Raw genomic sequence first — 57,671 nt, forward strand, 5'->3', positions numbered from 1 at the left:
CAGTTAATGATGTATTCCCTGACACACCGCCTTCGCGAGCAAGCCCGCTCCCACAGGTTGAGCTGCGTTCACCCCAATATCGGCTTGGGCGCCAAGGGGTCGGCTTCTTCCTCGGGGATCTTGACGAACACGCTGTACCGGGCTCCTTCCATCGCTTCGAAGGCGATGAGCTTTTCCACCAGCGGACCGCTCAGGACCTTGCCGGCGTTGAGCAGGAGCATGCCGTTGTCGGCGTTGAGGTTGCGCGCCAGGACCATGCCGGCCCCCAGCTCGCGGGTCGTCATGACCTTGACCGTCGGGTCCGACAGGGTCACGTCTTCCAGGTATTCACCGCAGGCCTTGATGAAGTCCTCGATCATGTCCGGGTCGTACAGCTTGCCGGCGTATTTGCGGATGTAGACCAGTGCCTCGTCACTGTTCATCTGCCGTTCGAGGATCAGCCCGCGCTGCAACTCGATGAAGTCCACCGCCAGTTTCAACAGCCGCGAACCGAACGGGATCGCATCGCCCTTCAGGTGCTCGGGGAAACCGCTGCCATCCCAACGCTCCTGGTGATGCCGGATGATCCGCGCCGCATCTTTCATCGGATCCAGGGTCATCAGCAGCGACTCGCTCTGCTTGGGGTAGGCGCGATACAGCTCCAGCTCAGTGTGGTGCAGCAGGTCGGCCGGGGTGACCATCATGTTGTCGGTCCAGCTCAGCTTGCCGATGTTGTACAACGCCGCGGCCATGGTCAGGTCGCGGTCGGTGGACTCGTCAAGAAAGTGCAACCGGCTGTAGACCCGGATCAGCTCGATGATCTGCCGGTTGGTCTGCTTGGCCTTGGGCAGGCGCAGGTTGGCGATCAGGGAGAACACTTCGGTACTGGTCACGTAGCTGCGCTTGAGCTCATCGTAGGCCAGGTCAAGCATATCGGCGGTCTGCTGCAACTCGGAGGTGCGCGAGGCCACGCGTTTTTCCAGGGTAGCGTTGAGGGTCTTGAGTTGCTGGTTCTGCTCGCGGTTCAGTGCTTCGAGGCGCTGGCGCTCGCTTTCGGAATGCTGGTGAGCCAGGGCCTGGCGCAAGGCCTGTACCAGCTCTTCGTCGTTCCAGGGTTTGCTGAGGTAGCGGTAGAGTTGCCCCTCGTTGATGGCCTTGGTCATCATGTCCACATCGGCGTAGCCGGTGAGCAGGATGCGCAGGGTCGACGGATACAGTTGGCGAATCTGCGCCAGCAGCGTGGCGCCGTCCATGTTGGGCATGCGCGCATCGGTCATCACCAGGTCGACGGGCCGCTCCTTGAGGATTTCCAGGGCCTTGGCACCGCTGTCGGCCAGCAGGATCTCGTACGGCTGGCTGCGCAATAACCGGCGCAGGCTATTGAGAATCGACTCTTCGTCGTCGACCAACAGCACCGTGGGCTTCTTTACCGGAACGTCCGGCGATTGATCTTCCATTGCTACCCCCTCCTATAGACCACAACTGTTCTACCGTACCCCCAAAGTACAGGCTAGTAGATTGCGAAAATTTAGACACATTTGCCATCACTGACCGAGCGCATCCGTATGGGACGACTATGCTGTACCCCATGAAGGGCCATGTACAGGCCAGAGTACTCATGCCAGCGAAAGGGATATCAGATGTACCCACGGTTCCGTAGTCCGCATCGCGACGGTGCACGGCCATGAGCCTGCCGATGGATAAGACCAATCGGCGGATCCTGATCGTCGACGACACCGCGACCATCCATGAGGATTTCCGCAAGATCCTCAGTCCCGGGGCTGTCACCGAAGACAGCCTGAGCAGCGCCGAAGAAGCGTTGTTCGGTGCGCCGGTGGCCGTCGCCAGCCAGAGTTTCGTGCTCGACTCGGCGTTCCAGGGAATGGAAGCCTTGAACAAGGTAGAGACCGCGCTGGCCCAGGGCCAACCCTTTGCCATGGCCTTCATCGACATGCGCATGCCGCCGGGCTGGGACGGCCTGGAAACCATCGAACGGCTGTGGCGCGTCGACCCCAAGCTGCAAGTGGCGCTGTGCACGGCCTATTCGGATTATTCCTGGGAAGACATCAGCGAGCGCCTCGAACTGGGCGACCGGCTGCTGATCCTGAAAAAACCCTTCGATGCCATCGAGATCCGCCAGATGGCCAGTGCCCTGACGGTCAAATGGCAGATGACCGAAGACGCGGCGCTGAAAATGGACATGCTCGAACGCGCCGTCGAGGAGCGTACCCGGGAGTTGGCCGACGCCAATATCATTGTGCAGAACAGCCCGACCATCCTCTATCGCCTGCGGGGCGAGCCGCCGTTCCCGTTGATGTACATCTCCCACAACATCACCAAGTTCGGCCATGTCGCGGCGCAATTGATCAACGCGCCGGACTGGGCGCAGATCCTGATCCACCCCGATGACCAGGGCAAGGTCGACGAAGCCATGGTCCGGGTGCTGGACCGCGACACCGCGGGCGCGTCCATCGAGTTCCGCATGCGCACCGGCGACGGCGCGTTCCGCTGGGTGGAGAACCGCTACATTCCGGTGCGCAACGAGCACGGCCTGCTGCTGGAGGTGGAAGGGATCATCCTCGACATCACCGAGCGCAAGCTGGCCGAGGAAAAAATCGCCCTGCTGGCCCGCACCGACGGCCTGACCGGCCTGGCCAACCGCGCAACGATGATCGAGCGCTTGCACCAGGCCTTTGCCGGTGCCCGCCGGGGCGCGGCGCCGTTCGCCATGTTTTACCTGGACCTGGACCACTTCAAGCGGATCAACGACACCCTCGGCCACCCCATCGGCGACCTGCTGTTGCAGGAAGTCGCCGCGCGCATCAAGGGCTGCACCCGGGAAAACGACGTGGTGGCGCGCCTGGGCGGTGATGAGTTTGCCATCCTGCAACTGGACGTGCATGAAGCGACCCAGTGCGCGGCGCTGGCGGCCAAGATCCGCGACACCCTCGTGGCGCCCTACTCCCTGGACGGCAACGACGTGCGGATCTCGGTGAGCATCGGCATTGCCCTGTACACCCCGCAAAGCGTGAGCGCCGACAGCCTGATGGCGCAGTCCGACATGGCCCTGTACCGCTCCAAGGAAAAGGGTCGCAACCAGTACCACTTCCATAACGAGGAAATTAACCAGGAGGTCACGGACCGGGTCGCCCTGGCCAACGATCTGCGCCGGGCCATCGAGAACCAGGAGCTGCACTTGCATTACCTGCCGGAAGTCGACCTGGGCACCGGCAGGATTCTCGGCATGGGCGTGCAGGTACGCTGGAAACACCCCGAGCAAGGTTGGCTGGAGCCAGCGTCGTTCATGCCGGCGGCCGAGAAAAGCGGGATCATCATCCCTCTCGGCCACTGGGTGCTGGACCAGGCCTGCCAACAGATGCGCCAATGGCGCGACCAGGGCATGGCGCCACCGGTGATTGCGCTCGACCTGTCGCTGACCCAGCTCAAGACCGGCCCGGAACTGATCTACGACGTGCTGCGCACCACCGCCCGCTGGGAACTGGCGCCCTGGGACCTGCGCTTCGACGTCACCGAAGCGACCCTGGCCCAGACCAAGTGGACCCACAACGACGTGCTGCCGCGCCTGTGTGAACTGGGGGTACAGATCGCCATCGACGACTTCGGCACCGAGTATTCCTCGTTCGATTACCTCAAGACCTACCGGGTCAACCACCTCAAGCTCGCCCAGCGGTTCCTCGACAGCGCCAACGCCGACCCGGAGAACGCCACGACCCTGCGGGCAATCATCAACTTCGCTCGGGACGTGGGCATCGGGATCATCGCCGAAGGCGTCGAAACCCAGGAGCAACGCTCCACGCTGATGTCCAGCGGTGGGTCAATGCAGGCCCAGGGGCATTACTTCAGCACCGTGGTGGACAGCGGCCAGGCAGCTGAACTGCTCAAGGCCGGCACCATCGTTCCGGTCACCGACCACTGGACCCGACCGGCGAGCGAGCTATCGGAGAGCAGCCCATGAACCCTTTGTCGGTCCCTGCGAACAGACGAATCCTGGTGGTGGACGACACCCCGGCGATCCACCAGGATTTTCGCAAGATTCTCAGCCCCAGCGCCGGTAACGATGCGTCGCTGGACGACACCGAGAGCCTGCTGTTCGGCACCCCGCAGGTCAGCCGGCTGCAATTCCAGATCGACTCGGCCTATCAGGGTGAGGAGGCGCTGGAACTGGTCAAGCGCGCCCAGGCCGAAGGTCAACCCTACGCCCTGGTGTTCGCCGACATGCGCATGCCGCCGGGCTGGGACGGCCTGCAAACCATCGAGAAACTGTGGGAGGCCGACCCCCGGCTGCAAATTGCCCTGTGCACGGCGTTCTCGGACTACACCTGGGAAACCATGTCGGAACGGATCGAGTTCGACGATCAATTGCTGATCCTCAAGAAACCGTTCGACACCCTGGAAATCCGCCAGATGGCCAGCGCCATGACCTGGAAATGGCAGCTGGCCCAGGACGCCGCACGCAAGATGCGCAGCCTGGAGCGTACGATCGAAGAACGCGTCCAGGAGTTGCTCAAGGTTTCTCACCTGCTGCAATACGACGTGCTCACCGAACTGCCCAACAGCATGTTGCTGGGCGACCGCCTGACCCAGGCCATGGCCCAGTGCCGGCGCCACGACCGGCAACTGGCGGTGATGTTCATCGGCCTGGACCGCTTCAAGCGCATCAACAATGCGCTGGGGCATCCGGTGGGCGATGAAATGCTCAAGCGCGTGGCCCGCACGCTGGCAACCGTCGTGCGTGAATCCGACTCGGTGTTTCGCTACGGCTCCGATGAATTCGTCGTGGTGCTGGGGGACATCACCGACCCGCAGCAGACCAAGGGCGTGGCGGAAAAACTACTGGCGGCCATCAGCTCCCCGCAACCGATCGACGGCCATGACTTGACCGTCACCGCGAGCCTGGGGGTCAGCGTGTACCCGGTCGACGGCTTCGACGCCGTGGCGCTGATCAAGAAAGCCGAGACGGCGATGCGCAACGTCAAGGAAACCGGCCCCAACGACTACCGGTTTTTCACCGAAGACATGAACCGCCGGGCACGCCAGCAGCAGACCCTCGAGTCCGGCTTGCGCCTGGCCCTGCAACGCAAGGAATTCGTGCTGCATTATCAACCCAAGCTCGACCTCACCAGTGGCAGGGTGGTCGGCGCCGAGGCGCTGGTGCGCTGGAACCGGCCGGACCAAGGGCTGGTCTTCCCGTCGGACTTCATCCCGGTGGCCGAGGACAGCGGATTGATCGTGCCGCTGAGCCAATGGGTGCTCCAGGAGGCTTGTCAACAGGCCGTCAAATGGCAAGCCCAGGGCATGCGCCCGCTGTACCTGTCGGTGAATGTCTCGACCATCGATTTTCGCCAGCGCGGTTTCGTCGAAGGCATCGCCCGTACCCTCAAGGAAACCGGACTGGATCCGACACAGTTAGAACTGGAGATCACCGAAAGCGTGCTGATGCAGAACATCGACACCACCGTCGCGATCCTCAAGGCGATCAAGCAACTGGGGATACGGCTGGCCATCGATGATTTCGGCACCGGCTATTCGAGCCTGAGCTATCTGCAGAAATTTCCAGTGGATGTGTTGAAGATCGACCAATCGTTCGTCGGCGACCTGAGCATCGACAGCAACGACGCCAAGCTGGTGAGCACCATCATCAGCCTGGGCAGGAGCCTGAACCTGCACATCATTGCCGAAGGCGTGGAAACCCTTGAGCAGTTGGAGTTCCTCAAGCGCCACCAGTGCGAGGAAGCCCAGGGCTACTACTTCAGCAAGGCGGTGGAGCCGCAAGCCTTCGCCCAATGGGTGACCGAGTGGGAGCAACGCCAGTAGCTGTTTTCGTGAACCGCCAAGTACCCTCAACCAAAAGATTCAAGGAAGCATCCGATGGCCTCATCTGGACTGTTACTGGCTCTGGGCCTGTTCGTGGGGGTGAGCGTGGCTGCTCGCGCAGCGCCACTGGACGAACCGCTCAAACCGCTCCCCCCTATTCCGGCCCTGGACTCCAAGCGTGTTCAACTGGGCCTGCGCCTGTTCAATGACCCACGGCTGTCGGTCAATAACACCTTGTCCTGCGCCAGTTGCCATCGCCTGGACAAGGGCGGGGCCGACGACAAACAGTTTTCCACGGGCATCGACGGCAAGCTGCTGGAGGTCAATACGCCTACCGTGCTCAATGCCAGCCTGAACTTCCATCAGTTCTGGGACGGCCGCGTCGAGACCCTGGAAGAACAGGCGCACCTGGTGGTCATCAGCCCGACGGAAATGGGCAGCACCTGGGAGTCGGTGGTCAAGCGCATCGCCGATGACCCGGGCTACGCCAAGGATTTCAAGGCGGCCTACCCCGACGGGGTGACCGCGCCCAATATCCAGGGTGCCCTGGCCGACTATGAACGCACCCTGCAAACCCCCAATTCGCGCTTTGACCAGTACCTGTTGGGCAATACCGACATCCTCACGCCCCGGGAAAAATTCGGCTACCAGCGCTTCAAGGAGTACGGCTGCATCGCCTGCCACCAGGGCGTGAACATTGGCGGCAACATGTTCCAGAAATTCGGCGTGATGGGCGACTACATTGCCGACCGGGGCAATCCGACCCGGGCCGACGAGGGTCGTTTCAATGTCACCGGCGATGAAGCGGACCGCCAGGTTTTCAAGGTGCCGAGCCTGCGTAACGTCGCGATGACCGCCCCCTATTTCCACAAAGGCTCCGCACCCACCCTGGAGAATGCGGTGGAAGTGATGTTCAAGTACCAGTTGGGGCGTGAGCCGCAGAAAAACGATACGCAACTGATCGTCGAATTCCTCAAGACTCTGACCGGCGAATGGGAGGGCAAGCCCCAATGACAGCTCTACGCCGCCTCGGTCTTGCCTTCATCGGCCTGCTGCTGGCTTCGGTCCTGCTGTTCATGTACGTCAACTCCGGCGCGCAACAGGCCGCCTCGTACATTGAATCCCGGGACCTGATCCGCCTGCTCAAGCAACAGGACGCCATCTGGGACAACGAAGTGCTCAAGTCGCGTATCGCCCTGAGCCACAACTACGATCCACTGGTATCGCCCCTGCACGAGACGACGCGGCTGTGGCAGCGCCTCGACGCCATCGAGTCGGAACCGGGTCGCCATGCAGCCTCGCGCTGGGAAAGCCTGCGCGAGGAGTACCTCAAGGCGGTCAAGGACAAGACCCGCCTGGTGGAACAGTTCAAGTCGCGCAACGCGATTTTGCGCAACTCGCTGGCCTTCCTGCCCACCGCCGAGGACGACATCCAGGCCCAGTTCGCCCAACTGTCCGACGAGGAAAAACTGAAACTGCAAAGTGTCGCCATCGACACTTACGACCTGCTGCTCAGCAGCATGGAATTTGCCCAGCTCACCACCCGCGAAATCGCCGCCGAAGTGCTGCTGGGCCTGAACCGTCTGGATGTGAACAAGGAGCGACTGCCCAAGGGGCTGCATGACTCGGTCGATATCCTGAGCCGGCACATCGCCCTGATCCTGCGCGAACAGCCACGGGTCAATGAATTGCTGGAGGGCATCGAAGCGGTCCCGGTGTCCGATCACCTGGATGCGATCAGCGACCTCCTGGAGAAGGACCAGGAAATCGCCGCCAGCCAATACCAGCGCAATCATGTCTACCTGCTGGTATTCGCCACATTACTGGTGCTGATATTGATCTGGCTGGCGGTGCGCCTGATTCGCAGTTTCGGCGAGATCAAACGGGTCAACAATGCCCTGCTGACCGCCAACGATGAACTGGAGCAACGGGTCGAAGAGCGTACCCGCCAGCTCAAGGACACCCAGAGTGAACTGATGGACACCGCCCGTCAGGCCGGCATGGCGGAGATCGCGACCAACGTGCTGCACAACGTCGGCAACGTGCTCAACAGTGTGAACATCTCCGCCGACCTTGTCAGCCGTAAGCTGCGCAGCAGCAAATCGGTAGGCCTGAGCAAGGCGATGCAACTGATCAATGAACACCCCCACGACCTGGGGCATTTCCTCACCGAGGACGACAAAGGCAAACTGCTGCCCGGCTACCTCAATCAGCTGGTTGACGCCATTGCGGTGGAGCAGCAGGGGCTGATCGAAGAGCTGGCCCAACTGAGCAAAAGCGTGGACCACATCAAGGACATCGTCTCCACGCAGCAGTCCTACGCCGGCGCCAACAGCCTGCTGGAACCGCTGGTGGTCAGCGAATTGCTCGAAGACGCGTTGCGCATGAACTCCGGCGCGCTGACCCGCCATCATGTTACGGTGATCAAGGAATACGGCGAAGTGCCGCGAATCATGGGCGACAAGCACCGCTTGCTGCTGATCCTGATCAACCTGATCAGCAACGCCAAGTACGCCATGGGCGGGGTGTCCAACCATGCGCGCAACATGACCCTCAGGGCCGAAGTGGTGAACGGCGAAACCTTGCAGATCAGCGTCAAGGACGAAGGCGAAGGTATCCCCGAGGAGAACATGACGCGCATTTTCGCCCATGGTTTTACCACCCGTAAGGAAGGCCACGGATTTGGCCTGCACAGCTGCGCATTGGCGGCCATTGAAATGAACGGCCACCTCACCGTACACAGTGAGGGGCCAGGCAAAGGGGCAACGTTCCAACTGCAATTGCCCCTGAAACTCGCAGAAGGTGAGCAATGAATAGCCTGAGTAACCGACGCATCCTGTTGATCGACGATACGCCCGCCATTCATGACGATTTCCGCAAGATCCTGACCCCGGAGGACGACAGCAACCCGGACCTGCTGGACATGGAAAGCGCGCTGTTCGGCGACGCCCCGAAGCCGGTCGGCACCGTGTTCGAACTCGACTCGGCCTATGGCGGGCAGGAAGGCCTGAACAAATTGCTGGACGCCGCGGCAAAGGGGCGCCCCTACGCCCTGGCGTTCGTCGACATGCGCATGCCCGAAGGCTGGGATGGGGCCAAGACCATCGAAGAACTGTGGAAGCGCGACCCGCTGCTGCAAGTGGTGGTCTGCACCGCGTATTCGGATTACTCCTGGGATGAACTGCTCGACCGCCTGAACGGCCATGACCGGTTGCTGATCCTGAAGAAGCCCTTCGACAACATCGAAGTCCAGCAGATGGCCAACACATTGACCACCAAATGGGAGATGACCTCCCGCGCCCAACTGAAAATGAGCAAGCTCGAGGACCTGGTGGAGCAGCGCACCCAGGCGTTCAAACAGGCCAGCGAGCTGCTGCAGATGGAAATCGACGAACGCAAGATGCTGGAAACCCAGCTGGTGCAATCGGAAAAACTCGCCTCGCTGGGCCAGTTGGCGGCCGGGGTGGCTCATGAAATCAACAACCCTATCGGCTTCATCTCCTCCAACCTCGGGGCGTTGGACGGCTACTTCGCCAAGCTCCAGGAAATGCTCAGCGCCTATGGCGGCGCCGAAGAAGCCATCGCCTCGCCGGAGCTGCTGATGCGCCTGACGAAACTGCGCGAACAGGTGGAACTGGACTTCCTGGTGGAGGACATTCCCCTGCTGATCAAGGAGTCCAAGGACGGCATCGCCCGGGTCGGACAGATCGTCAAGGACCTCAAGGACTTCTCCCGTGTCGACTCCAGCCAGGAATGGCAAATGGCAAACCTGCAGCAGGGCATGGATTCGACGTTGAACATCGTCGCCAATGAAATCAAATACAAGGCCGACGTGGTCAAGGAATACACGCCGCTGCCGGAAGTGGAATGCCTGCCATCGCAGATCAACCAAGTGATCATGAACCTGATCGTCAACGCGGCCCAGGCCATCGGCCCCGAGCGCGGCACCATCACCTTGCGCAATGGCGTCGGCGAAGACATGGTATGGATCGAAGTCGCCGACAACGGCTCGGGCATCCCGCCGGAAACCCTGCAAAAAATCTTCGACCCTTTCTTCACCACCAAACCCATCGGCCAGGGCACAGGGCTGGGGCTGTCGCTGTCCTACGGGATCGTGAAAAAACACAACGGCGAAATCACCGTCCGCAGCGAAGTCGGCGTCGGCACCACCTTCCGCGTGGAACTGCCGTTGCGGCAGATGAAACAGGCGGGCTGAAACGCAACCCGGCGGCCCCAGAACTGCCCCCCGTGGCGAGGGAGCTTGCTCCCGCTGGGCTGCGCAGCAGACCCAAAAAAGCTGAAGGCAATTTCCCTGACACACCGCGGCGGCTGGCTTGAGGGCTGCTTCGCACCCCAGCGGGGATAAATCCCCTCGCCACAGGGGACGGTGACATGTGATACGCGATCAGAAGTCGGGTACCTCTCTGGAATAAATCCCCTCGCCACAGGCTTGCCCGCCGTTTCGCTGCCAGCGCAGAATGTCCGGATGCCCTGCCTGCGTGTCCCTCTGATGTCCAACCCCAAGGAAACCGTATGAGCCTGTCGCTGTTGAGCCGTTACGCCTTTTTTGCCGGCTGTGTGATCTTCACCCTCGCCAGCCTGCCGTTCCTGCAACACGACTGGCTCTGGCCGATCACGCTGGTGACCGGATTGTTGAGTCTGCTGGGGCTGTTCGATCTGTTGCAGAGCCGCCACGCGGTGCGGCGCAACTATCCGATCCTGGGCAATATCCGCTATCTGGTCGAAGGTATCCGCCCGGAAATCCGCCAGTACCTGCTCGAATCCGACAGCGACGCCCTGCCTTTTTCCCGGGCACAACGCTCCCTCGTCTATTCCCGGGCCAAGAATGAAAGCGCCGACAAGCCCTTCGGCACCTTGATCGACGTATACCAGACCGGCTTCGAATTCATCGGCCACTCCATGCGCCCTGCCCCCTTGAGCGACCCCAGCGGTTTTCGCGTGACGGTCGGCGGCCCGCAATGCACCCAACCATACTCGGCTTCGGTGTTCAACATCTCCGCGATGAGCTTCGGCTCTCTGAGCGCCAATGCGATCCGGGCATTGAACCAAGGGGCCAAGCTCGGCAACTTCGCCCATGACACCGGCGAGGGCAGCATCAGCCCTTACCACCGCGAACACGGCGGCGACCTGACCTGGGAACTGGGGAGCGGCTATTTCGGCTGTCGCACCAGTGACGGGCGCTTCGACCCGGAGCGCTTCGCCGTCCAGGCGCAGAACCCGCAGGTGCGGATGATTGAAATCAAGATGAGCCAGGGCGCCAAGCCGGGCCACGGCGGGATCCTGCCCAAGCACAAAGTCACCCGGGAAATCGCCGAAACCCGTGGCATCCTCATGGGCGAGGATTGCGTTTCACCGTCACGCCATAGCGCGTTTTCCACCCCCCTGGAGTTGATGCAATTCGTCCAGCAGCTGCGTGAACTGTCCGGCGGCAAACCGGTGGGTTTCAAGTTCTGCCTCGGCCACCCCTGGGAATTCATGGGCATCGCCAAGGCCATGCTGGAGACCGGCATCCTGCCTGACTTCATCGTCATCGACGGCAAGGAAGGCGGCACGGGCGCGGCGCCGGTGGAGTTCACCGACCACATCGGCGTGCCCTTGCGCGAGGGCCTGTTGTTCGTGCACAACACCCTGGTGGGCCTGAACCTGCGGGACAAGATCAAGCTCGGCGCCAGCGGCAAAATCGTCAGCGCCTTCGACATCGCCAGCGTCCTGGCCATCGGCGCCGACTGGGCCAACGCCGCCCGTGGCTTCATGTTCGCCATCGGCTGCATCCAGTCCCAAAGCTGCCACACCAACAAATGCCCCACCGGCGTCGCCACCCAGGACACCCTGCGCCAACGCGCCCTGGTCGTCCCGGACAAGGCCCAGCGGGTCTACAACTTCCACCGCAACACCCTCAAGGCCCTGGCGGAAATGCTCGCCGCCGCCGGCCTCGACCATCCATCGCAGTTGCAACCCAAGCACCTGGTACGGCGGATGTCTGCGACCGAGATCAAGCTGTTTTCGCAGTTGCATGTGTTTTTGAAGCCTGGGGAATTGCTCACGGGTGAGGTGAATGGGGCGTTTTATTCGCGGATGTGGCAGATGGCGCGGGCGGATAGCTTTGAGCCGAGTGAGGTGGCCGTGGCTTAGCGGATTGTCGCTTTAGGGATAAACAGATAAGCAACCACATTTCCATCAGCCAGGGTAAGGGTGTGTTCCCAATCCTCTTTCGATAGTGGTACGGCGTCCTCGTTGAAGGTGATCCACCAAACCCTGTGCCCCGGATTCTTCATTCTTTCCAGGTCGGTGAAAGCGTTTTCTTTAAGACGCGCAGGAATCAAGGCGTAGCCGTTGCGATCAAGAATATCCACGGTGCTGGAACGAGCCTCCTGAGTGAATATTTTCGGTTGGATACCTGTACGGTTGTAGTAACTGAATGGCAGGTACAGCAGTAAAAAGCCAACCAGGATTTCGTCGTCTGGCTGGGCAGCTTGTCTGATCCCGGCCGCCAGTCCATCAAGCCTTGACTCGTTACGATAACTGGTACTGCCCACCCCATCCGCTTGTTGATACACCGCTCGCAGGCCCTGCGCTTGGATGGTCACTATTATCGCCAAGGCCAAGCTCAGGGCGCTGCGTCGTGCCATTGCATCCAGCGCCATGGAAACGAACAAAGGCAGGCCGACCGCTGCGAATGCCACATAGCGAGGAACGAATATCGGGACTACCAGCGCCACCAAGGAAAGGACGATAACAGGAATAAAGAAATAGCCGATCAACAGCCAACTGTAACGATGCGGTCGATCACTTTTCTGAACCAGCATGACTGCACAGACAATGGCTAATACGGTGGGCAGCAAGCGCAGAAGTAACGAGTGCGCTCCCCAGTTATTCATTACAACGAACTGCCAAACCAGGCTGAACACTCCGTCGGCAGTGACAGGTGGTATCCATTGAACGCCCCACCGACCGGTCATATGGTCAATTAGATGAGGCAGCCAAGGTACGAATGACAGCACAATCGCACCATTAACCAGAAACCAGGAACGCACAGGTAACAAGACGTTGAAAACTCCCTGACGTCCCCACCACCAATAGAACCAATGGACGAGTACACACAGTGCCGCGAAGTAATGCGTATAGAAAGCCGCGCTCATCAGCAGCCCATAGATAAACGGGAAACGCCTCGCTCTATTGTTTTTTACCCAACATACCAATGCGACGGTCGCGCCCATCAACCAGAACCCGAGCAAGCTGTACATGCGCGCTTCCTGGCTGTAGCGAACCGAGATGGGCAGCAACGCCAATAGCAATGCCGCAATCCAGGTCGCTCTTCGCGAGGCGATCAGGCTCATCAGCTTTACGCTCGACAAGACTGTACCCACGTCCGCTATGGCACTGAGGGTCCTCACGGCACCGGCCCCGTCCCCCCACAGAATCATCCAATAATGCAGCAGCAGATAATAAAGAGGTGGATGAACGTCTCGGGCTGTAATCGACCAGATCTCCCCGGGTTCATGCCTTGCGAGCAGCACACTGAACGCTTCGTCATACCAGATAGCGGGTACAGCGATGCCATGAAGCCTCACGACCAGAGCCAAAACCAGCACTGCCGCCAAGGCCCAGCGGTCAACATATCGATTGGCAGGGTTATCCAGATAAGCAAGCAGAGCATTCATGAATCATGACTCTTTGAAATCAGGATCTGCACGGGTCGCCGCTGCCCATATAGGTTTATCCCGCGCCTTCGCCCCTCCCCGAATCATCGCCTTGATGACATACCGAGGCCGGTGCTTGGTTTCCAGATAAATCCTCCCGATGTATTCACCCAACACGCCAATACCGATCAGTTGCACGCCACCCAAAAACAGAATCGCCGTCATCAGCGAAGGGTAACCCGGTACGTCGTTGCCAAAGAGCAGCTTGCCCAGCACCAGATACGCGGCGTAGGCCAGCGAAACCAACGAGAGGCAACCGCCCACATAAGTCCACAACCGCAACGGCACCGTGCTGAACGAAGTGATGCCTTCAAGCGCCAGGTTCCATAATTTCCAGCCATTGAACTTGCTCTGGCCGGCAGCGCGACGGGGGCGGTCGTATTCGATGACAACAGCGGTGAAACCGGCCCACGACAACACGCCTTTCATGAATAACTGGTATTCGGGAAGGGTTTTGATCACTTCCACGACCTTGCGGTCCATGAGGCGGAAATCCCCCACGTTCTGTTCAATGTGAGGGGATGCAATGTGATTGAGCAGGCGGTAGAACAGTGTCGCACCGCCGCGCTTGAGGTAGCTGTCGCAGGAGCGGTCGCGGCGCTTGGCCAACACCACTTCGGCGCCTTTTTCCCATTCGGCAATCAATCGGGGAATGACCTCGATGGGGTCCTGGAGATCCACGTCCATCGGCACGACCACATCACCGCTGGCGTATTCAAGCCCGGCAAACAGCGCCGGTTCCTTACCGAAGTTGCGGGAGAACTCAATCAACAATACCCGTTCGTCCGCCCGCGCGATGCTACGGGTCAAGGGACCGGTCAAGTCGTCGCTGCCATCGTTGATGAACACAATTTCCACGACATGCTCTTTCAACGCCGGATGCTGGCGAACGCTTTCGTAAAATAAAACGATGGCCTGCTGTTCGTTGAACACCGGAACGATCAACGAGACTTTCATGTACGACGCTCGCGAAACACCACGAACCGGCAAAATAGAAAACCAATCACCAGGCTCACTACGGAAAATGTCACGACCGTCAGTAAGCCGTGAACCTGCCAACGGTCCCCCAGATAACCGACGATAAAACTGAGCGCACCCATTACGCTGAGGAAAAGCACATAACCGGTTACTGAGCGCCTGGTCTCGAAGGTATAAAGCGCATTGGCATAAAAGGAAAATGAGGCGGCCACACAGAACGCAACGAAATTGCTCGTCGCCTGATTGAGGCCCACAGCCACCCGCAGCACGAAAAATACCTGCCAGTGAATCAGCGTATTGGCCAGCCCAACCAATGCGTAAGTGAGGAAAGCTTTCCATATCGCATTCATGCATGCTCCCGACGTGTCGGTGCTTCAGGCGATACTTAATCTAGGGGGTGGTGGTTGGACGGTCTACTGTAAGAACTTACAGGTGCCGCGTTATTTGATGACCTGTGGTAAGCGTTTATCTGTGGCGAGGGGATTTATCCCCGTTGGCTGCGAAGCAGCCCTCTTGAAACATTCGCTATCTTTCGGGAAGTGCTCATTGCTTTTTGCGACTGCTACGCAGTCGAAACGGGGATAAATCCCCTCGCCACAGAAGCAGTACAAGGCGCTAAGCCGACCTCACAAAAAAGCCCCGATTATTAGACCGGGGCTTTGCTCTACACCGCTTGTAACCTACACAGCTGAACGCACCGCGCCCTGCCCCCCGCCGGTCGGCTGCAACTTGAAGGCATAAAACAGCACTGTCAGCAGCACCAGGAACGCCGGCCCCACATACAGCGCCACGCGGGTATCCGGGAAGTACGCCATCAACCCCACCACCAGTACCAGGAAGGCCAGGGCCAGGTACGAGCTGACCGGGTATAGCCACATGCGGTATTTCAATGCCGCTCGCTCGGAAACGCTCAGGCTTTTGCGGAATTTGAGCTGGGCCAGCAGGATCATCACCCAGGTCCAGATCGCACCGAAGGTCGCGATGGAAGTCACCCAGACGAAGACTTTTTCCGGCACCAGGTAGTTGAGCAGCACGCCCAGCAGCAGTGCGGCGATGGACAGCAGCAATGCCCGGCGCGGCACGCCGTTGGCCGAGGTCTTGGCGAAGCCGGCCGGGGCCTGGCCGTTCTGCGCCAGGCTGTAGAGCATCCGCCCGGTGCTGAAGATCCCGCCGTTGCAGGACGACAGCGCGGCAGTGATCACCACGAAGTTAATGATACCGGCGGCCGTCTTGATGCCCAGGCGCTCGAAGGTCATCACGAAGGGGCTGCCCTGGGTGCCGATCTCATTCCATGGATAGATCGACAGGATCACGAACAACGCGCCGACGTAGAACAGCAGGATCCGCCAGAACACCGAGCCGATGGCGTTGGGGATGGTTTTCTGCGGGTTTTTCGCCTCACCGGCGGTCAGGCCGATCATCTCCACGCCCAGGTAGGCGAACATCACCATCTGCAGGGACATCAACACGCCCTGAACACCGTTGGGCAGGAAGCCGCCGTGGGTCCAGAGGTTGGAAATGCCCAGGGCCACGCCGTCGTTGCCGAACCCGAAGGCAATGATGCCGATGCCGCCGATGACCATCGCGATGATGGTCACGATCTTGATCAGGGCGAACCAGAACTCGAATTCACCGAAAGCCTTGACCGCGATCAGGTTGATTGACCCCATGCTGACCAGCGCCGCCAGGGCCCAGATCCAGCGGGGCACATCGGGGAACCAGATGCCCATGTACACCGCCACGGCGGTGATTTCCGCCACGCAGGTCACCAGCCACAGGAACCAGTAGTTCCAGCCGGTCAGGAAGCCGGCCAGCGGGCCCAGATAGTCCTGGGCATAACGGCTGAACGAACCGGCCACCGGGTTATGCACCGCCATCTCGCCGAGGGCGCGCATGATCACCAGAATCGCCAGGCCACCGATGATGTACGACAGCATGATCGCCGGGCCGGCCATCTCGATGGCCTTGGCCGAACCGAGGAACAGCCCGACACCGATACAGGCGCCAAGCGCCATCAGGCGGATATGCCGCTCGCCAAGTTCACGTTTGAGCGGACCACCCTGAGCGGTCTCGCCATGGGGCAGATGATTGCCGACAGGCATAGGTACAACCTCGTCTTGTTATTGGATTAACCACCGAGTTCCCAAGGCGCAAGCGGGTAGCCTGCCACCTTGCCGAAACCGGGCCTGTCTCGTGGACAGACCGTCCTGTAGGACAACAGCGCAGGATCAGCGGGCCGTGCAGTATAGAAAGCCAGGGATAGAGAGATTAACTGTAAAACCTGATTAATTCAGGGGAAAGCCTCAACAAAAATGCTGTTTTTGGAGAGGCATTGACTGAGATTACAGGAAATCCAGTGAACTAACGGAGAGCCCGCCATCTTGTGGCGAGGGGATTTATCCCCGTGGGCTGCGCAGCAGCCATCAAAAGCAGACAACCGGTGTGTCAGGCAGATTGAGTTCGCAGTGAGGGGGGCTGATGCGCAGCCCAGCGGGGATAAATCCCCTCGCCACAGATCACTGCTTCGTCATAAGTACTACACAAGCTTCGGAACATTCGCTCGGGCTTTCCAGCGTCGACCGAGCGTAGCCGCAGCTACGCTGCATTCAACGCCTCTCAAGGAAGCAAGGAATGCATCCACGTCCCAACTCACATCGCCTGCGCCGAGGCCGTTATTCGGAACACGGGCGCGCGTATCTGGTGACAGCTGTTATCCATCAGCGACGTCCTGTTTTTGCTAACTGGCGAGTGGGGAGATTGTTGGTCGCAGAGTTCAAACGTGTCCATGATTCAGGACAAGTTAACTCTTTAGCCTGGGTTGTAATGCCGGATCACTTCCATTGGTTGCTGCAAATGGTCGATGGTCAGTTGAGCAGTGTCATAGGCGCCACCAAGGCTCGATGCACCCGTAGCGTCAACAGTACAACTGGGGCCTGTGGGTCGCTTTGGCAAAGCGGTTTTCATGATCGTGCGATTCGTGATAACGAAGAGCTGCTGCCCTCGGCTCGCTACATCGTTGCCAATCCGCTTCGCGCAGGGTTAGTGGAGCGAATCGGCGATTACCCGCTCTGGGATGCTGAATGGCTGTGAAGCAGATTCTGCCTATGGTGAATGGTTATGTGGCGAGGGGATTTATCCCCGCTGGGCTGCGCAGCAGTCCTTCTTTTTTGCGACTGCTGCGCAGTCGAGCGGGGATAAATCCCCTCGCCACAGAGCGCGCACCAAGCAAGTGAGATTTGTTGCCCGGCAATTTCCCCTCCCCCCACGCCAACCACCGTCTAAGCTTCAAGCAAGTCCGATCAATCTGCTTGAATGGATCAGTCGACTATGGGCGCTTTGTGGCAAACCGATTCGAATAAACCTGTGGTCCCGACTGAACGTATGGAAGAAGCGCCTACACCCCAGAAAAATCGTCGCGCACGGCATGGCTGGCGGGCGTTCTGGTTGTTGCTGCTGATTATCGTGGTGGTGGTCGGCCTGGCGGTGGCCAAGGAAATGCGCACCTCGCGGTTCCAGGCCCAGGAGATCAGCAAGTACGCCTCATCCTTGGGCTATTCGGTACAACCGGGCCCCAGCGATGCCATCGTCTACCCTGGTGCAGGGCCGTTCGACCGGCGCCTGGGCTACAGCTCCCTGGGCGAGTTCCTGCCACGCCTGCTCAAGCGCGACTACGTGATCCAGAGCCAGGCCCGATTTTCGCCGGCCTTGATGGGCTACGTCGAGAAAGGCCTGTTCGTGCCCTACGCGGAAAAAATCCAGGCCGGGCTGACCATCACCGATTGCCGTGCCGCCCCGGTGTACCAGTTCAAGTACCCGCAGCAACTGTATTCGAGTTTCGAGGCTATCCCGCCGGTGGTGGTGCAAAGCCTGCTGTTCATCGAGAACCGCTTCCTGCTCGACCCCAGGCAACCGCTGGCAAACCCGGCGGTGGACTGGCCGCGCTTCGGTATGGCGGCGTGGTCGCAGGTGGCCAAGCTGCTTAGCCTGCCGGGCCAGTCCGCTGGCGGCAGTACGCTGGCGACGCAGCTGGAAAAATACCGCCATTCTCCCGAAGGCCTGACGGTGTCTGGCTCGGAGAAGATCCGCCAGATGATTTCCGCCAGCGTGCGCGCCTACCAGGCCGGTCCGCAGACCCTCGAGGCGCGGCAGCGGGTAGTCCGTGACTACCTCAACAGCGTGCCGCTCTCCGCCGTACCGGGGCATGGCGAAGTGCATGGCATGGCCGAAGGCTTGCGGGTCTGGTACGGGGCCGATTTCAACCGGGCCAACGAACGGCTGTTCAGCAACGCCACCGATCCACAGGCCATGGCGGAAAAAGGCCTGGCACTACGGGAAATGCTCTCGTTGATGATCGCCCAGCGCCGCCCTTCCCATTACCTGACCAAGGGCCACGATGAACTGGCGAGCCTGACCGACAGCCACATCCGCCTGCTGGCGCAAAACGGCGTAATCGACGGTGCAATGGCCCAGGCCGCGTTGGCGAGCAAGGTCAGTTACCGCGACTGGGTGCAACAGCCGACGATCCAGCCCATCGAAACCAACAAAGGCATCAGTGCCGCCCGCAGTCGCCTCGCCACGCTGCTCAACCGGCCGCTGTACGACCTCGATCGCCTGGACCTGTCCGCCACCAGCACCCTGCAAAGCGACTTGCAGGCCCAAGCCACCGAGTACCTCAAGCGCCTGGCCGACCCGGCGTTCGCCGCCGAGATCGGCCTGATGGGTGAACGCCTGCTGACCCCCACCAGCACCACTCAGGTGCGCTACAGCTTCACGCTGCTGGAGCTGACCCCCGACGGCTCGCGGGTGCGGGTACAGACCGACAGCACCGACCAGCCCTTCGACATCAACGAAGGCAGCAAGCTGGAGCTGGGCTCGACCGCCAAATTGCGGGTCCTCACGACCTATCTGCAAATCATCGCCGAGCTGCATGATCGCTATGCCCGGCAGACCCCGGCCGAGCTGAAGAAAGCCGATATCGCCGAGCAGGACCGCCTGTCCCGCTGGGCTGTGGATTACCTGATCCAGAACAGCGACCGCGACCGCGACCTGTCGAGAATGCTCGAGGCGGCGCTGGATCGCACCTATTCAGCCAGCCCTGGCGAGGCGTTTTTCACCGGTGGCGGGCTGCACACTTTCCACAACTTCCGCAACGAAGACAACGGCCGCAACCCCACCTTGCGCGACGCCCTGCGCGAGTCGATCAACCTGCCGTTCATCCGCCTGATGCGCGACCTGGTGCGCTATGCCACCTATGGCGGCCCCGATAACAGCGCCGAACTGCTCAAGGATGACAAGGACCCGCGGCGCCAGGAATACCTGGCGCAGTTCGCCGATCGCGAAGGCACGTCGTTCCTGCTCAGGTTCTGGAAGAAATACCAGAAGAAGGACACCGCCCAACGCCTGGAAACCTTTCTCGACAGCATGCACCCCACGGCCATCCGCCTGGCCGCCGTGCACCGTTACTTCTTTCCCAATGACAGCCAGGAAAGTTTCAATCTGTTCGTGCGCTCGCACCTGAAGTCGGTCAAGAGCAGCGAAAAGCTCACCGACGAACGCCTGGAACGCCTCTATCAAAGCTACGGCCCCGGCGCCTACGATTTGCCGGACCAGGGCTTCATCGCCAAGGTCCACCCGCTGGACTTGTGGTTGATGGGTTACCTGTTGAACAACCCCGACGCCAAGTTCAGCCAGATCGTCAAGGCCAGCCAGTTCGAGCGCCAGGAGGTCTACAGCTGGTTGTTCAAGAGCCGGCACAAGAGCGCCCGCGACAGTCGCATCCGCACCATGCTGGAGATCGAAGCGTTCCTGGACATTCATCAGCGCTGGCAGAAGGTCGGCTACCCGTTCGACCATCTGGTGCCGTCGCTGGCAACCGCCATCGGCAGCTCGGGCGACCGCCCTGCTGCGCTCGCGGAGCTGGTAGGCACCATTCTCAACGACGGTATCCGCAAGCCGGCGCTGCGCGTGGACAGCCTCGACTTTGCCGTCGGCACGCCCTACGAAACGCGGCTGGTCAGCAACCCCGACAACGGCAAGCGGGTGATGCCGGTGGAAGTGGCCCGGGCCCTGCGCGGCGCGCTGTCCCAGGTGGTGGACGCCGGCACCGCGAAACGCGTAGCCGGCAGTTTCAAGCTGGACGACGGTACGCCGCTGGCCATGGGCGGCAAGACTGGCACCGGCGACAACCGCATCGAAGCCATCGGCGCCGGTGGGCGGATCCTCAGTTCCAAATCAATCAACCGCACCGCCACCTTCGTCTTCTACATCGGCGACAGCCATTTCGGCACCCTCACCGCCTACGTCCCGGGGGCCTCGGCGCAGAACTTCAAATTCACCTCGGCCTTGCCGGTGCAGGTGCTCAAAGGCATGGCGCCGTTTCTCTCGCCCTACTTGCAGCCGGGCAGCCATACCCAGTGCAAGCCGTTGGTGGCGCGCCGGTGAGGGGCGTGCGGATTACGGCGTCACCCGAGGCACGGCGTCGAAGATCACTGTGAAGTCGGCGACGAATAAGCCGGTCTGGCCGGGGAGCGGGAGTGCCGAGGCCTGAATGACCATCTCCGCCTGGGTACCTGGCGTGGAGGTCGGGTCATCCACCACCTCCCTGGGCGTGGAAGTCAGGGTGACGTTGTTGAACCTGACGAGCAGTGGAATATCGCTGCTGCCGTTAGTCAGCGCAGGCTGGCCAGCCGGGAGATAAGCATGCACAGACCCTTCGGTATTTTTCACGTCGAAAGTCTGTCGCACCAAGCTCAGTTGACTCGTCACAGGATCGTAACGCATGACTTCATGCTTGCCGAACTCCGGGTCCCTGGGCTGCACATGAAACTGCTGGGTCGGAATGTTCGCGCTGATATGAATGGCTGAACGCGCATCATCGGCCGCGTATGCCAGGGAAGAAGTCAGGGCAATGGCACCCAGAACGCGTGCAAATACCTTTTGATTGAACATGCCAAATACCTTTTTAGCAGGAAGGAAAGACTCCAGCGCACCCCACCGCCAGAAAAAGGTCGTAGGGTGCGCAGTGAGTCAAAGCACCACGCGCTTAAGCCGATATTCTCGGCACAGCGTCGTAGATCACGGTGAAGTCACCGGTGTAAAAACCTGGACTGCGATCCACAGGCATGGAATCAGCACGAATCCTCATCTCTACCTGCGTGCCTGGCGTGGACGAGAGATCATCCACGACTTCCCGAGGGATACCGTCCAACCGGACGTTGTTGAACTTTACATTCAGAAATATGACGTTGTTTGCGCTTGTGAGCATAGCCCGCCCTCCCTCGATGTAGGCATGGATCGAACCTTCGGTATTCTTCACGTCGAAGGTCTGGCGCAAATATCCCAAGTTGTCCTTGATAGGGTCGTAATGCATGACCTCGTTCTTGCCAAACTCGGGATCGCGGGGCTGCACATGGAACTGCTGGGTCGGAATATTCGCGCTGATATGGATGGGTGAGCGTGCATCATCGGCGCCCAATGCCAGCGAAGAACCCAAGGCAGTAACGCCCAGGGCGATGGCGGAGGCAAGTTGCTTGAACATGTTTGATACCTTTCCTGGTTATTAGAGAAGCGAAGAAACAACAGCATCGTCCCGCCCATCCGATACTCCCGTGGCGAGGGAGCTTGCTCCCGCTCGACTGCGCAGCAGTCGCAACGGTGGCCAGGCAAAAACAGCAGGGGCGGCTTCGCCCGAGGCGTCGGACCGTCCCAGCGGGAGCAAGCTCCCTCGCCACGAAGATTTCGCACTGGCTCGATGTGTGGGGTTGCCCTACGGCGCCGTGGCGTCGAACACCATGTGCACCGTGCCGTAGTAGTCGCCAGGCTTGTAGTCGTCCGCCGGTTTGATGGCGGCGATTTCCAGCGGCACCTGGCGCCCCGGCCGCGCGTCGATGGCCGTGACCACCTGGGCGGAATCCAGGGTCAGTTCGACGCCGTTGAAGCGCACGCGCAAATCGATGCGCTCCCGCCCATTGGACAGGTACGCCTCCTCCCCGAGGCGTGCGCCGATGGAGCCGTTGCTGTTCTTCACCTCGTAGGTCGCCCGCAACGGGATGAGGTCCGAGGTGATGGTGCTGAACGGCAGGCGCTGCTCGCGCTGGACCAGTTGCGGGTCGAGGGGCAGCACGTAGAAGTCGGCCGTCGGGATGGTCACGTAGAGCTCGAAGGTTTCCCGCTCGACCGCCCCCCAGGCCGAAGCCCAGGGGAGTATCAGTGCGGTGAGTGCGACGGGGCGTAGCGGTAGCTTGGTCATTCTGATTTACCTGTGGCGTCAACGACGACTCGGCGACGGCAGCCGTCAGCCTTTGATCTCGACATTTTTTGTCTTGCTGCCTTCGATCAGGGTGAAGCGGTATTCACGCCCCGCCTCCTTGTCGAATGAAAACGTGCGACCGGCCATGACGTGATGCTTGGTGGTGGGCCGGCATTCGTTCTCTTTCTTCGCTTCGCAGTCCTTGAACTCATCGATCACCAGCACGCTGTTGCCGTTATTGCGCATCAGGTAGCGATTGGGGTTGTCTTCGATCACGGTCTCAAAGCGGGTGTCCTTGGGGCGCACAAAGAACACTGTGCCGTAACCCGCCAACACCTTGACTCCGGCGGCCACGCGCTCCTTCTTGTACTCCTCTCGCTCTTCGGCGCTGACGGCAAACTCGTCTTCCGCTTCCGGCACCACCGGCACGAACCGCACGCGGAAATAACGCTCCTTGTCGCGGTTGCCCATGAACAGCAACCGCGTGCCCTGCACTCCGTTGGCCGGCACGATCAGCCGCGCCGGGCTGGCCATCAGGCCATCCCGGGCCTGGGCGCTGGCCTGGTTCTGCAAGGGCACCTCGCTGTAGGTGCCGTCTTCGTTGTAGATGATTTCGAGGATGTTCACTTTGACGAACGCCGTCGACGTGCCGCCGTTGAACACCCGTTTCATGTACGTGGTCTTGTTGCCGTCCAGGTAGTCGTAGACCACCCCGACACCAATCTGCGGGCCCGCCTGGGCGACGCCGCAAAACAGAGAAAACCCGACCCAAGCCAAAAGATGCTTCATTGCTTTTCCAACCTCATGCGTTAAACGTAATTCACTATTAGGGCGGCCCGCAGGCCGCTTAAACGTCCGAATCCCAGATCACCGTGACGCTGCCGGTGTAGCGTGTGGCGCCCGTGTCCAACATCTCCTCGACGCTGCCCCGGGCCACCTCGAAGTGCAGCATTGCGGGCCGACGATCGACATAGATACTCGGCTGAAACAGCTCGGTGCCACTGCCGTCACGCAACAGCGGACGCTGGTTGACCGGTTGGCCACTGGCATCAGTCAGGCCTTCGGGCAGGGTCACGCTCACGTTCACCGGCACGGCATGGTTAGTGCCGGTTTCGGTGATCGCGCAGGTGTTGCCACTGATGTGCTGGCATTCAAGGTTCATCTTGAAACGGGACGAGGCCGAAATATGGAAGCGCTGGTCGCGGAACAGCCTTGTCGGTTTGCGACCGCTGTTCAACCAGCTTTGCCAGCCTTCCTGGGGCACCAGTTCCACCCGGTTGCCGCCGGGGGGCACCTCCACCTTGAGGTTGTGCTCGACGTCCAGTTTGAAATTGAAGGTGATTATCGAGTCGGTGGGGATCATGACGTCGCCCATGTCGAAGTCCTGCCCAGGCCCGACGCTGTAGACCAAGGACCCGATGTATTGGCCGGACGACATCTTCAACGGATTGGGCGTGCGCAGTTCGTAGCCAATAGTCAGGCTGTTGTAAAAAATGCTCGGAATCAGGTAACTGGCCCTTTTGGCGCAAGTACCTTCCACTGGGGTCTTCCAGAAGAAGAAGTAGACGACATCATTCAAGGTGCCGTAACCGGTGGATCGACAGGGCGAGGGGGCATACATCCAGGGGGAACCGCCCCATAACTTGGCATGAGCGGCTCTGAAATCCACGCCGCCACCTACCAACTCAACCGCACTGACCGGTAGTTGGTAGTACGAACCGATGCCGCCTATGCGTACCTGCACGATTGCAGTTTCGCCCGTACCGGTATGGGTCACTTGAGCCAGACGCCAACCGGCAGGTACGTCGAACATCGCCCCTTGACGGGGATTACCATGACCGGCCTGGATAGGCGCATTGGAGTAGACGTTGATCAGCGCCTGAATGCTGGAAATTTTCTCCGCTTCACAGACCGCCGGATAGTATTCACAGTACCCCGAGACCGGCGTGGTGTTGCGAAAGGTAGTCTCGTCGGGCTTCGAGGGATCGGGCCTGAAGACCGCAGTGATGTCCTTGCTCAGGGCCCCGGCCGTCGATGCACCGACCAACATCATCACTGACACCACGCTACGCACTGCTACTGGTAAACCTTTCATTTAATCCCTCACCTTCCCTTCCACCTCAGGCAGGCCAATCCGTGCCCTTTAAACTTCCGAATCCCAGATCACCGTGACATCGCCGGTGTAGCGCGTGGCGCCCGTGTCCAGCATCGCTTCGACGCTGCCCCGTGCCACTTCGAAATGCAGCATTCCCAGCCTGCGGTCGACGTATAAGCCAGGCTGGAACAGCTCGGTGCCGCTGCCGTCGCGCAGTAACCGACGACGGTTGACCGGCTGCCCGGCGCCGTCCGTCAAGCCATCGGGCAGGGTTACGCTGACGTCCACCGGCACGGCGTGGCCGGTGTCGGTTTCCGAGATGGCGCAGGTGTTGCCGCTGATGTGCTGGCACTCGAGCGCCATCTTGAAACGCGAAGAAGCGGAGATATGGAAGCGCTGGTCGCGGAATAGCCGCGTGGGTTTGCGTCCGCTGTTGAGCCAGGATTGCCAGCCTTCCTGGGGGACCAGTTCGACGCGGTTGCCGCCGGGGGGCACTTCGACTTTGAGGGTGTGTTCGACAGTCAATTTGAAGTCAAACGTAATTATCGGATCGGAGGGGATCATGACATCGCCCATATCGAGGTCCTGACCCGGCCCAACGCTGTAGGTCAACGACCCCGTGTATAGACCGCTCGACATTTTCAGAGGGTTTGGAGTGCGCAATTCGTAGGCGAAATCCAAATATTCATAGGCCAGGCTTGGGATCAAAAAACTACTCTTTTTGGAGCATGCCGCTTCGACCGGGGTTTTCCAGAAAAAACGGTAACTCGTTGCGTTCAAGCCTCCATGACCGGTGTATCTGCAAGGTGACGGGGGATTCACCCAGCTATTCCCATACCCACCCCATAACCGGTTATGTGCCAGCGTAAGATCAATATCCGGGTTACCTATCAGATCAAGCACATTCATTGGAAGTCGGTATCTCGAGCCGATTCCTGAAAAGCGCACTTCAACAGTTTCGGTTTCACCCGTAGCAGCATGAGTTACTTGTGCGGTGCGCCAATTGGCGGGCACCTTGAACGTCGCGCCTTGTCGATAATCGGTGTGATTCGCCTGGATAGGACCGATCGAGTCGAAGCGGGTAGGCAGCTGAATACTAAACATCTTGGTGGCTGCGCAATCCGCCGGATAGATCGTGCAATAACCAGTCACCGGTGTGGTATTGGTAAATTGATTCTCGTTTGGTTTCGAGGCATCGGGCCTGAACACCGCGCTAATATCACGGTTCAAGGCATTGGCCGCCGGCACACAAGCAAACAACAACACCGAGACCACGCAGCGCAGGGCTACCGGTAAACATTTCATTTATACAACCTCATGAACCAACGCCAATCCCTGCAAATAATGGTGAGAAATTGCGTGGGAGCAGCCTTGCCCCCACCATACAAACGGTTCACGAGCGCTGTTTCGCCGGGTCGACCGCAGCCAGCGAACTGTCCGCCAGACTGTCCGGCGTACAACGCAAGTCACCGATCATCAGCACATCGCCGTCATCGCTGGCGTTGTCCGGATCGAGGCGGAACCGGCAGAACAACTCGTTGCCGTAACGCACTTCCAGGGTTGGCGAAGCGGCGTTCATTTCCATGGAGAAGAACCCGTCCGCCTCGCTGACGCCGCGGCTGGCGTGGTTGATCACGTGATGGCCCTTGAGCGGCTCGCCCTGCTCGTCCAGCAGGCGCCCGAGCACGGTCACGGTTTTCATTACGCTGATCTTGCGATAGTCCACGCCGCCCTTGTTCAGGTGATAGCGGGTGCGGGCCGGCTCGATGTTCGCCGCCGGTGGGTGCACGCCCTCGAAATCGAAGGTCACCATGCTGTTGCGGTAGGCGGTGATCGGCACGAAGTTGCGGCCCGGATGCAAAGTGGTGGAGCCGCCAGTCAGGTCGTCGGCGCGCAGGACGATGTCGTCCAGGTCGGTGTCCACGTCGACGATCATTCCCGCGCCACGGTTGTGAGGCAGGCCGGTGAAGGTGGCTTTCTGGCCGCCGACGGCCACGGTGCTGCTCAGGTTCAGGCCGCCGGTGAGGTTATCGTTATAGGACGAGCGCTGGAGGAAACCGTCGCCGTAAAGCGATTCGGTACTGAAGCTGGCCATGCTGGACAGGCCCACGCCATAAGTGTCGGCCAGCGCCGTGGCGGAGACGTTCTGCAGCACATGGTCCTGGAGGTCCCGGCGGTAGGTCAGCGAGGCATTATTGTCCCGGTCGCCCTCGCGGGAGGTGCGGGTGCCGATGCTGCCGGACCAGTATTCGCCCGGCCCGCCCAGCGCCACGCTGACGCTCAGGTCCACCCCGCGATTGCGCTGGTCGTTGGTGCTCGACGTGCCGGGGCGGTCGAACACCGACAGGCGCCAGTTGGCATCGCTGCCGCGCAGCTTGCCGCGCTGGGTCCAGCCCAGGTCGAGGCCGGTGCCCTGGACGTTGCCTTCGCTGTAGGCCAGCCGGCCGTTGACTGAGGATTTGTTGCTCAAACGATGGTTGACCGACAGCGACGAGTTGCTGGTCTGGCCGACGAACACGTTGCGCTGGCGAATCCGCGTGCCGTCCGGCAGGGTCTCGTAGGTGTTGCGGGTGTCGAGCCAACTGCGGTTGTGGCTGGCGACGACGCTGCCCTGGCCGTAGCTGTACAGGGCCTGCACGTCCATGCCGTTGCCGTACTGTTCGGTGTGGTAGACGTTGGCGTACAGGCTGGTGTGGGAGGCCAGGGTCCAGTCAATCGACGTGCCGACTTGCAGCTTGTCCTGCACCTGCCGGGTGGAGCCGCCGAGAATCACCCGCGGGTGCAGCAGGTAGTTGACGCCGATCCCCGCCGTTGTGAACCCCGAAGGCTGGTCTTCCCAGTTGCTCCAGAGCCGGGTTTCGCGACCGGCGAACAGATTGTAGCGCCAGCGCTCCTCCGTGCTGCTCCAGTTGTTGGGTTTGTAGACCAGTTCCTGGCTGGTGGCGGTGGTTTGTCCATCCTCGATCAGTCGCACTTCCACTTCATAGATGCCGCCGGGCAACGGACGGGTGTCGAGGCTCTGCAAGCCGGCGCTGACGGCCTGGGTGTTGATCAGCAGGCCGCTGCGATAGATCTCCACCGAGGCCTGGCGGCTGGCGGTGACATAAATGGGGTAGACGCTGGGCTTCGGATTGTCGATCACCAGGCTGTCGGAACTGCCGTACATCACGCCCAAGGCGGTGTCCGGGTTGGCGCCGAACGAACGGATCTGCCGGTTCAAGCCATCGGAGCTGGGGGTGAAGTAGCCCAGGCGGAAAAAATTGCCTTCCAGTTCGCGCTGGGTAAAGAGTTCATGGACGGCGTGGTAGACCTTGTCGTCCGGCCCACCCAGGCGCGAGAGCTGAAGGTCCAGGGACTGGCTCCAGTTGCCGACGCTGGAAACGGCGTTGAGGCCATAGCGTCCGCCGGTGTCCTGTTCCTGGCCACCGTTGAGATTGAGCTGGTTGTTGAAGATCAGGCCGAGGCTGCCGCCTTGGGGTTGATCGTGATAACGCAGGGGTTCGGTGCCGCGCTCGACATCTTGGGTAAGAATCGACAGCAGCGAGTTTTCCAGGCTGTAGTGCACTGCGAGCAACCCGGCCGTGCAATTGGTTTCACAGGCGCCTAACAGTTGTCCTTGTTTGAGCCGTTGTTCCCACTGCTCGCGCTCGATGGCCTTGATGGTGCTGTCGTGGGTGTCGGTGAATTCAAGCAAGGTAATACGATCATCTCGCGTCAAGACCACCATGGCTTCGCCGAGATACTGTTGATTGAGCTCAATACGAACGGCCAGGGGCACGTCGAAGAAGTGTGCTTCAAATTCCGCCGGCAGGCCCTTGGCCTGGGCCAGCAGGCTACTCGGCGTGGTACCGGGGGCAGTCGGCGCGGCCAATGCATTCGCGCACAACAACAGCGCGAGCGCACCCGCGATGGGTGTCATCGGTAACATCAACGGACTCTCATGATCAGCGAGCTTTTCGGGGTATTTCAGGTACAGGCCGACCGACTGGGGAGAACCGGCCGGCCTGCTTGCGATGCCCGGGGAACGAGGTGGCCGTCACCGGGCAGCGAATGGCCTTACGGGCGCGGCACGGCGTCGAAGATGACGGTCATGTCGGCGGTGTACAGGCCATTCTGGGTGGCGAGCGGCTTGGCCGGGGTGATGGTCATGTCAGCCTGGGTGCCCGGGGTGGAGGTGGCGTCATCGACCACTTCCTGGGACGTGGCGCTCAGGGTGACGCCGTTGAAGGTGGTGGTCAGGGCGATGGCATCGCGGCCGTTGTACAGCGCAGCCGGGCCGCCTTGGATGTAGGCATTGACCGAACCTTCGGTGTTTTTCACGTTGTAGGTCTGGCGCAGCGAAGTCAGGGTGCCGCTGACCGTGTTGTAGGTCATGGTTTCATCCTTACCCCAGTTGGCGTCAGTTGGCTGCACATGGAACTGCTGGGTCGGGATGTTCGCGGTGATGTGGATGGACGACTGCGCATCATCCAGAGCGAAAGCCAGCGAAGAACTCAGGGCCGCAGCGGTCAGGGAAGCGGCGGTTACGATTTTCATGAGCATTGTTAACACCTGTTCATAAGCAATAAAGAGAGAAGGGTTGAAGTAGCAGGCCAATACATATCGGTGTGCCCCTTCAACGCGGTGCATGATCGTCGCTCTTTAATTAAAAATAAGCAGGAAAGTTCACCTGAGCTTGTAGTAAATCGCGCACACGAAACTGCGAAAAATACGCGGATTTCGATAAAGCGTAACTTTTAATGTAAGAGACTTCCCACAATCTCACTAGTTACGGTTAAAACACCCCACGCCTATCCGGTTTCGTCCCGCAAACATAAGGGACTGGGGTATGGTCATATTTCATTTCCTGTAGGACCCAACTAAGATATATCGCTTATCCAAGATATATCTATATAGGCAAAGATATATCTGAAGTCAAAGATATATCTCGGTTCTATTTATGCAGAACAGAGAGCAGATAGATGACAGTCCTTTATTCCTCTTCCACTTCAGAACCCGGTTATCGCGATGGCTTCGACCGCCGCCCTCCCGGTCGCGAACGCGTCAGCCGTGGCCCACGGGTGTTCGCTGCCGGCGACTTGAAATTGCTACTGCTGGCGCTGATTGCCGAGAAGCCCGGCCACGGCTATGAGCTGATCCGCCAGATCGAGTCCATGTTCGACGGCGCCTACACCCCCAGCCCGGGGGTGATCTACCCGACCCTGACCCACCTGGAAATGGGTAAGATGATCAGCGGCGATGCCGAGGGTGGCAAAAAATGTTACAGCGCGACCGACGCCGGACGTCTATTCCTGCAAGACCAGGCCCAAGCGCTGGATGCTGTGCGGATGCGCGTTGAAACCAGCAAGCGCACCCTGCGCGAGCAGGATCGGCCGGCGGAGATCCGTGAGGCGGTGGGCCACCTTCGCCAGGCCCTGCAGAAGCATCAAGGCCGCTGGAGCCCGGAAGAAATCCTGCGGGTACGCGCACTGCTCAATGACACCGTCAAAGCCATCGTCGACGGCCCCGCCCGTCCCTCTGTATCGGAGTCAAGCAATGACTGAAATCGATCCAAATACCATTCACCGCGTCAATCACCCAATCAAACGCCGGCGCCTGCAAGTATTGCGGGTGGTCGACCTGACCCCGCGCATGCGCCGTATCACCGTAGGCGGGCCGGAACTGGCGGGTTTCGTCAGCCTGGGCACCGATGATCATGTGAAGCTGTTCTTCCCTCAGAATGCCGAGGAACACGCCGCGCTGGAAACCTTCGACCCCAGCGCCGGCAAGGACCAGGGGCCGTTGCCGCCGATGCGCGACTACACTCCGCGCCGCTATGACCTGGACAGCCTGGAGCTGGACCTCGACTTCGTGCTCCACGGCGACGGCCCGGCGGCAACCTGGGCGGCCCAGGCCCGGCCCGGGCAATACCTGAACATCGGCGGGCCTCGCGGCTCGATGGTCGTGCCGGACATCTTCGACAGTTACCTGCTGATCGGCGACGAAACCGCCCTGCCCGCCATCGCCCGCCGCCTCGAAGGCCTGGCGCCGAACCGGCGTGCGCTGGTGGTGGTGGAAGTGGAGAACGGCGCCGAGCAGCAAGTGCTGCATAGCCCGGCGCAGGTCCACGTGATCTGGGTGCTGCGCGAAGGCCGCCAGGACAGCCTGCTGACCACCGTGCAACATCTGGACATGCCGGGCGGCAAGCTGTACGCCTGGGTCGCGACCGAAAGCAAGGTGTCGCGGCGGATTCGCAAGGTGTTGCTGGAGGAAAAAGGGTTGGATCAGGATTATGTGAAGGCGGTGGGGTACTGGAAGGCGGATGGTAGCGACGAGGCAGACTGAACACTTACCCGTGGCGAGGGAGCTTGCTCCCGCTCGAGTGCGTAGCGCTCGCAGGCTTTTTGGGGCCGCTGCGCGACCCAGCGGGAGCAAGCTCCCCCGCCACAGGGGCAAGTCAGTCCACAAGCGAGTCGGCTGATAAGCCGCTATCGCGAGCAAGCTTTGCTCCCACTGGGGTTATCATTCGCCTTCGAATATTCGCCGAACCAGGTACCCCATGCTTTTCCTGATCGCCTACATCTCCAGCGTCGTGCTGATCAACTACGCATTTTCCGCCGCGCCGCACCTGGACGTCATCTGGTCGGCCTGGGGTGGGCTGGTGTTTATCCTGCGCGACATGGTGCAAACCCGCTTCGGCCACGGCGCCATCGTGGCAATGCTGGCGGCGCTGGTGCTGTCCTATGTCACCTCGGATCCGACCATCGCCCTGGCCAGCGCCACGGCGTTCGCGGTGTCGGAGTGCATCGACTGGCTGGTGTTCACCATCACCAAGCGTCCGTTGCATGACCGGTTGTGGATCAGTTCCGCCCTGAGCATCCCTTTGGACACCTTCATCTTCTTCGGCCTGATCGACGCCCTGACGCCCGCCGTGGTGGGCACCGCCCTGGCTTCGAAATTCGCCGGGGTCACGGTCGTCTGGCTGATCATGGCCTGGCGTTTACGCAAACAGGCCGTCGCGAGCTGAAGCCAAAACCCGCGGTTCATGTAAAATGCCGCGCTTTCTCTCCATGGGAAGCTCGCCCGGCGTGCAACCCTCGATGATCCGCTCCTTTTGAGGACCTTCAGATGACCCGTATCGGAACCCCATTGTCGCCGACCGCGACCCGCGTTTTGTTGTGTGGCAGCGGTGAGCTGGGCAAGGAAGTGGTAATCGAATTGCAGCGCCTGGGCGTCGAAGTGATTGCCGTGGACCGCTACGCCAACGCCCCGGCGATGCAAGTGGCCCATCGCAGCCACGTGATCAACATGCTCGATGGCGCCGCCCTGCGCGCGGTGATCGAGGCGGAGAAGCCGCACTTCATCGTGCCGGAAATCGAAGCCATCGCCACCGCGACCCTGGTGGAACTGGAAGCCGAAGGCTTCACCGTGATCCCTACTGCCCGTGCTGCGCAGTTGACCATGAACCGTGAAGGCATCCGTCGCCTGGCCGCCGAAGAACTGGGGCTGCCGACCTCACCGTACTTCTTCGCCGACACCGTGGAAGACTACCGTAAGGCGGTCGAGACCCTGGGCTTCCCCTGCGTGGTCAAGCCGGTCATGAGCTCCTCAGGCAAGGGCCAGAGCCTGCTGCGCAGCAGCGATGACGTGCAGAAAGCCTGGGACTATGCCCAGGAAGGCGGCCGGGCCGGCAAGGGTCGGGTGATCATCGAAGGCTTCATCGATTTTGACTACGAAATCACCCTGCTCACCGTGCGTCATGCCGGCGGCACCACGTTCTGTGCGCCGGTCGGCCACCGCCAGGAGAAAGGCGACTACCAGGAATCCTGGCAGCCCCAGGCCATGAGCCCGGCGGCCCTGGCTGAATCCGAGCGCGTCGCCAAGGCCGTGACCGAGGCCTTGGGTGGTCGCGGGATGTTCGGTGTCGAGCTGTTCATCAAGGGCGATCAGGTGTGGTTCAGCGAAGTCTCGCCACGCCCACATGACACTGGCCTGGTGACGCTGATCTCCCAGGATCTCTCGCAGTTTGCCCTGCACGCCCGGGCCATTCTCGGCCTGCCGATCCCGTTGATCCGCCAGTTTGGGCCATCGGCCTCGGCCGTGATCCTGGTGGAAGGCCAATCGACCCAGACCGCCTTCGCCAACCTCGGCGCCGCCCTGAGCGAACCGGACACCGCCCTGCGCCTGTTCGGTAAACCGGAAGTCAACGGCCAGCGCCGCCTGGGCGTGGCCCTGGCCCGCGACGAATCCATCGAAGCCGCCCGCGCCAAGGCGACCCGGGCTTCGCAAGCGGTAAAAATCGAGCTGTAAGACTGCACACAATCCCCTGTGGCGAGGGAGCTTGCTCCCGCTGGACGCGCCAGCGTCCCCTGCGATGTGATGGCCCGAACACAGGGGGCTGCTTCGCACCCCTGCGGGAGCAAGCTCCCTCGCCACGAAAGCTATGGTGTAACAAGTAATAAAAAAGGCGACACCCGCAAGGGTGTCGCCTTTTTCATGTCCGCCGGTCGGGCTTAATCCGGCAGTTTGTACGCGATCACATAATCACCCTGCTTGGTGCCCAGGGAACCATGACCGCCGGCGACGACCAGCACGTATTGCTTGCCGTCCTTGCCGGTGTAGGTCATCGGCGTGGTCTGGGCGCCGGCTGGCAGGCGACCTTCCCAGAGTTGCTTGCCGTTCTTCACATCGTAGGCGCGCAGGTACTGGTCGAGGGTGCCGCTCAGGAACGCCACGCCACCGGCGGTGGTGAACGTACCGCCCAGGCTCGGTACGCCCATGCTCAGCGGGATCGGAACCGGCGAGCTGTCACGCACGGTGCCGTTCTTGTGCTTCCACAGGGTCTTGTGGTTGGTCAGGTCCACGGCCGCGACATAACCCCAGGCCGGAGCCTGGCACGGCAAGCCCATTGGCGAGAGCAGGGCTTCGAGGATCACGCCATACGGCGCGCCCTTGTTCGGCTGTACGCCTTCGGTCTCGCTCTTGCGACCCGGGCCGCCGGCAACTTCCGCGGCCGGGACCAGCTTCGACTTGAACGCCATGTAGCTCGGGTTCACGAAAGCAATCTGGCGCACCGGATCGACCGAAATGCCGCCCCAGTCGAACACGCCGAAGTTACCCGGGTAGACGATCGAGCCTTGCAGCGACGGCGGCGTGAACATGCCGTCATAACGCAGCGACTTGAAGTCGATCCGGCACAACATCTGGTCGAACGGGGTCACCCCCCACATGTCGCGTTCCTGGAGGACCGGCGGCACGAAGTTCAGGTCGGACATCGGTTGGGTCGGCGAGGTGTGGTCGCCTTCCACCGCGCCTTGCGGCACCGGGATTTCCTTGATCGGGATGATCGGCTGGCCGTTGCTGCGGTCCAGCACGTAGATGCTGCCCTGCTTGGTCGACGCCAGCACGGCCGGCTTCACGCCATCGGCGGTCTTCATGTCCATCAGGGTCGGTTGGCCGCCGACGTCCATGTCCCACAGGTCGTGGTGGGTGAACTGGAAGTACCAGCGCACCTTGCCGGTGGCGATGTCCAGCGCGGTCAGGCCGGCGGAATATTTTTCCGATTCCGGCGTGCGATTACCACCGAACTGGTCGGGGGTCTGGTTGCCCATCGGCAGGTAGAGCATGCCGAGTTTTTCATCGACGCTGAACATGGACCACATGTTTGGCGAGTTGCGGGTGTAGGTCTGGCCTTCGGCAATCGGCGTGGTGTCGTCCGGGTTGCCGCTGTCCCAGTTCCACACCAGCTTGCCGGTGTGCACGTCGAAGGCACGGATCACGCCGCTGGGTTCGTCGGTGGAAACGTTGTCAGTGACGTGGCCGCCGATCACCACCAGGTTCTGGGTGACCGCCGGTGGCGACGTGGAGTAATAGCCACCGGCCGTGAAGCCGCCGATGTTGGCGCTCAGGTCGATCTGGCCTTTGTCGCCGAAGTCTTCGCACATCTTGCCGGTGTCGGCATTGAGAGCGATCAGGCGGGTGTCGGCGGTCGGCAGGAAGATCCGCCGTGGGCACACGCTGCTGGCCGGCGTGGTGCTGGCGGCACCGGTCGGGCTCTGCTCAGCGGAGGCGTACGCGGCGTCATCGTGATAGCTCACGCCACGGCAGGTCATGTGCGCCCAACCCTTGAAGTTTTCCGCTTTCTGGGTGGAAAGCTTCGGATCGAAACGCCAGATTTCCTTGCCGGTTTCCGGCTCCAGTGCGATCACCTGACTGTGGGGCGTGCACACATAGAGCATGCCGTTGACCTTCAGCGGGGTGTTTTCCGCGGTGGTCTCGCCCGGATCGCCTGGCCCTGGCAAGTCGCCGGTGCGATAGCTCCAGGCTTGCTCCAGCTTGCTGACGTTTTGTGGAGTGATCTGAGCCAGCGGCGAATAACGGTCGCCATGGGCACTGCGGCCATAGGAATTCCAGTCGCCGTCCGGCATTGCCGGCGCAGTGTTGGTCATGCCCGGCACGCTATCGCGGTCCAGCTGGCCCTTGATTTCACCGGGGTTGGTGAACTGGCTGGCTAGTGCGACAACACCGGCGATGACCACGGCGGCGCCCAATGCGCGGGTTCCCGTTGGCGAAGCATCGGCGGTCAGCAGCGGACGGCGGAACCACGGCAGCAACAGGACGATACCCAAGGCGAACAACATCGCCAGGCGCGGCACCAACTGCCACCAGTCCAGGCCGACTTCCCACAACGCCCACACGGTGCTGGCGAACAGTACCAGCGCGTACAGGCCCAGGGCTGCGCGACGGGCCATGATCAGCAGTACGCCGGTCAGTGCCAGGCCGATACCCGCCAGCAAGTAATACCACGAGCCGCCAAGCGTGCTCAGCTTGACCCCACCCGCCAACAGGGCCAGGCCCATCAATAGAAGCAGAATGCCGAGCAGACTCGGTAGCAGACGGCTTCGACTCAAAGCACCCTCAGTGCTCATAGTGTGATTCTCCGTGAGGTTTTAAGGAGTCCCGCGCAAGGTGTCACTGTAGATGACGATCCTTTGGGGGCATGGTTCAGTTAAAAAGTGTCCGGATGTTGCAAACCCTTGTGGGAACGGGCTTGCTCGCGAAAGCGGTGGCTCAGTCAACTGCAGCACTGAATGTGGGATTGCTTTCGCGAGCAAGCCCGCTCCCACAGAAAAGCAGTTCGCCCACCAAACATGAGACAGCGCTATCTTTCACAATGGGGAACTACACCTTCGGGAGGACGCAAAGGCTCTATCACGCCAACAGAAGCGTTTCAGCAAGCGGCGCAAGGATAATGATCTGTTACAAATAGAGAAAGTGCTTTTGATGACATGGATCATCGCGAAATCGGTAACAGTGTGCCACCACGGTAACGACTCTCACCCACGAAGGCGCACGCTATGCTTCCACCCTACCGGCACCTCGGCTAAGGTGCGCGGCTTTCACCCTTTTCGCGCAAAGGCCTCCCCATGACCGAACCCAACAACAACCCGCTGCACGGCGTGACGCTGGAGCAGATCCTCAACGCCCTGGTGCAGCATTACGAATGGTCGGGGCTGGCCGAGCGCATTGATATCCGTTGCTTCAAAAGTGACCCGAGCATCAAGTCGAGCCTGACCTTCCTGCGCAAGACCCCGTGGGCACGGGAGAAAGTCGAGCGCCTGTACATCAAGCTGATGCGGACCAAGCGGCCGGTCTGAGCCGTGGGCATCGATCCGGGTCGGCGCCTCACGCTGCGCCAGCGTTTCGTATCGGTAACAGCGCTGCTGGGCTGGGTGGGGTTGAGCATCCAGCTGTACCTGATCCTGCTCGGTCGCTGGGAATTGGGCGCGAGCCTGCTGGGCGGGCTGGTGAACACCTTCAGCTTCTTCACGGTACTGACCAACATCCTGGTGGCGGTGGTGCTGACCTGGGAACTGAACGAGCGCCCCTCCACCGTGCGACGCTGGTTCCTGCTGCCGAGCGTGCGCAGCGGCATCGCCGTCAGCATCGCCCTGGTCGGCCTGGCCTATAACCTGTTGCTGCGCCATCTCTGGCAACCCGAGGGCTGGCAGTTCGTGGCCGACGAGTTGCTGCACGATGTGGTGCCGCTGCTGTATATCGCCTATTGGTGGCGCTGGGTGCCCAAGGGCAGCCTGCACCTGGGCCATGTCGGCCTGTGGATGATTTATCCGGTGGTTTATTTCGCCTATGTCCTGCTGCGGGGGGATTTGCTGGCGGCCTATCCCTACCCGTTCATCGATGTGGCGAAGCTGGGTTATCCACAGGTGTTCATCAATGCCGGGGGGATATTGTTGGGGTTTGTGGTGATTGCGCTGGGGGTAGTGGGGCTGGATCGGTGGATGGGGCGTGGGAACTAGCAAATCTCGATCGATGCTTTTGTGGCGAGGGAGCTTGCTCCCGCTGGGCTGCGCAGCGGCCCCAAAGCAGTCACTTCAATCTGCCTGACGTGTCCGGGTGCCAGGTTTTAGGGCTGCTTCGCAACCCAGCGGGAGCAAGCTCCCTCGCCACGGGTTTTATGTTCACTTCAATTGCGCGGACATCAACACTTCGCCGGCAACATCCACAGCAACCCACTGGCCTTCGCCCGCTCGTGGCACAACGCGAGGACACTGCGTCGCTCCTCGTTGTCCATCCGGCTCCAGCGGGTGATCTCTGCCACGGTCCGCTGACAGCCGGTGCAGATGTCGTCATCGTCCAGCGCGCAAATGCTCACGCAGGGCGACGGGACCGGGCGCTCGGCGGCGGTCATTGGTCCTGCTCGGCCAGGTCGCGGGCATAGCGCTGTGCGTTGTGAACGTAGTGGGCCGCGCTGGCTTCGAGCATCTTCTTCTGCGCCTCGGTCAACTCGCGCACCACCTTGCCCGGCGAGCCCATGACCAGCGAACCGTCGGGAATCTCCTTGCCCTCGCCGATCAGCGAGTTGGCGCCGATGATGCAGTTCTTGCCGATCTTCGCGCCGTTGAGGATCACCGCATTGATGCCGATGAGGCTGTAGTCGCCGACCGTGCAGCCGTGGAGCATGGCATTGTGGCCGATGGTCACGCCGGTGCCGATGGTCAGCGGGAAACCCATGTCGGTGTGCATCACCGTACCGTCCTGCACATTGCTGTTCCTGCCGATCAGGATCAGTTCGTTATCGCCACGCAGCACGGCGTTGAACCAGACATTGGCCCCCTCTTCGAGACGGACCTTGCCCACCAGCGTCGCATTGGGAGCGACCCAGCTGTGTGGGTGGGTTTCGACACGGGCATCGCCCAGGCGGTATTTCATGACGATCCTCGGGCTTCAGGTATTGATAAAGGTTCTGGGCGGCTTGTGCAGGTCAATACCGGCGTCGAACAGCAGGTTGACCAGCTCGACGATCATGATCGCCGTCAGGCCCCAGATCTTGTATTCGCCAAAACGATAGCTGGGCACGTACCAACTGCGCCCCTGGTAATCGATGCGGTGCGTGTGTTCGCGGGGATCCTTGCGGAAAAATTCCAGCGGCACGCTGAACACTGCGGCAATCTCCGCATCGTTGGCCTGGTATTCGACGAAGTCCGGAATCACCCCGACGTACGGCGTGACCTTGATGCCATGCAGGGAAATCAACGGACTGAGGGGGCCGATCACTTCCACCAGGCCAGGCGGCAGGCCGATTTCTTCCTCGGCTTCGCGCAGGGCGGTGAAGATCAGGTCCGGGTCCTCCGGATCGCGGCGCCCACCGGGGAACGCGACTTCGCCGCCGTGGGTCGAGAGCCCGCTGGCACGCAGGGTCAATACCAGCTCCGGTTCTTCACTGCGGGTGATCGGCACCAGCACCGCGGCTTCAGGGAAACGTAGGTCGGCCTCCAGATCGTGCGGGGTATGGTTGCTTACTCGATGCAGTAGCTCGTCCAGCATGAGACTTCTCGATTCATTCGCTACCTTGCATCATGCACCAATCGTTCAAGCGGCCCAACCCCCGCACCGCGTCGTGTCGCGAAACGACAACTTGCCGCACCGGCCCGCCCACGCCAAGATAGGCGCAGCATTCAGGAATCCAAGCATGAAATTCTGCAGCCAGTGCGGTAACCCGGTGACCCAGCGCATACCCGAGGGCGACTCGCGCCTGCGCTTTGTCTGCGACACCTGCCACACCATTCACTACCAGAACCCGAACATCGTGGCCGGCTGCGTACCGACCTGGGGCAGCAAAGTCTTGCTGTGCCGTCGCGCCATCGAGCCACGACGCGGTTACTGGACGCTGCCGGCGGGCTTCATGGAAAACGGCGAAACCGTCGAACAGGCCGCCGTGCGCGAAACCGCCGAGGAAGCCTGCGCCCGGGTGCGCAACTTGAGCATCTATACGCTGATTGACGTACCGCATATCAGCCAAGTGCATGTATTCTTCCGCGCTGAGCTGGTGGACGAAGACTTCGCCGCCGGGCCCGAGAGCCTGGAAGTGCAGCTGTTCGAAGAAGCTGACATTCCTTGGGATGAACTGGCGTTCCGCACGGTGGGCCGCACCCTGGAATACTTTTATGCTGACCGGCGAGCCGAGGATTACCCGGTGCGATCCGAATCGATCCCACCGCTGGCCCAGCCTGCCAATATCTGAAAAAATAATTTAGCCGCGACACTTCCAGGGATATCGTTTCAATGCGTTGGTTGCTTGTGCTGTTCTGCTTGTCGTTCACCGCGGTGTCCCAAGCCACTTCGGTGGGAACCTACTACTCCAAGCCCATTGAAAAAGTGCTGGTGCTCAAGTCCGCCCATCAACTGCAATTGATCGTCGACGGCCAACCGCTCAGGACTTACCGTATCTCCCTGGGCAAAGGCGCCAAGAAAGGTCCCAAGCTGATCGAAGGCGACAAGCGCACCCCGGAAGGCTTCTACTGGATCGACTGGCGCAAGACCAGCGACCGCTACTACCTGTCGATGCACATCTCCTACCCCAACATCAGCGACGCCGCCCGCGCCCGACGCGAAGGCGTGGAACCGGGTGGCATGATCATGATCCACGGCACCCCGGACACCGAGGAAAACCCCGAACAGCTGTTCCACACCCTGGACTGGACCGACGGCTGCATCGCCATGCGCAATGTCGACATGCGCGAAGTGTGGAACCTGGTGCCGGATGGGACGATGATCGAGATTCGGCCGTAACCCGGCTTTTGTGACGAGACGCTTATGTGGCGAGGGAGCTTGCTCCCGCTGGGCTGCGCAGCAGACCCATGGCTATCCACTCAATTTGCCTGACACACCTTGTCGCCCGGTTTCAGGGCCGCTGCGCGCCCCCGCGGGAGCAAGCTCCCCCCCCCCCCCGCCACGGGGTCCTGTGTTTCACAGATACTGTTGTGTTGGTCTTTCGATTTATCGCGAGCAGGCTCGCTCCCACAGTGGATTGGTGCTGTTCTCAGGACTTGTGATCGACACCGTCTATTGTGGGAGCGAGCCCGCTCCGGGCGGCGATCCAACGATGAGGCCGGCCCTTACTACATCAAGTCCGGATCTCTACCCGATCCAAAGCCTTATCCGCCAGCAGCGCGCCCAGCTCGATTATCTGGAGCACCCCCAACAGCACATGCCGCCGCGAGCCCTCCATGTCAAAGGCCAGGTCATTGAGCATCGCATTGGCCGAGGCCAGGGTTTCGCTGAGGTTGGCCAGCAGGACTTCGGTATCGACCTCGTCGCTCACGGTGAACAACTGCGCCGAGGACTTGGGTTCTGACGGGTTGTCCTCGGGTTTGAGGTAATGGTCCAGCGCACGGTCAGCGGCCTCTTGCAGCTTTTCGGGGGCGTAGTCGCCGTAGGGGAAAGTGGATGTGGGCTTGCGAACGTCCGAATCATCTTTCAAAGGGAAACTCCTTGAATTAATGGAGCCCGGGACAAATTGTCCGAGCCAATACCCTGTGATTTTTTCGGTCGGTCAAGCCCGGTCGCTGAATTGGCAGCGACATTCAAAGGCTAGATCCCCCGCTTCCGAGGGACAACCCTAAAACCTTGTCGGAAACTTCGGTGCGTCTGACAGACCACCGCACCTGTGGCGAGGGGATTTATCCCCGTTGGGCTGCGCAGCAGCCCCTTGGCTGTTTATTCACGTTTCTCGTCGTACCGCGCACAGATAATGATCACCTTCCTGGATAGCATTTTCGACCTAGGTCGGGTTGCGCAGGAGAGATCAAGATTCAAACAATCCTAACCCGCTGCCCAGCCTCAAAATGCCGGGTCTGAAAAGGCAAGAGGATCTGGACCTTCAAACCCAGCCCTTCATCCAATCCCCAAGAAAGCGCCAATTCATCATTGCGCTTGCGAAGCGCTGCCGCAGCATTTGAAACAACTTGTTGCTTAGGCGCCACACGACAAAACAATTCAAGTGCCTTAGAGACCTGCGACACGCGGAGATCCGTTACACATGAAAATCGAGTGAATCGCTCGAGCAGATATCCCGCACGACGAACTTCAAGCTCATCGGAGTGCTGGCTCAAAAATATCCGAGCTTCGCTTAGCAGGTCAGAGTGGGAATACCAGACATTTTTGGCCGCACATACAAGTGCGGCGTCGTCTGCTTGATTCAATGGTTTTTTGACCAATACGCGCAAGGAGGAAGAGAGAACATAGTCTTTATCGGGCTTCAACGTCGATATCCTCAAATATTCCCGCCAGATACGGGTTAGGCGGAGCGCTGGGGTATACGATTCGAACGCTAAAACCACCCATTGCGAAGAATCTTAAAACCCCGTCGAAAACATTGATGCACTGACGGACCACTTTCCCCGTGGCGAGGGGGCTTGCTCCCGCTGGGCTGCGCAGCAGACCCAAGGTTATCAACTCCATTGGTCTGACACACCAAGCCGCCTGCTTTCATAACCGCTTCGCACTGGAACCCCAGCCCGCCCCAGCGGGAGCAAGCTCCCTCGCCACGGGGGCCTGTGCTGCGCTGATACTTTTGTGTTGGTCTTTCGATCTATCGCGAGCAGGCTCGCTCCCACAGGGTTGGGTGTAGTTCAAGGAGGTTGTGATCGACATAGCCCATTGTGGAGCGAGCCTGCTCCGGGCGGCGATCCGACGATGAGGCCGGTACTTATTGCACCAGGTCCGGATCTATACCCGCGATCCCTAGACAAAACCCTCGATTAAAAGCCATCAAGCAAGACCTCGCCACTGTCAGAAATAACAGGTAACGGATAATTCAGACGGATTACAGCCTATAAACACAACCTGATTATTTTCGACCGTACCCAGCAGAGCAGCTGGTTACAAAATCAGACCTTACGTCACGCCACAGTCATCTATGCTCACCCTCACGCAGTGAACCGAGGCGCACCCCAGCGGTGCCTTCGCAGTGCGCAACAGGTAATTAAAACTGTCAATTCGAAGAATAGGTCGTAATGAAGTATGTGATTCGATTGGCGTCCTCGTTTCAGGTGAGGTGTCCAAATCATGAGTAAAAGCAACGGTTTTGTACGGGTGGCGGCTGTCGCCGTGGTATTGGCAGGCGCGTGGCAAGCGGGCCCAAATGCGTGGGCAGCGACCCAGTACCCGATCCAGAAAGATGAACCTTGGTATCAGGCCTGGCTTCAGGTCACTGCGGATTCGAGTGTGGATATCCGCGCCACCAACCCCTCTCTGCGTTGGCGCACCGACATGGACACCCTCTATCGAGGCGACACCACCAATCAGGGGCTGGAGGCTTTCCAGGACGGGCTATTGCCCAAATCCGTCGCGTTCCCCGAAGACGAATGGATGTACGACTGGTTCAGCCACGGGGCCGGCGCCCAACGGTCGGTCTATAGCAGTACAACCCGCAGCCAGCGTATTGCCCAGAGCTTCGCCAATGAATGGGTGTTCGAGTTCAAGGCTCCCCACGGAATCGACCAGACTCAATCGGGCGGGCCCATTCCCGGGGAAGAGGAGATCAGCTACCCCGGCGGGGTCAAGGGGATATTTATCAAGCGGGCCTGCAAGAAAACCAATGATGCCGATTGCGTCGCGAACCCTAACTACCGTGAACCCACTGGCCACGAGACGATGCTGGAGGTTGCGGCGACCCGCATTGATTGGAACAAGCTCGTGCCTGTCGAAGGGTTGGCCTGGGTAACGAACAAGCAATCGCTGTGGGCGGTGGGTTCTGTGAAGATCAACCCGGTGCAAGGTGCGGATGCGCTGGCCCAAGGACTGCGAGGCTGGAGCTCGTCGCCCCCAAATCTGCGATTGGCGAGCTACCCGGAGTCCAGCTTTGCGGAATCAGCCATCGTAGCCTTTCGCGACTATAGCGACGCCAAGATCTGGGCCGTCACGGAAGCAGAAAACGGTGGCTGGGTGTATGAAGTCAGGCCGAACAGCGTGGCGGTGGATCTGTCCGGGCGTTACACCGGCAACCGTGAAGGTGCCTACGCCTTCATCGGTGGTATCAAGGGCGGGCTGTTGATGAATGCCCGCCGGTTCGAGAAAGGTGTGGGTGAGCCGGTTGAATGCATCGGCATCGAGAAAGAAGTCTGTCGCCTCGAGAACCGGCATCAATAGACGGGCCAGGAAGAGTCTCTGTGGGAGCGGGCTTGCTCGCGAAGAGGCCAGTACATCCAACATCGATGCAAGCTGACCCGACGTCTTCGCGGGCAAGCCCGCTCCCACAGTTGATTGGCGTCGGGCACATATTTCGGGCCCACTGGCGCCCCCACAGTTTCCAGGTCCACTGGAACTCACGTGGGAATCTGCTTGCGCTGACGGGCATGGTTTTGGCTATTAAACCCAGGCAATAAAAAACCCGCTGACTCAATCAGCGGGTTTCTCATTCAAACGGGCAAAGGATCAGAAATCCTCCAACCGCCACACTTCATATGCAGGCGTCTCGTAGGGATGGCTTTGCTTCAAGGCTTGCACCACCCCACTGATCAACTCATCGGCCACCACTAGCTCCACTTTCCATTCCTCGACCTGCTCGACCTGCCCCGCCTCGCCAATGAACGGCTGGCTGCCGTCCAGGGGGCGAAACTGGCCCAGGCCCAGCACTTGCCAGGCGCAGTGGTCATAGGCGCCGATTCGCCCGCCACCGGCAGCGAATACGGCGCTCTTGACCACGTCCACGTGGCTGGGCGGGACGAAGAAGCAGAGCTTGTACACGCCTTTAGTTCACCCAGACGCGTGCGTTGCGGAACATGCGCATCCATGGCGCGTCTTCGTTCCAGTCGTCCGAACGCCACGAGTTCTGCACCGCACGGAAGACACGCTCCGGGTGCGGCATCATGATCGTGACGCGGCCGTCGCGGCTGGTCAGGCCGGTGATCCCGCGCGGCGAGCCGTTCGGGTTGGCCGGGTAGGTTTCAGTGACCTTGCCGTGGTTGTCGACAAAACGCAGCGCCACACAACCGGACAGGTCGGCTTCGAGCAAGGCTTCCTCGCTTTCGAATTCCGCGTGGCCTTCTCCGTGGGCGATGGCAATCGGCATGCGCGAACCGGCCATGCCCTGCAGGAAGATCGAGTTCGACTCCTGCACCTGGACCATCGCCACGCGGGCTTCGAACTGCTCGGAACGGTTACGCACGAAGTGCGGCCAGAACTCGCTGCCCGGGATCAGCTCGTGCAGGTTGGACATCATCTGGCAACCGTTGCACACGCCAAGGGTGAAGCTGTCGGTGCGCTCGAAGAAACCCTGGAACGCATCACGGGCGCGGCTGTTGAACAGTGCCGACTTGGCCCAGCCTTCGCCGGCACCCAGCACGTCGCCGTAGGAGAAGCCGCCGCAAGCGACCATACCCTTGAAGTCGTTCAGGTCGACACGCCCGGCGAGGATGTCACTCATGTGCACGTCGATCGCGTTGAAACCGGCGCGGTCGAACGCCGCGGCCATTTCCACCTGACCGTTGACGCCCTGCTCGCGCAGGACCGCCACTTGTGGGCGAATGCCTTTTTTGATGTAAGGCGCTGCCACGTCCTGGTTTACGTCGTAGCTGAGCTTGGCGCTCAAGCCCGGGTTGTCCTCTTCCAGCAGGACGTCGAATTCCTGCTCGGCGCACTCGGCGTTATCGCGCAGGCGCTGGATCTGGTAGCTGGTTTCAGCCCACTGGCGCTGCAACAGGCGGCGCTGGCCTTCGAAGACGGTGTCGCCGTTGAAGGTGATGTTGATGTGGGCGTTGTTGATCGGCTGACCGATCACCGAGACGCAGTCGGCCAGGCCCGCAGCGCTGAACTGGGCGAGGATGTCCGGGGTGGCGTCCTGGCGAACCTGGATCACCGCACCGAGCTCTTCGTTGAACAGGATGGCCGGGATTTCCGCAGCGGATTCGGCGACGCTGTCCAGGGTCAGGCTCAGGCCACAGTGACCGGCGAAGGCCATTTCCACCACGGTGGTCAGCAGACCGCCGTCGGAACGGTCGTGGTAGGCCAGCAGATGACCGTCGGCGTTGAGGCCCTGGATCACGGCGAAGAACGCCTTCAGGTCCTCGGCATCGTCGACGTCCGGCGCTTGCGAACCGAGCTTGCCGTGCACCTGGGCCAGGATCGAAGCGCCCATGCGGTTCTGGCCACGACCCAGGTCGATCAGGATCAGGTCGGTGGTGCCCTTGTCCATGCGCAGTTGCGGGGTCAGGGTCTGGCGGATGTCGGTCACCGGGGCGAAACCGGTCACGATCAGCGACAGCGGCGAGGTCACGCTCTTGTCCACGCCTTCGTCTTTCCAGCGAGTGGCCATGGACATGGAGTCCTTGCCCACCGGAATGGTGATGCCCAGCTCCGGGCACAGCTCCATGCCGACAGCCTTGACGGTGTCGTACAGGCGGGCGTCTTCGCCCGGGTGACCGGCGGCGGACATCCAGTTGGCCGAGAGCTTGATGTCGGAAATCTTGCCAATGCGCGACGCCGCCAGGTTGGTCAGGGCCTCGCCGATTGCCATGCGGCCCGACGCCGGAGCGTCCAGCAGCGCCAGCGGCGTACGCTCGCCCATGGCCATGGCTTCACCGGTGTAGACGTCGAAGCTGGTAGCGGTCACGGCCACGTCGGCTACCGGCACCTGCCATGGGCCGACCATCTGGTCGCGGGCCACAAGGCCGGTGATGGTCCGGTCGCCAATGGTGATCAGGAAGCTTTTGCTCGCCACGGCCGGGTGATGCAACACACGCTCGATGGAGTCGGCGACGTCGAGGGTGGACGGATCGAAGTCGTCGCCCAGCTCGGTTTCGCGTACGGCCGAACGGTGCATGCGCGGGGCCTTGCCCAGCAGCACTTCCAGTGGCATGTCCACCGGGCTGTTGCCGAAGTGGCTGTCGGTGACGGTCAGTTGCGGCTCGGCAGTGGCTTCACCGACCACGGCGAACGGGCAACGCTCGCGCTCGCAGATGGCCTGGAAGCGCTCGAAGTCAGCCGGGCCGACCGCCAGGACGTAACGCTCCTGGGATTCGTTGCTCCAGATTTCGTGCGGGGCCATGCCCGGCTCATCGTTCGGAATGTTGCGCAGCTCGAATCGGCCACCACGGCCACCGTCATTGACCAGTTCCGGGAAGGCGTTGGACAAACCGCCCGCGCCGACGTCGTGGATGAAGCTGATGGGGTTCTTGTCACCCAACTGCCAGCAACGGTCGATGACTTCCTGGCAGCGACGTTCCATTTCCGGGTTTTCCCGCTGGACCGAGGCAAAATCCAGGTCCGCCGAGCTGGTGCCGGTGGCCATGGAGGACGCAGCGCCGCCGCCGAGACCGATCAGCATCGCCGGGCCACCGAGGACGATCAGCTTGGAGCCGACCACGATTTCGCCTTTCTGCACGTGTTCGGCGCGGATGTTGCCCATGCCGCCGGCGAGCATGATCGGCTTGTGGTAACCACGAACCTCTTCACCGCGCGGAGTGGCGATGGATTGTTCAAAGGTCCGGAAATAACCGGTCAGCGCCGGACGGCCGAATTCGTTGTTGAACGCAGCGCCACCCAGTGGGCCTTCGATCATGATGTCCAGGGCGTTGACGATACGCTCAGGCTTGCCGTACGGCTTTTCCCACGGCTGTTCAAAGCCCGGGATCTGCAGGTTCGACACGGTGAAGCCGGTCAGGCCAGCCTTGGGCTTGGCACCACGCCCGGTGGCGCCTTCGTCACGGATCTCGCCGCCGGAACCGGTGGATGCGCCCGGGAACGGGGCAATCGCGGTCGGGTGGTTGTGGGTCTCGACCTTCATCAGGATGTGCACCGGCTCCTGGACCGCACCGTACTGGCGGGTCTCGGGATCCGGGAAGAAACGACCGGCCACACTGCCGACGATCACCGAAGCATTGTCCTTATAAGCGGACAGCACGCCTTCGCTGTGCATTTGGTAGGTGTTCTTGATCATGCCGAACAGGCTTTTTTCCTGGCTCTGGCCGTCAATGTCCCAACTGGCGTTGAAGATCTTGTGGCGGCAGTGCTCGGAGTTGGCCTGGGCGAACATCATCAGTTCGATGTCGTGGGGGTTGCGCTTGAGGCCCTGGAAGGCGTTGACCAAGTAATCGATCTCGTCTTCGGCCAGCGCCAGGCCCAGCTCGGCGTTGGCTTTTTCCAGCGCGGCGCGACCGCCGCCCAGCACGTCGATGGCGGTCAGCGGCTTGGGCTCGGCGTGGCTGAACAGGCCGGCAGCCTGCTCCAGGTTGCCCAGCACGACCTGGGTCATGCGGTCATGCAGGCTGTCGGCGATCAGTTGGGCCTCGGCCTCGCTGAACTCACCGGCGACATAAAAGGCGATGCCGCGCTCCAGGCGCTGGATTTTCGCCAGGCCGCAGTTGCGGGCGATGTCGCTGGCCTTGCTCGACCACGGCGAAATGGTGCCGAAACGCGGCAGTACCAGGAACAGACGACCGGCCGGCTCCTGGACGGGAACGCTGGGACCGTACTTCAGAAGGCGCGCGAGCACCTGCTGTTCGTCGCCGGTCAAACCGCCGGTGACTTCGGCGAAGTGAGCGAATTCAGCATACAGGCCACTGACAGCCGGAACCTTCTGGCTCAGTTGCTCAAGGAGTTTGCTGTGGCGAAAGGCAGAAAGGGCAGGAGCGCCGCGCAGGATCAACATCTTCGGGACAGCCTCGGGAAGGGGGTGTGCTTTGAGGCCGTGCATTCTAGCCTAAACCGCTGCCAACGGCACCCGAAACGGCACGCGCAGTGGCGGCCGAATGTCGGTCTTTGCGTCAAAGGCCTGTTTGGACGCACGTTCCGTTAACTTCGATTAGATATTTTTCAGCGACCCAAACCCGGCCGCACGCCAGCCGGCTTGCGTTGCGGACATGTTTTGCAACCGCTAGCAGACTGGCCTTTTGCTGTCGAGATATGGCGGCGCAGGCCGTTTGCGTATACTGCGCAGATGTTTTCCCCAACGGCTTTGCGTCCGCGATACGCCAGATGGCTGATCGCAACCGGACTCTTCCTGGTGCTCAGTGGTTGTGTTGAGAAACCCAACACACTGGAGCGCGTAAAGGAGGATGGCGTGCTGCGGGTGGTTACCCGGAACAGCCCCGCCACCTACTTTGAGGATCGCAACGGTGAAACCGGCTTCGAATACGAGCTGGTGAAGCGCTTCGCCGACGATTTGGGGGTGGAGCTCAAGATCGAGACCGCCGACAACCTCGACGATCTGTTCAGCCAGGTCGGCAAACCCAACGGCCCGGTGTTGGCCGCCGCGGGCCTGGTCAGCAGCGAGGCGCGCAAGAAGCAGGTACGGTTCTCCCACTCCTACCTGGAAGTCACCCCGCAGATCATCTACCGCAATGGCCAGTCGCGCCCCACCGACGCGGCGGCCCTGGCGGGCAAGAAGATCATGGTGCTCAAGGGCAGCACCCACGCCGAGCAACTGGCGCAGCTCAAACAGCAGTACCCCGGCATCGAATACGAAGAGTCCGACGCGGTCGAAGTGGTCGACCTGCTGCGCATGGTCGATGAGGGTCAGATCGATCTGACCCTGGTGGATTCCAACGAAGTGGCGATGAACCAGGTGTACTTCCCCAACGTGCGCGTGGCGTTCGACCTGGGTGATGCCCGCAGCCAGAGCTGGGCGGTGGCTCCCGGCGAAGACAACAGCCTGCTAAACGAGATCAACAGCTACCTGGACAAGGTGCAGAAGAACGGCACCCTGCAACGGCTGAAGGATCGCTACTACGGGCACGTCGATGTCCTTGGCTACATGGGCGCCACCACCTTCGCCCAGCATTTGCAGCAACGCCTGCCCAAGTACGAACAGCACTTCAAGGCCTATGCCAAGCAGGAGAAAGTCGATTGGCGCCTGCTGGCCGCCATCGGCTATCAGGAATCGCTGTGGCAACCGGCGGTCACGTCCAAGACCGGCGTGCGTGGCCTGATGATGCTGACCCAGAACACTGCCCAGGCGATGGGCGTGTCCAACCGCCTGGATCCGAAGCAGAGCATCATGGGCGGTGCCAAATACCTGGCCTATATGAAGGATCAGTTGGACGAAAGCATCGAAGAGCCGGACCGCACCTGGTTCGCCCTCGCCGCCTATAACGTCGGCAGCGGGCACCTGGACGACGCCCGCAAACTGGCGGCCAAGGAAGGGTTGAACCCGAACAAATGGCTGGACGTGAAAAAGATCCTGCCGCGCCTGTCGCAGAAACAGTGGTACAGCAAGACCCGCTACGGCTATGCCCGCGGCGGCGAGCCGGTGCATTTCGTGGCGAACATCCGGCGCTACTACGACATCCTCACCTGGGTCACGCAGCCGCAGCTTGAAGGCAACCAGGTGGCCGAGGGCAACCTGCATGTGCCGGGTGTCGACAAGAGCAAGCCAAACCAGGAAACACCGCCGCTCTAAAGCCTGCCAACCCCGCCAGTCGAGCAATAACCCCGTGGCGAGGGAGCTTGCTCCCGCTGGGGCGCGCAGCGGCCCTAAAATCCAAGCACCCGGTATGTCAGGCAGGTGGTCGACTTCAATAGGGCTGCTTCGCAGCCCAGCGGGAGCAAGCTCCCTCGCCACAAGAGCTTTCCCCTACTGACTGACCCTACTGACTGAATTGAGGCATGCCGCCCCACCGTAGGCGGTGGGCTCAGGGTTTCGCGGCCGCCAGGATCAACGCCTTCATCTCCGCCACCGCCGGCTTGAACCCGACAAATAGCGCATGGGCCACCAGCGCATGGCCGATATTCAGTTCGTTGATGCCCTTGATGGCCGCGACGGCTTCGACGTTGTGGTAATGCAGGCCGTGGCCGGCGTTGACGATCAGGCCTTGGGCCAGGCCGAAGGTGACGCCATCGGCCACGCGCTGCAGTTCATCGGCCACCTCCATGGGCGTCTCGGCATCAGCGTAGCGGCCGGTGTGCAGTTCGATAGCCGGTGCGCCGACTCGCTTGGACGCTTCGATCTGCCGCTCGTCGGCATCGATGAACAGCGAGACCTCGGCGCCGGTTTTCGACAGGCGCTCCACCGCCGCCTTGATCCGCGCTTCCTGCCCCGCCACGTCCAGGCCGCCTTCGGTGGTCAGTTCCTGGCGCGTCTCCGGCACCAGGCAGATGTGCGCCGGACGGATGCGCTCGGCGAACGCCATCATTTCTTCGGTCACGCCCATTTCGAAATTCATGCGGGTTTGCAGCACATCCTTGAGCAGCAGCACGTCGCGCTCCTGGATGTGCCGGCGGTCTTCACGCAGGTGCACGGTGATGCCGTCGGCGCCCGCCTCCTCGGCGTCCAATGCGGCCTTGACCGGGTCAGGGTAGCGCGTACCGCGGGCCTGGCGCAGGGTGGCGACATGGTCGATGTTCACGCCGAGAAGAATGCGATGGCTGGTGCTCACGTAAAAGCGCTCCTGAATGGACAAATATTCGGCCCACAGCATACGGGTTGCTCAGGGCTTGCGAAACAACTCGCGACTGACCAATGGCCGCCCGCCCAGGTGAACCGCCAGGGCCTGGCGCATCAGCCGTTTGGCGGCAGCCAGGGCGCCCGGCGCACTCCAGTCGGCCTCGGCCATGGCCAAAAGCTCGGCGCCGTTGAACAGCCCGGGTTGCAGCAGGTAGACCCGTTCAAGGCCCGCGTCCACTTGCAAGCGGTACAAGCCGTCTGCCGCGATGGGCTCGCCGTGCAGGTCGGTGTCGAGAGCAAAACCGTAGCCCAGGTCGTTCAGCAGCCGCCATTCGAACGAGCGCAGCAACGGCTCCAGCGGGCGGCCTTCGGCCAGGGCCAGTAGTGTGGCGGCGTAGTGATCGAAGACCGCCGGGTGAGGATCTTCGGCAGGCAACAGGCGGATCAGCAGTTCATTGAGGTACATGCCGCTGAACAACGCTTCGCCGTTGAGCCAGGCGGCAATGCCGTTGCTTTCCATGCGGCCGACATTCTTCAGTTCGCCCCGCCCGCGAAACTCCACCTCCAGCGGCACGAACGGCCGCGCCAGCGTCCCGGCCTTGCCCCGCGCCCCCCGCAACACCGCCCGCAGCCGGCCCAGGGGGGTGAGAAAGTCGACCAGGGCGCTGCTTTCGCGGTAGGCGCGTGAGTGCAGGACGTAGGCGGGTTGGGCGATGGGTTGGGAGGGGGACATGGGGGCCTGAATATCAAAAGATATCGACTGTTGAAGAAAGCTTTGTGGCGAGGGAGCTTGCTCCCGCTGGGCTGCGAAGCAGCCCCAAGATCAGCGACTTTGTTCAGTCAGACACACCGCATTGCCTGATTTCACGACTGCTTCGCAGCCGAACGGGAGCAAGCTCCCTCGCCACAGGAGCCCGCCCACATGAACCTGGGGTTACAGATCGCCGTAACCCAACGAACGCAGCGCCCGCTCGTCATCCGACCAACCACCCTTCACCTTGACCCACAGGTTGAGCATGATCTTGGAGTCGAACAGCAGCTCCATGTCCTTGCGCGCTTCGGTGCCGATGCGCTTGATGCGCTCGCCCTTGTCGCCAATGATGATCTTCTTCTGGCCGTCACGCTCGACGAGGATCAAGGCGTGGATGTGCAGGGTCTTGCCCTGCTGCTTGAACTCTTCGATTTCCACGGTGATCTGGTACGGCAGCTCGGCGCCCATCTGGCGCATGATTTTCTCGCGCACCAGTTCGGCGGCGAGGAAGCGGCTGCTGCGGTCGGTGATCTGGTCTTCGGGGAAGAAGTGATCGTTTTCCGGCAGATGCTCGGCAATCACCCGCTCCAGCGCGTCGAGGTTATGGCCGTGCTGGGCGGAGATGGGGATGATCTGGGCGTTGGGCAGCTGTTCCTGCAACCAGGTCAGGTGCGGCATCAGCTCGGCCTTGTCCTCGATGCGGTCGGTCTTGTTCAGCGCCACGATCAACGGGCCGGTCACGTACTGGACGCGCTCGAGGACCATCTGGTCTTCTTCGGTCCATTTGGTGCGGTCGACCACGAAGATCACCACGTCGACGTCTTTCAACGCCGCCGAAGCGGTCTTGTTCATGTAGCGGTTCAGGGCCTTTTCGCCGCCCTTGTGCATGCCCGGGGTATCGACGTAGATCGCCTGCACGGCGCCTTCGGTCTTGATGCCCAGCATGTTGTGGCGGGTGGTCTGGGGCTTGCGCGAGGTGATCGCCAGTTTCTGGCCGAGGATGTGGTTGAGCAATGTGGACTTGCCCACGTTCGGCCGGCCGACGATGGCGACATAGCCGCAGCGGGTAACATTTGTATCAGTCATTGCCATTCTCCACACCCAGGGCAATCAGTGCTGCGGCGGCCGCTACCTGTTCGGCAATACGACGACTCACACCCTGACCCCGGCTTTTTTCATTCAATAAGACGACTTCGCATTCGACGAAGAAGGTTCGGCAATGCGGCTCGCCCTGGATATCCACGACCTCGTAGCGCGGCAGCTCGCAGCTGCGCGATTGCAAGAACTCCTGCAAACGGGTCTTCGGGTCCTTGTTGGTGTCTACCAGTGTCAGGCTGTCGATCTCGGAGGTCAGCCAGGCCAGCACCCGCTCACGGGCCATTTCCATGCCGGAATCCAGGTAGATCGCACCGATCAAGGCTTCCAGGGCATCGGCCAGGATCGACTCGCGACGGAAGCCGCCGCTTTTCAATTCGCCAGAGCCCAGGCGCAGGTATTCGCCCAGGTCGAAACCGCGGGCCAGTACGGCCAGGGTCTCACCTTTTACCAATCGTGCGCGCAAACGCGACAACTGGCCTTCGCGGGCCAGCGGGAAACGCTCGAACAGCGCCTCGCCGGCGACGAAGTTGAGGATGGCGTCACCGAGGAATTCCAGGCGCTCGTTGTTGCGCCCGGCAAAACTGCGGTGGGTGAGGGCCAGGAGCATCAGCTCCTGGTCCTTGAAGGTGTAGCCGAGCTGACGCTCGAGACGGCTTAGAGAAACGCTCACGGTTTACCCACGCTGAGTTCGTGGCTGGATTCCACCGCCAGGGCAAGGCGCCGTTGGCTTGGGACAATTAACGCTGTGTTCAAAAATGATGTCCTGAGTATCGTTGGCGCCTTATGCAGGCTCCAGAAATGCATTCGGCGCTGTGTTCAACAGCGCCGTGTGTGATTACTTGATCAGGCCGACCCGCGAGAAGTTCGGCAGGTGACTGAGTTTGGGTTCCGGCCAGCTCATCCATACGGCGAAGGCCTTGCCGACGATGTTCCGGTCGGGGACCATGCCCAGCAGGTCCTTGGGAATGTTCGGGTCATCCCAGTAACGGCTGTCGTTGGAGTTGTCGCGGTTGTCGCCCATCATGAAATAGTGCCCCGCCGGTACCGTCCAGGAATGGTCCGGGGTGGCGCGATAACGGCTCATTTCCTTGCGGATCAGGTGCTCGGCCTCGCCGAGTTTTTCCTTGTAGAGCTCGGCACTGCCCAGCGTGCCCGGCTCGGAACCGATCAACTGCTCGGCCACCGATTCGCCGTTGACGAACAGCCGCTTGTCGGCGGTATAGCGGACCGTGTCGCCCGGCAGGCCAACCACGCGCTTGATGTAGTTGACATTCGGATCGCTGGGGAAGCGGAACACCATCACATCGCCGCGTTGCGGGTCCCCTACCTCGATGACCTTCTTGTCGATCACCGGCAGGCGGATCCCGTAGGAAAACTTGTTCACCAGGATGAAGTCGCCCACGTCCAGGGTCGGCTTCATCGAGCCGGACGGAATCTGGAACGGTTCCACCAGGAACGAGCGCAGTACCAGCACGATGAACAGCACCGGGAAGAACGACTTGCCGTACTCGACCAGCAGCGGTTCCTTGTTGAGTTTTTCGACCACCACGCCATCCGGCTGGCTGACGCTGCCCTGATAAGAGGCAATGGCCGCCCGGCGCCGGGGCGCCAGGAACAACAGATCAAGCAACGCCAACAAGCCGCAGACAAACACGGCGATCACCAGCAACAGCGGGAAATTTAGCGACATAGGACCTAACTATCCAACCTGAGCACTGCAAGGAAGGCTTCCTGTGGAATTTCCACGTTACCGACCTGCTTCATGCGTTTTTTACCGGCCTTCTGCTTTTCCAACAGCTTGCGCTTACGGCTGACGTCGCCGCCGTAGCACTTGGCCAATACGTTCTTTCTGAGCGCCTTGACGGTTGTCCGCGCCACAATCTGCCCGCCGATGGCGGCCTGGATTGCTACGTCGAACATCTGCCGCGGAATCAGTTCCTTCATCTTCTCGGTCAATGCACGACCTTTGTAGTGCGCGTTGTCACGGTGCACGATCAATGCCAGGGCATCGACTTTCTCACCGTTGATCAGCACATCCAGCTTCACCAGATTAGCCGATTGGTAACGATCGAAATGATAGTCCAGCGAAGCATAGCCGCGACTGGTGGACTTCAGGCGATCGAAGAAGTCCAGCACCACTTCGTTCATCGGCAGGTCGTAGGTCACCTGGACCTGCGAACCCAGGAACAGCATGTCGTGCTGCACGCCACGCTTCTCGATGCACAAGGTAATGACGTTACCCAGGTGCTCTTGAGGCACAAGGATGTTGGCGCGCACGATCGGCTCGCGCATGTCTTCGATGGCCGACAGGTCCGGAAGCTTGGACGGGTTGTCGACGTAGATGGTTTCACCGTTCTTGAGCAGCAGCTCGAAGATTACCGTCGGCGCGGTGGTGATCAGGTCCAGGTCGTACTCGCGCTCCAGGCGCTCCTGGATGATTTCCATGTGCAGCATGCCCAGGAACCCGCAACGGAAACCGAAGCCCAGGGCGTCGGAGCTTTCCGGCGTGTACTGCAGGGACGAGTCGTTCAGGGTCAGCTTTTGCAGGGCTTCGCGGAAGTCTTCGAAGTCGTCGGAGCTGACCGGGAACAGACCGGCATAGACCTGGGGCTGGATACGCTTGAAACCTGGCAGCACATCGACATCAGGGGTGGAACTCAAGGTCAGGGTGTCGCCGACCGGCGCCCCGTGAATGTCCTTGATGCCGGCGATGATGAAGCCCACTTCACCGGCCTTCAGGTCAGTGGTGGCGGTGTGTTTCGGGTTGAATACACCGACGCTGTCCACCAGGTGGATCTTGCCGGTGGATTTGACCAGGATCTTGTCGCCCTTCTTCACGCGGCCATGACGCACACGCACCAGGGAGACGACGCCCAGGTAGTTGTCGAACCAGGAGTCGATGATCAACGCTTGCAGCGGATCTTCGATGTTGCCGGTCGGCGCGGGGATGGTGGTCACCAGGCGCTCGAGCACTTCGTCCACGCCCAGGCCGGTCTTGGCGCTGCAGGTGACCGCGTCAGTGGCGTCGATGCCGATGATTTTCTCGATTTCTTCTTTCACGCGGTCCGGATCGGCCTGGGGCAGGTCGATCTTGTTCAGCACCGGCATGACTTCCAGGCCTTGTTCGATGGCCGTGTAGCAGTTGGCAACCGACTGGGCCTCGACGCCCTGGCCGGCATCGACCACCAGCAACGCACCTTCACAGGCCGCCAGGGAACGACTGACTTCATAGGTGAAGTCGACGTGGCCGGGGGTGTCGATGAAGTTCAACTGATAGGTGATGCCGTCGCGGGCTTTGTAATAGAGGGTGACGCTGTGGGCCTTGATGGTGATGCCGCGCTCACGCTCGAGGTCCATGGAGTCCAGGACCTGGGCTTCCATTTCGCGTTCGGCCAGGCCGCCGCACATCTGGATGAAGCGATCAGCCAGCGTCGACTTACCATGGTCAATGTGGGCGATGATGGAGAAATTGCGGATATGACTCAAATCACTCACGGATCAACACTCAAAAAGGCTGCAGGCATGGCCCGCCGAAAAATAGCCGGGAATTGTACCTGATACCGCGCACAAGCGTCACGTTCGCCTGTCGATGGCCGCTCAAATCAAAACGCCGCGTCCATGTGGCAACCATCTTTCATTAAGGAACTGAAACGCTTTTGTGGCGAGGGAGCTTGCTCCCGCTGGGCTGCGCAGCGGCCCTTTTTGTGGGTGCTCGCACCCAAGCGGGAGCAAGCTCCCTCGCCACGATGAACTTGGATCAACCCGCCCGGCGCAGCAGCCAGAGCCCCGCCAGCGCACAGACCCCGGCAGGTACCAGCACCGCGAACAGCGGCGAGAAACCGAACACCAGGCTCGACGGCCCCAGCAGATCCTGGGCGATACGGAAGGTGAACCCCACCAGTACGCCGGTAAACACCCGCTGACCCAGGGTCACCGAGCGCAGTGGGCCGAAGATGAAGGAGATCGCCATCAGCACCAGGGCGGCCGTGACCAACGGTTGCAACACCTTGACCCAAAAAGCCAGCCAGTAGCGACCGTTGTTCAGGCCCTGGTCCGCCAGGTAGTGGATGTAGCCCCACAACCCGGTAATCGACAGGGACTCCGGCGCCATCACCACGGTGCTGAGCAGTTGCGGGCTGATGGACACCTCCCAGCGTTCCTGCGGGGCAGCGACCACTTCGGTGCGCTTGTCGTGGAACAGCGTGGTGGTGACGTCGGTCAGCTGCCAGTGGTCCTCGGCAAAGTTCGCGCGCTTGGCGAAGCTCGACGAAAGCATGTGCCGCTGGTCGTCGAAGCGATAACGGGTCACGCCATAAAGAACGCCGTTGGGCTGCACCGAGTTGATGTGGATGAACTCGTCGCCCTGGCGGTGCCACAAGCCATGCTTGGCACTTTGCGCATCGCCGCCACCCTGGGCCAGGGACCGGTTGGCCTGAGCGGTGTTCTCGGTGGCCGGGGCGATGTATTCGCCAATCAGCACACCCACCAGCATCAGCACCAGCATCGGCTTCATCACCGCCCAGACGATCCGGCCGATGGACACGCCGGCAGCGCGCATGATGGTCAGCTCGCTGTTGCTCGCCAGGCTGCCCAGGCCGATCAGGCAACCGATCAATGCCGCCATCGGCAGCATGTCGTACAGTCGCCGTGGCGCGGTCAACAGCACGTAGCTCGCCACGTCCGCCAGGGTATAGGTGTCGCTGACGTCGCTCATTTCATCGATGAAGGCAAACAGCGTCGCCAGGCCAAGGATGATCCCCAACACTGCGAGGATCGCCATGAACACACTGCTGCCGATGTAGCGGTCAAGTTTAACCACGGGCCACCTCCGACAAGCTGCGGCGGCTGGCAAGCTTCAGGCGTAGCGGCTCCCAATAGAGCAGCCCCAGGCCAATGGCCAGGAAGATCCCGTGGACCCACCACAAGCCAAGCGTCGGAGGGATCTTGCCTTTCTCCAGGGCACCGCGGGCGGAAATCAGGATGGTCAGGTACGCCATATACAGAAGGATCGCCGGCAGCAGCTTGAGGAAACGACCCTGGCGAGGATTGACCCGCGCCAGCGGGACCGCCATGAGGGTCACGATGAAGACCAGCAGCGGCAGCGACAGGCGCCATTGCAACTCGGTGCGCGCGCGGATGTCGCTGTTGCCCAGCAGGCTGGCGGTGGGCATTGCGTCGCGGTCGGTGACTTCTTCACTGACATCGGGCTTGGGCAGCAGCACGCCATAGGTTTCGTACTGGATGGCCCGGTAGTCGGCCTGGCCGGGCTTGCCGTCATAGCGATAGCCGTTCTCCAGGATCAGGTA

Annotated in this window: 47 protein-coding genes (1 of these 47 running past the window's edge); 18 read left to right on the forward strand and 29 right to left on the reverse strand. The window is 60.9% G+C overall.

Annotated elements, in window-relative coordinates:
* Nucleotides 1–68 precede the first annotated feature (68 nt).
* On the reverse strand, nucleotides 69–1,436 hold the full coding sequence (locus tag RGM2987_RS14615) for an HD domain-containing phosphohydrolase (protein ID WP_245142336.1): 1,368 nt from the start codon (nucleotides 1,434–1,436) through the stop codon (nucleotides 69–71).
* Nucleotides 1,437–1,663: 227 nt separating this feature from the next.
* Between RGM2987_RS14615 and RGM2987_RS14620 the strand changes: the two genes are divergently transcribed.
* From RGM2987_RS14620 to RGM2987_RS14645, 6 genes are all read left to right on the forward strand, one after another.
* Nucleotides 1,664–3,955, forward strand: coding sequence for an EAL domain-containing protein (locus tag RGM2987_RS14620; RefSeq protein WP_245142338.1), 2,292 nt, complete (start codon nucleotides 1,664–1,666; stop codon nucleotides 3,953–3,955).
* Nucleotides 3,952–5,814 (forward strand): GGDEF and EAL domain-containing protein, encoded by a 1,863-nt coding sequence (locus RGM2987_RS14625; protein WP_245142341.1) that lies wholly within the window; start codon nucleotides 3,952–3,954, stop codon nucleotides 5,812–5,814. The genes RGM2987_RS14620 and RGM2987_RS14625 overlap by 4 nt, the downstream gene beginning before the upstream one ends.
* Before the next feature lie 54 nt (nucleotides 5,815–5,868).
* The gene (locus RGM2987_RS14630; RefSeq protein WP_245142343.1) at nucleotides 5,869–6,828 is read left to right on the forward strand and encodes a cytochrome c peroxidase; all 960 of its coding nucleotides are present in this window, start codon (nucleotides 5,869–5,871) and stop codon (nucleotides 6,826–6,828) included.
* Nucleotides 6,825–8,627 carry a DAHL domain-containing protein gene (locus RGM2987_RS14635; protein WP_245142346.1) on the forward strand — a complete coding sequence of 601 codons (1,803 nt, stop codon included), beginning with the start codon at nucleotides 6,825–6,827 and terminating at the stop codon, nucleotides 8,625–8,627. The genes RGM2987_RS14630 and RGM2987_RS14635 overlap by 4 nt, the downstream gene beginning before the upstream one ends.
* Complete coding sequence (locus tag RGM2987_RS14640; RefSeq protein ID WP_245142348.1) at nucleotides 8,624–10,030, forward strand: ATP-binding protein; 1,407 nt, start codon at nucleotides 8,624–8,626, stop codon at nucleotides 10,028–10,030. The genes RGM2987_RS14635 and RGM2987_RS14640 overlap by 4 nt, the downstream gene beginning before the upstream one ends.
* Nucleotides 10,031–10,347: 317 nt before the next feature.
* Nucleotides 10,348–11,967 carry an FMN-binding glutamate synthase family protein gene (locus RGM2987_RS14645; RefSeq protein WP_245142349.1) on the forward strand — a complete coding sequence of 540 codons (1,620 nt, stop codon included), beginning with the start codon at nucleotides 10,348–10,350 and terminating at the stop codon, nucleotides 11,965–11,967.
* Here RGM2987_RS14645 and RGM2987_RS14650 read toward each other — a convergent pair.
* The 4 genes from RGM2987_RS14650 to RGM2987_RS14665 all read right to left on the reverse strand — a co-directional run bounded on the left by RGM2987_RS14650 (nucleotide 11,964) and on the right by RGM2987_RS14665 (nucleotide 16,615).
* Complete coding sequence (locus tag RGM2987_RS14650; protein ID WP_245142352.1) at nucleotides 11,964–13,496, reverse strand: glycosyltransferase family 39 protein; 1,533 nt, start codon at nucleotides 13,494–13,496, stop codon at nucleotides 11,964–11,966. The two genes, RGM2987_RS14645 and RGM2987_RS14650, sit on opposite strands and share 4 nt — an antisense overlap.
* 3 nt (nucleotides 13,497–13,499) lie before the next feature.
* Nucleotides 13,500–14,492, reverse strand: a complete 993-nt coding sequence (locus RGM2987_RS14655; RefSeq protein WP_245142354.1) for a glycosyltransferase family 2 protein — start codon at nucleotides 14,490–14,492, stop codon at nucleotides 13,500–13,502.
* Nucleotides 14,489–14,863, reverse strand: a complete 375-nt coding sequence (locus RGM2987_RS14660) for a GtrA family protein (protein ID WP_245142357.1) — start codon at nucleotides 14,861–14,863, stop codon at nucleotides 14,489–14,491. The genes RGM2987_RS14655 and RGM2987_RS14660 overlap by 4 nt, the downstream gene beginning before the upstream one ends.
* A gap of 330 nt (nucleotides 14,864–15,193) precedes the next feature.
* Nucleotides 15,194–16,615, reverse strand: a complete 1,422-nt coding sequence (locus RGM2987_RS14665; protein ID WP_245142361.1) for an amino acid permease — start codon at nucleotides 16,613–16,615, stop codon at nucleotides 15,194–15,196.
* A 529-nt stretch (nucleotides 16,616–17,144) separates the two neighbouring features.
* On the opposite strand from RGM2987_RS14665, the gene RGM2987_RS14670 reads away from it, so the two are divergent.
* Both RGM2987_RS14670 and RGM2987_RS14675 read left to right on the forward strand, forming a co-directional pair.
* The gene (locus tag RGM2987_RS14670; protein WP_245142363.1) at nucleotides 17,145–17,603 is read left to right on the forward strand and encodes a transposase; all 459 of its coding nucleotides are present in this window, start codon (nucleotides 17,145–17,147) and stop codon (nucleotides 17,601–17,603) included.
* 237 nt (nucleotides 17,604–17,840) lie between these two features.
* Nucleotides 17,841–20,954: a transglycosylase domain-containing protein gene (locus RGM2987_RS14675; RefSeq protein ID WP_245142365.1), complete on the forward strand. Its 3,114-nt coding sequence runs from the start codon at nucleotides 17,841–17,843 to the stop codon at nucleotides 20,952–20,954.
* Between the two features lie 12 nt (nucleotides 20,955–20,966).
* Here RGM2987_RS14675 and RGM2987_RS14680 read toward each other — a convergent pair whose 3' ends face one another.
* The 8 genes from RGM2987_RS14680 to RGM2987_RS14715 form a co-directional block, all read right to left on the reverse strand.
* On the reverse strand, nucleotides 20,967–21,461 hold the full coding sequence (locus RGM2987_RS14680; protein ID WP_245142368.1) for a CS1 type fimbrial major subunit: 495 nt from the start codon (nucleotides 21,459–21,461) through the stop codon (nucleotides 20,967–20,969).
* A gap of 94 nt (nucleotides 21,462–21,555) precedes the next feature.
* A complete protein-coding gene (locus tag RGM2987_RS14685; RefSeq protein WP_245142370.1) occupies nucleotides 21,556–22,050 on the reverse strand; it encodes an adhesin in 495 nt (164 codons plus the stop codon).
* 228 nt (nucleotides 22,051–22,278) lie between these two features.
* On the reverse strand, nucleotides 22,279–22,761 hold the full coding sequence (locus RGM2987_RS14690) for a CS1 type fimbrial major subunit (protein ID WP_245142372.1): 483 nt from the start codon (nucleotides 22,759–22,761) through the stop codon (nucleotides 22,279–22,281).
* A gap of 45 nt (nucleotides 22,762–22,806) precedes the next feature.
* Nucleotides 22,807–23,550: a molecular chaperone gene (locus RGM2987_RS14695; protein ID WP_245142375.1), complete on the reverse strand. Its 744-nt coding sequence runs from the start codon at nucleotides 23,548–23,550 to the stop codon at nucleotides 22,807–22,809.
* 58 nt (nucleotides 23,551–23,608) lie between these two features.
* A complete protein-coding gene (locus RGM2987_RS14700; protein WP_245142378.1) occupies nucleotides 23,609–24,856 on the reverse strand; it encodes a hypothetical protein in 1,248 nt (415 codons plus the stop codon).
* Between the two features lie 48 nt (nucleotides 24,857–24,904).
* A complete protein-coding gene (locus RGM2987_RS14705) occupies nucleotides 24,905–26,161 on the reverse strand; it encodes a hypothetical protein (RefSeq protein ID WP_245142381.1) in 1,257 nt (418 codons plus the stop codon).
* An 88-nt stretch (nucleotides 26,162–26,249) separates the two neighbouring features.
* On the reverse strand, nucleotides 26,250–28,784 hold the full coding sequence (locus RGM2987_RS14710; protein ID WP_245142383.1) for a CS1-pili formation C-terminal domain-containing protein: 2,535 nt from the start codon (nucleotides 28,782–28,784) through the stop codon (nucleotides 26,250–26,252).
* Between the two features lie 128 nt (nucleotides 28,785–28,912).
* Nucleotides 28,913–29,398, reverse strand: coding sequence for a CS1 type fimbrial major subunit (locus RGM2987_RS14715; protein WP_245142385.1), 486 nt, complete (start codon nucleotides 29,396–29,398; stop codon nucleotides 28,913–28,915).
* A 419-nt stretch (nucleotides 29,399–29,817) separates the two neighbouring features.
* Here RGM2987_RS14715 and RGM2987_RS14720 point away from each other — a divergent pair, with 419 nt between their 5' ends.
* The 4 genes from RGM2987_RS14720 (at nucleotide 29,818) to purT (ending at nucleotide 33,145) form a co-directional block, all read left to right on the forward strand.
* Nucleotides 29,818–30,399: a PadR family transcriptional regulator gene (locus tag RGM2987_RS14720; protein ID WP_245142387.1), complete on the forward strand. Its 582-nt coding sequence runs from the start codon at nucleotides 29,818–29,820 to the stop codon at nucleotides 30,397–30,399.
* Nucleotides 30,392–31,180 carry a siderophore-interacting protein gene (locus tag RGM2987_RS14725; protein ID WP_245142389.1) on the forward strand — a complete coding sequence of 263 codons (789 nt, stop codon included), beginning with the start codon at nucleotides 30,392–30,394 and terminating at the stop codon, nucleotides 31,178–31,180. The genes RGM2987_RS14720 and RGM2987_RS14725 overlap by 8 nt, the downstream gene beginning before the upstream one ends.
* 214 nt (nucleotides 31,181–31,394) lie before the next feature.
* Nucleotides 31,395–31,862 carry a VUT family protein gene (locus RGM2987_RS14730; protein ID WP_245142391.1) on the forward strand — a complete coding sequence of 156 codons (468 nt, stop codon included), beginning with the start codon at nucleotides 31,395–31,397 and terminating at the stop codon, nucleotides 31,860–31,862.
* A 101-nt stretch (nucleotides 31,863–31,963) separates the two neighbouring features.
* Nucleotides 31,964–33,145 carry a formate-dependent phosphoribosylglycinamide formyltransferase gene (gene purT, locus RGM2987_RS14735; RefSeq protein WP_245142394.1) on the forward strand — a complete coding sequence of 394 codons (1,182 nt, stop codon included), beginning with the start codon at nucleotides 31,964–31,966 and terminating at the stop codon, nucleotides 33,143–33,145.
* A 203-nt stretch (nucleotides 33,146–33,348) separates the two neighbouring features.
* Here the strand turns inward: purT and RGM2987_RS14740 are convergent, their stop codons facing one another.
* On the reverse strand, nucleotides 33,349–35,763 hold the full coding sequence (locus RGM2987_RS14740) for a glucose/quinate/shikimate family membrane-bound PQQ-dependent dehydrogenase (protein ID WP_245142396.1): 2,415 nt from the start codon (nucleotides 35,761–35,763) through the stop codon (nucleotides 33,349–33,351).
* Nucleotides 35,764–36,261: 498 nt separating this feature from the next.
* Here RGM2987_RS14740 and RGM2987_RS14745 point away from each other — a divergent pair, with 498 nt between their 5' ends.
* The gene (locus tag RGM2987_RS14745; protein ID WP_003205228.1) at nucleotides 36,262–36,492 is read left to right on the forward strand and encodes a VF530 family protein; all 231 of its coding nucleotides are present in this window, start codon (nucleotides 36,262–36,264) and stop codon (nucleotides 36,490–36,492) included.
* A gap of 3 nt (nucleotides 36,493–36,495) precedes the next feature.
* Nucleotides 36,496–37,152 (forward strand): Pr6Pr family membrane protein, encoded by a 657-nt coding sequence (locus RGM2987_RS14750; RefSeq protein ID WP_245142399.1) that lies wholly within the window; start codon nucleotides 36,496–36,498, stop codon nucleotides 37,150–37,152.
* Nucleotides 37,153–37,334: 182 nt separating this feature from the next.
* Here the strand turns inward: RGM2987_RS14750 and RGM2987_RS14755 are convergent, their stop codons facing one another.
* The 3 genes from RGM2987_RS14755 to RGM2987_RS14765 are packed head-to-tail and all read right to left on the reverse strand — an operon-like array spanning nucleotide 37,335 to nucleotide 38,680.
* Complete coding sequence (locus tag RGM2987_RS14755; RefSeq protein WP_245142401.1) at nucleotides 37,335–37,544, reverse strand: DUF1289 domain-containing protein; 210 nt, start codon at nucleotides 37,542–37,544, stop codon at nucleotides 37,335–37,337.
* A complete protein-coding gene (locus RGM2987_RS14760; RefSeq protein ID WP_245142404.1) occupies nucleotides 37,541–38,065 on the reverse strand; it encodes a gamma carbonic anhydrase family protein in 525 nt (174 codons plus the stop codon). Before RGM2987_RS14760 ends, RGM2987_RS14755 begins: the two co-directional genes overlap by 4 nt.
* Nucleotides 38,066–38,080: 15 nt before the next feature.
* Complete coding sequence (locus RGM2987_RS14765; RefSeq protein ID WP_245142406.1) at nucleotides 38,081–38,680, reverse strand: CoA pyrophosphatase; 600 nt, start codon at nucleotides 38,678–38,680, stop codon at nucleotides 38,081–38,083.
* Nucleotides 38,681–38,825: 145 nt separating this feature from the next.
* Here RGM2987_RS14765 and RGM2987_RS14770 point away from each other — a divergent pair, with 145 nt between their 5' ends.
* Nucleotides 38,826–39,377, forward strand: coding sequence for an NUDIX hydrolase (locus RGM2987_RS14770; RefSeq protein WP_245142409.1), 552 nt, complete (start codon nucleotides 38,826–38,828; stop codon nucleotides 39,375–39,377).
* A gap of 41 nt (nucleotides 39,378–39,418) precedes the next feature.
* Nucleotides 39,419–39,925, forward strand: a complete 507-nt coding sequence (locus tag RGM2987_RS14775; protein ID WP_245142411.1) for a L,D-transpeptidase family protein — start codon at nucleotides 39,419–39,421, stop codon at nucleotides 39,923–39,925.
* 334 nt (nucleotides 39,926–40,259) lie between these two features.
* Here the strand turns inward: RGM2987_RS14775 and RGM2987_RS14780 are convergent, their stop codons facing one another.
* Nucleotides 40,260–40,616 (reverse strand): DUF6124 family protein, encoded by a 357-nt coding sequence (locus RGM2987_RS14780; protein WP_245142413.1) that lies wholly within the window; start codon nucleotides 40,614–40,616, stop codon nucleotides 40,260–40,262.
* Nucleotides 40,617–40,947: 331 nt separating this feature from the next.
* Nucleotides 40,948–41,397, reverse strand: coding sequence for a hypothetical protein (locus tag RGM2987_RS14785; protein WP_245142416.1), 450 nt, complete (start codon nucleotides 41,395–41,397; stop codon nucleotides 40,948–40,950).
* A gap of 805 nt (nucleotides 41,398–42,202) precedes the next feature.
* Here RGM2987_RS14785 and RGM2987_RS14790 point away from each other — a divergent pair.
* Nucleotides 42,203–43,285, forward strand: coding sequence for a hypothetical protein (locus RGM2987_RS14790; protein WP_245142418.1), 1,083 nt, complete (start codon nucleotides 42,203–42,205; stop codon nucleotides 43,283–43,285).
* A gap of 285 nt (nucleotides 43,286–43,570) precedes the next feature.
* On the opposite strand, the gene RGM2987_RS14795 is transcribed toward RGM2987_RS14790, so the two are convergent.
* Nucleotides 43,571–43,882 (reverse strand): YqfO family protein, encoded by a 312-nt coding sequence (locus tag RGM2987_RS14795; protein WP_245142420.1) that lies wholly within the window; start codon nucleotides 43,880–43,882, stop codon nucleotides 43,571–43,573.
* Nucleotides 43,883–43,886: 4 nt separating this feature from the next.
* Nucleotides 43,887–47,783: a phosphoribosylformylglycinamidine synthase gene (purL, locus tag RGM2987_RS14800; RefSeq protein ID WP_245142422.1), complete on the reverse strand. Its 3,897-nt coding sequence runs from the start codon at nucleotides 47,781–47,783 to the stop codon at nucleotides 43,887–43,889.
* 288 nt (nucleotides 47,784–48,071) lie between these two features.
* On the opposite strand from purL, the gene mltF reads away from it, so the two are divergent.
* Nucleotides 48,072–49,532 carry a membrane-bound lytic murein transglycosylase MltF gene (gene mltF / locus RGM2987_RS14805; RefSeq protein ID WP_245142424.1) on the forward strand — a complete coding sequence of 487 codons (1,461 nt, stop codon included), beginning with the start codon at nucleotides 48,072–48,074 and terminating at the stop codon, nucleotides 49,530–49,532.
* 232 nt (nucleotides 49,533–49,764) lie between these two features.
* Here mltF and pdxJ read toward each other — a convergent pair whose 3' ends face one another.
* The 8 genes from pdxJ to lptF form a co-directional block, all read right to left on the reverse strand.
* Nucleotides 49,765–50,508: a pyridoxine 5'-phosphate synthase gene (gene pdxJ, locus RGM2987_RS14810; RefSeq protein WP_245142427.1), complete on the reverse strand. Its 744-nt coding sequence runs from the start codon at nucleotides 50,506–50,508 to the stop codon at nucleotides 49,765–49,767.
* A gap of 51 nt (nucleotides 50,509–50,559) precedes the next feature.
* The gene (gene recO, locus RGM2987_RS14815) at nucleotides 50,560–51,249 is read right to left on the reverse strand and encodes a DNA repair protein RecO (protein WP_245142429.1); all 690 of its coding nucleotides are present in this window, start codon (nucleotides 51,247–51,249) and stop codon (nucleotides 50,560–50,562) included.
* A gap of 201 nt (nucleotides 51,250–51,450) precedes the next feature.
* A complete protein-coding gene (gene era / locus RGM2987_RS14820) occupies nucleotides 51,451–52,353 on the reverse strand; it encodes a GTPase Era (protein ID WP_245142431.1) in 903 nt (300 codons plus the stop codon).
* Nucleotides 52,346–53,035, reverse strand: coding sequence for a ribonuclease III (gene rnc, locus RGM2987_RS14825; RefSeq protein ID WP_245142433.1), 690 nt, complete (start codon nucleotides 53,033–53,035; stop codon nucleotides 52,346–52,348). Before rnc ends, era begins: the two co-directional genes overlap by 8 nt.
* A 165-nt stretch (nucleotides 53,036–53,200) precedes the next feature.
* Nucleotides 53,201–54,055 (reverse strand): signal peptidase I, encoded by an 855-nt coding sequence (lepB, locus tag RGM2987_RS14830; protein WP_245142435.1) that lies wholly within the window; start codon nucleotides 54,053–54,055, stop codon nucleotides 53,201–53,203.
* A gap of 5 nt (nucleotides 54,056–54,060) precedes the next feature.
* Nucleotides 54,061–55,860 (reverse strand): translation elongation factor 4, encoded by a 1,800-nt coding sequence (gene lepA, locus RGM2987_RS14835; RefSeq protein WP_245142437.1) that lies wholly within the window; start codon nucleotides 55,858–55,860, stop codon nucleotides 54,061–54,063.
* 262 nt (nucleotides 55,861–56,122) lie between these two features.
* A complete protein-coding gene (gene lptG, locus RGM2987_RS14840) occupies nucleotides 56,123–57,184 on the reverse strand; it encodes an LPS export ABC transporter permease LptG (RefSeq protein WP_245142439.1) in 1,062 nt (353 codons plus the stop codon).
* Nucleotides 57,177–57,671: the 3' end of an LPS export ABC transporter permease LptF gene (lptF, locus tag RGM2987_RS14845; RefSeq protein WP_245142442.1), read on the reverse strand. It continues 627 nt past the right edge of the window; the window shows 495 of its 1,122 coding nt (coding positions 628–1,122); the start codon falls outside the window, past its right edge; the stop codon is at nucleotides 57,177–57,179. The genes lptG and lptF overlap by 8 nt, the downstream gene beginning before the upstream one ends.

It is taken from the genome of Pseudomonas sp. RGM2987 (assembly GCF_022952855.1).
Taxonomy (GTDB): Bacteria; Pseudomonadota; Gammaproteobacteria; order Pseudomonadales; family Pseudomonadaceae; genus Aquipseudomonas.

Bases quoted from the DNA above. Each gene is read 5' to 3' on its own strand.
- RGM2987_RS14645 (WP_245142349.1), top strand. From the start codon at position 10,348: ATGAGCCTGTCGCTGTTGAGCCGTTACGCCTTTTTTGCCGGCTGTGTG.
- RGM2987_RS14685 (WP_245142370.1), bottom strand. From the start codon at position 22,050: ATGTTCAAGCAACTTGCCTCCGCCATCGCCCTGGGCGTTACTGCCTTG.
- RGM2987_RS14705 (WP_245142381.1), bottom strand. From the start codon at position 26,161: ATGAAATGTTTACCGGTAGCCCTGCGCTGCGTGGTCTCGGTGTTGTTG.
- RGM2987_RS14790 (WP_245142418.1), top strand. From the start codon at position 42,203: ATGAGTAAAAGCAACGGTTTTGTACGGGTGGCGGCTGTCGCCGTGGTA.
- RGM2987_RS14630 (WP_245142343.1), top strand. From the start codon at position 5,869: ATGGCCTCATCTGGACTGTTACTGGCTCTGGGCCTGTTCGTGGGGGTG.
- RGM2987_RS14760 (WP_245142404.1), bottom strand. From the start codon at position 38,065: ATGAAATACCGCCTGGGCGATGCCCGTGTCGAAACCCACCCACACAGC.
- lepB (WP_245142435.1), bottom strand. From the start codon at position 54,055: ATGTCGCTAAATTTCCCGCTGTTGCTGGTGATCGCCGTGTTTGTCTGC.
- RGM2987_RS14625 (WP_245142341.1), top strand. From the start codon at position 3,952: ATGAACCCTTTGTCGGTCCCTGCGAACAGACGAATCCTGGTGGTGGAC.
- RGM2987_RS14695 (WP_245142375.1), bottom strand. From the start codon at position 23,550: ATGAAGCATCTTTTGGCTTGGGTCGGGTTTTCTCTGTTTTGCGGCGTC.
- RGM2987_RS14640 (WP_245142348.1), top strand. From the start codon at position 8,624: ATGAATAGCCTGAGTAACCGACGCATCCTGTTGATCGACGATACGCCC.
- RGM2987_RS14715 (WP_245142385.1), bottom strand. From the start codon at position 29,398: ATGCTCATGAAAATCGTAACCGCCGCTTCCCTGACCGCTGCGGCCCTG.
- RGM2987_RS14770 (WP_245142409.1), top strand. From the start codon at position 38,826: ATGAAATTCTGCAGCCAGTGCGGTAACCCGGTGACCCAGCGCATACCC.
- RGM2987_RS14690 (WP_245142372.1), bottom strand. From the start codon at position 22,761: ATGACCAAGCTACCGCTACGCCCCGTCGCACTCACCGCACTGATACTC.
- RGM2987_RS14740 (WP_245142396.1), bottom strand. From the start codon at position 35,763: ATGAGCACTGAGGGTGCTTTGAGTCGAAGCCGTCTGCTACCGAGTCTG.
- RGM2987_RS14730 (WP_245142391.1), top strand. From the start codon at position 31,395: ATGCTTTTCCTGATCGCCTACATCTCCAGCGTCGTGCTGATCAACTAC.
- RGM2987_RS14680 (WP_245142368.1), bottom strand. From the start codon at position 21,461: ATGTTCAATCAAAAGGTATTTGCACGCGTTCTGGGTGCCATTGCCCTG.
- RGM2987_RS14655 (WP_245142354.1), bottom strand. From the start codon at position 14,492: ATGAAAGTCTCGTTGATCGTTCCGGTGTTCAACGAACAGCAGGCCATC.
- RGM2987_RS14635 (WP_245142346.1), top strand. From the start codon at position 6,825: ATGACAGCTCTACGCCGCCTCGGTCTTGCCTTCATCGGCCTGCTGCTG.
- RGM2987_RS14700 (WP_245142378.1), bottom strand. From the start codon at position 24,856: ATGAAAGGTTTACCAGTAGCAGTGCGTAGCGTGGTGTCAGTGATGATG.
- RGM2987_RS14670 (WP_245142363.1), top strand. From the start codon at position 17,145: ATGCATCCACGTCCCAACTCACATCGCCTGCGCCGAGGCCGTTATTCG.
- RGM2987_RS14660 (WP_245142357.1), bottom strand. From the start codon at position 14,863: ATGAATGCGATATGGAAAGCTTTCCTCACTTACGCATTGGTTGGGCTG.
- RGM2987_RS14725 (WP_245142389.1), top strand. From the start codon at position 30,392: ATGACTGAAATCGATCCAAATACCATTCACCGCGTCAATCACCCAATC.
- purL (WP_245142422.1), bottom strand. From the start codon at position 47,783: ATGTTGATCCTGCGCGGCGCTCCTGCCCTTTCTGCCTTTCGCCACAGC.
- purT (WP_245142394.1), top strand. From the start codon at position 31,964: ATGACCCGTATCGGAACCCCATTGTCGCCGACCGCGACCCGCGTTTTG.
- RGM2987_RS14650 (WP_245142352.1), bottom strand. From the start codon at position 13,496: ATGAATGCTCTGCTTGCTTATCTGGATAACCCTGCCAATCGATATGTT.
- RGM2987_RS14665 (WP_245142361.1), bottom strand. From the start codon at position 16,615: ATGCCTGTCGGCAATCATCTGCCCCATGGCGAGACCGCTCAGGGTGGT.
- RGM2987_RS14615 (WP_245142336.1), bottom strand. From the start codon at position 1,436: ATGGAAGATCAATCGCCGGACGTTCCGGTAAAGAAGCCCACGGTGCTG.
- RGM2987_RS14745 (WP_003205228.1), top strand. From the start codon at position 36,262: ATGACCGAACCCAACAACAACCCGCTGCACGGCGTGACGCTGGAGCAG.
- RGM2987_RS14765 (WP_245142406.1), bottom strand. From the start codon at position 38,680: ATGCTGGACGAGCTACTGCATCGAGTAAGCAACCATACCCCGCACGAT.
- RGM2987_RS14775 (WP_245142411.1), top strand. From the start codon at position 39,419: ATGCGTTGGTTGCTTGTGCTGTTCTGCTTGTCGTTCACCGCGGTGTCC.
- RGM2987_RS14675 (WP_245142365.1), top strand. From the start codon at position 17,841: ATGGGCGCTTTGTGGCAAACCGATTCGAATAAACCTGTGGTCCCGACT.
- RGM2987_RS14620 (WP_245142338.1), top strand. From the start codon at position 1,664: ATGAGCCTGCCGATGGATAAGACCAATCGGCGGATCCTGATCGTCGAC.
- RGM2987_RS14720 (WP_245142387.1), top strand. From the start codon at position 29,818: ATGACAGTCCTTTATTCCTCTTCCACTTCAGAACCCGGTTATCGCGAT.
- RGM2987_RS14755 (WP_245142401.1), bottom strand. From the start codon at position 37,544: ATGACCGCCGCCGAGCGCCCGGTCCCGTCGCCCTGCGTGAGCATTTGC.
- mltF (WP_245142424.1), top strand. From the start codon at position 48,072: ATGTTTTCCCCAACGGCTTTGCGTCCGCGATACGCCAGATGGCTGATC.
- recO (WP_245142429.1), bottom strand. From the start codon at position 51,249: ATGTCCCCCTCCCAACCCATCGCCCAACCCGCCTACGTCCTGCACTCA.
- RGM2987_RS14710 (WP_245142383.1), bottom strand. From the start codon at position 28,784: ATGTTACCGATGACACCCATCGCGGGTGCGCTCGCGCTGTTGTTGTGC.
- era (WP_245142431.1), bottom strand. From the start codon at position 52,353: ATGACTGATACAAATGTTACCCGCTGCGGCTATGTCGCCATCGTCGGC.